The organism is Brachybacterium sp. Marseille-Q7125, from assembly GCF_023062615.1.
GTDB lineage: Bacteria > Actinomycetota > Actinomycetes > Actinomycetales > Dermabacteraceae > Brachybacterium.
The window spans coordinates 1-57671 of sequence record NZ_JALLAL010000007.1; the positions used below are offsets into that span (position 1 = coordinate 1).

The window sequence follows — 57671 nt, forward strand, 5'->3', positions numbered from 1 at the left end:
TGGCCAGTGCGTATACCCGTCTGGGGTTCGATGTGGTGGATGATCGGGTGTTCCGTGATCTGGTCATCGCGCGGTTGATCGAGCCGACCAGCAAGGTCGATTCGCTGCGGGTCCTGGCCGAGTGCGGCGCAGAGCCGTTCTCCTACAAAACTCTGCAGCGCCACCTGGCGGGCGTCACCCAGGTCACCCGCGACCAGATTGCCACTGCCTGCTTCGAGTATGCCTTGACCAGTGGTGATGTCTCGCTGGTGCTGTATGACGTGACGACGCTGTATTTCGAGGCGGAGAACGAGGATGCTCTGCGTAAGGTCGGGTATTCGAAGGAACGTCGGGTGGATCCGCAGATCGTGGTCGGTCTGCTGGTGGACCGCCAGGGGTTCCCGCTGGAGATCGGCTGCTTCGAGGGCAACCATGCCGAGACGCGGACGATTGTGCCGATCATCCGGCAGTTCCAGGCCCGCCACGGGATCGCCGACATGGTCGTCGTCGCGGATGCCGGGATGCTCTCAGCGAGGAATCTGACGGCGCTGGATGAGGCGGGGCTGCGGTTCATCGTCGGCTCACGCGTCACCAAAGCCCCCAGCGACCTTGCCCACCACTTCCACTGGCACGGCGACGCCTTCAGTGACGGGCAGATCATCGACACGATCACACCCCGCCACGCCAACACCAAACCCGTAGCTGACCTGCACCGACGTGACGCGCCGAGGTGGGATCCGGGAGAGCATCCAGGATGCTGGCGGGCAATCTGGGCCTACTCCCGCAAACGGGCTGTGCGGGATGGGAAGACACTGACCGCGCAGGAGAACCGGGCGGTCGCGGTCATCGAGGGTGAGAAACGGCCCCACCCCACGAGGTTCGTCACCCGCGCCGGGGGTAAGAATGTGCTGAACACCAGCGCTCTCGAGGCGACGCGGCGTCTGGTGGGGCTCAAGGGCTACGTCACCAATATCCCGGCCACGATCATGGGCCCGGGCGAGGTGATCTCCAGTTACCACGACCTGTGGCACGTGGAGCAGTCGTTCCGGATGAGCAAAACAGACCTGCAGGCCCGCCCCATGTTCCACCACCAGCGCGACGCTATCGAAGCGCACCTGACCATCGTGTTCACCGCTCTCGCCATCGCGCGCTACATGCAAAACGCGACCGGGTTGAGCTTGAAGAAGATCATCCAGACCCTGCGGCCCCTCCGGACCGCACGCATCGCGATCAACGGCGCCACCCAGGACTTCCCACCCGAGATCACTGCCGACGCCCAGCACATCATCACCGCCATCAACCCCGCGATGGGGCACTAACGATGTCCTAAGTCAGGAGCGTTCCGCCAGTCTAGAAACTGCTACGCCGCGAGCTACCTGCACGGCGGGAAGGTGGTGTCTCCGTATAAACGCGGGAGCCTGGCACGTGGACCTTGTCGGTAGGTGGCGTGCTTGTGGTGGGAGTACCTGGCGCTGTCGTTCCTGGCCGAGTGGCGACTCGCACACCGTTTAACAGCACCTACGAGGTTATCGGGCAAAGAGAAGGAGCCCACGCCTCGCGGGCTCCTTCTCGTTTGAGGCGCAAGAGCAACCCAAAGTGACTAGGCCGTGGCTCCCGATTCCGGGGAGCTCAGCGAACCCTCCCCGTCGAAGGAGTGTTGATCACTCGGTGAGTTCGCGGACCTCTTCAAGCGAACTCACTTCTGGCTGCACGCCGGATCCGGGAAGCGCTTCGACTTCGCCATCTGAGACTTCGTAAACACCTTCGACGGGATTCACTAGGTCGTAATCGCCATCCCCGAAATCGTTCAGAAGGAGAAGGAGTTCGGGCGAGTCGACCTCTTCGATGAATGTGGTGCTATCCTCAATGTAAGTCACGCCATCGATTGTTCCACCCACTTGGGATACCTCGACGGAATCGCCAACCTCGACATCTCCCGAGATCACCTCGGTAACCTTGATTGTTGTCACCGTGGTAACAACTCCCATTTCTTCGAGATTCTCGTCGGAAATGTCGACTCCAGACTGCGGGTTCTCCAAACCGGTCCCAGAGTCATCGACTTCCGGATATTCGACCCTTTCGCGAGATGACTCTACGGTGCCGACAAGGACGACGTCAGCCGCCTCGAGCGCGGCTTCGGTGCTTCCGTAATCTGGATAGTCCGCTGACACATGGACGACCGACTCGCTCGAAGGGTCCTCGGTGGTCGGCTGACCAGCACAGGCGGCTCCGAGTAGCACCACCGTCGAGGCGGTGCTAAGTATAGTTAGTGCGCGACGAGTACTCATCGGTAGATCCTCTTCACTTCAGATACATTGTACGGCAGAGGGCTGATTACCGTTGACCGGTTCCGGGAGTACTTCATCAACGAAGCCTTTGAGGTCTTCGGATTGCCGTCCAGGCTGAGGGCATGGCCCAGCTCGTGAGTGGACGTGCTTGCAATCCACTTTGACATATTTCTACCCGAGGCCTCCTGGATGGAGCGGGCGTTCACCTGAATAGTGAACGTTCGCGAACGATCCCGTGGCCCCTTCGAGGTGTATAGTCCGTACCATGAGCTGGAGTATCGCGCGGCGGTCATGGTGTTCTTTGCAGCATTCGACTTGCCAAACGTAACTCCCGACAGTGCGTTCGACCGAAAGCGCGCGTTGTCGAAATGGTTGACGTACGTCGAGTTGACTCCAACATACTTTACGGAGTTCTTCTTAGAAGCCATACCTCCCGCAAAATAGTCGGCATTTGCCGCCGAGGCGCCACCAATCGCGAATGCAAGCACGCACATTATGGCGACAACCTTGGACAGAATGCGGTTGCGTGAAGTTTCAAGCTTCCGGATATGTGTTTCCATGTACCCCCCTGGTCTCGATTAGGGAAAGGTATCATCTCGCCGTCGTAGCGACTGGATCTGTGACCAGACTGTGACAATCGAGCTTCCCGCTGATGTACGTCCGCACTGCTTGATCCCAAGTGTCACTATGGGCTATACCCCACTGAGACACGCGGCGCCGAAGCGCCGCCCCTGTTTCACAACGTCCACATCTCCCCAGTGGCACAGCTGTGCCGTAAGCTCTGAGAGCCACTAGGACACAGTAGGGAGGTGGCGACCATGACCGACCAGCGCGTCCGATTCCGCGACATCAAGCCGTACTCCATCGTCGACTCCCTCGACGAGCTCACCGGCCCCAGCACCGGATGTGTCACCCTGCCCGTCGACGTCCACTGGTCCGGCCCACAGTCCACGTTCAACCTCCAGGACCGCGAAGACCTCCAGCGGGCGTACCAGTCGATCCTCTCCAACGGCCGACCCGAGCACCTGGTGAAGTTCATCAACAAGGACCCGTTGCTGGCGGTGTGGCCGATCCTTGCGCTGGACCGCCGTGTGCTCGACCTGTGGTGCGGGCAGTTCCTGGAGATCGCGGCCATCCGACGGGAGTTCTAATGAGCAGCCAACCGTCCGAGGGGCGCTGCCGCGCAGCCAACACCAACCCGCAGCGCAGCCCGCGAAACCGGCAGCGAGGAGAGCCATGAACGCTAACCATCCCCAACATGGGCAGCGCATCGCGTACGTGCGCGTCTCCTCCATCGACCAGCACCCCGCCCGGCAGCTCGAAGCCGTGGGGGAGTGCGACCACATCTTCACCGAGCACCAGTCCGGCAAGAACGTCGGGGACCGCCCCCAGCTGGCCGCCCTCATCCGGCACGTCCGCCCCGGCGACCTCGTTGTCGTTGCCTCCATGGATCGCCTCGCCCGCTCCGTCATCGACCTCAACAGCATCGTCCAGCAGATCACCGGCGACCCCGCCGACCACACCGACGCGGAGCCGAGGAAGGGCGCCAGCATCGAGTTCCTGAAGGAGCGGCTACGGTTCGATCCCGGCGCCGTGGACCCCATGGCAGCGTTCCAGCTGAACATGATGGGTGCGTTCGCTCAGTTCGAGCGCGAGCTGATCCGCCAGCGGCAGCGTGAGGGCATCGACGCCGCGAAGAAGCGCGGCGTGTACGTGGGCCGCAAGCGAGTCCTCACTCCCGAGCAAGTCCGTGAAGTCCGCACCGCCGCCCTCGAAGGCCAGCCCAAAGCCCAGATCGCGCGTGACTACGGGATCAGTCGATCCACGCTGTACCGCTACCTCGAGACCCCGCGGCTACCTCTCCAGTAGCGCAAGGCCGCGCCATTGTCGGCACCACATCTATAGGCTACCCTATAGCTAGGTTGATATGAGAGGAGGTGGTCGCGATGACGACGACGAGTGATGAGCTGCGCACGGTGATCGTGAGCCGCGCGCGGATGAACGTGGCCACGCTGGACTATCGCCGCAGTCTGAAACGCGCATCGGCTGCTGGGTACTCGCAGAGTGCAATCGCGCGGACAGTCCGCATCTCTCAGCCGTCAGTGAGTGAAGCACTGCATCGGGCTAGTGGCCTGATGGACATTCCGGAGGGGTTCGCGGGCGCTGGCCCATACGAGATTTGCCAGCGGTACACCGCGGGGGAGCTCGAGCGCGACGAGGTGGTCGCCCAGCTGGCGAGGTGGTCGTACACACCAGATGTGCGTTCTGAGGTCTTGGCGGACCCACTGCGGGTCGATCAACCCGGAGGTTGGGGAGAGGTTGAGTCAGCCCTCGATGACGGCTTGATCGACGATGAGCTGGTCGATGCCGTCCAGGCGGAACAGGAACGTCTCGGACTGGATTGAGATGCGAGAGCATGGCGTGAAGCGTCCTGGGTTTGGTTCCGAGTCTCAGCAAGGGGAATCGGAGTATGCCCTGAGAAGTTCAGTCCCGAGCTGCGTGACCGTGCCGTCCGGATGGTCTACGACCGCCAGGCGCGTGAGGGAGGCCCGCGCGCAGAGTCGATCCGTGCCATCGCGCCCCAACTCGGTGTCGGCCTGGAGACCCTGCGGATCTGGTGCAACCGCTACGGCCCCACGGAACCAGTCACCGGCAGCGGCGATTCACTTGGGGAGGGGAGCTGGCGCTTGCGCCGCGAGCTGGCTGAAGCTCGCCGTGCCAACGAGATCCTCAAAGCGGCCTCGGCTCTTTCGCCGCGGAACTAGGCCGCCCCACGACGAGATGATCCGGTTCATCGACGAGCACCGCGACCGCTATGGGGTCGAAGCGGTCTGCCGCGTCCTCGGCCAGACCGAGACCGGCTTCATCACCTCCCGCGGCTACCGGGCCGCCAAGGCACGCCCCGCCTCGGCCAGGGCGCTGCGCGATGAGGTTCTTCTCCCGGAGCTCCAGCGCATCCATGCCGAGAACTACAGCGTCTACGGGGTGCGGAAGATGCACCACTCGATGCACCAGGAGGGCTGGGACGTGGGCCATGACCAGGTCGCCCGCCTCATGCGGGCAGCTGGCCTGAAGGGCGTGCGGCGTGGCCGGAAGCCGGTCACCACATACCCCACTCACGTGCCCGATGCCCGCCCGGACCTCGTAGAGCGGCGCTTTACTGCAGACCGACCGTATCGCCTGTGGGTTGCTGACATGACCTACGTGCGGATCCTCGCCGGATTCTGCTACGTCGCGTTCATCACCGACGTATGCACTCGCAAGATCGTCGGCTGGGCCGTCTCTTCCACGCTCCACACCGACGGCCTGCCCCTGCTGGCGCTGGAGCACGCACTGCTGACCAGCGGCGCAGTCCGCAGCAAGAGCGGACTGATCCACCACAGCGACCGAGGAGCCCAATACGTTTCCCTGACGTACTCCGACGCGCTGATCACTGCCGGGGTCACCGCATCGGTCGGCTCCGTCGGAGACTCCTACGACAACGCCCTGGCCGAGACAGTCAACGGCCTGCTCAAGGCCGAGCTGATCCACTCCCAGCGGATCTGGGAGTCCATCCAGGCGGTCGAGATCGCCACCATGGGCTGGGTCCACTGGTGGAACACCGAGCGTCTGCACGAAGCTCTCGGCTACCGCACCCCCGCAGAAGTCGAAGCGTCCCACACCCACACCACGACGACTACGCCCGCGACCGTCTAACCACGGAACAAAACCCAGGGTGCTTCATGTCCCGCGTCGCGCTCTCCGACGAGGAGCTCGCCCGCATCGACGCGCTGGAGACCGGGGAGCGCGGCGGCCCCGACCCCGACGCGATCACGCTGGAGACCTTCACCCGCGAGATCCCGGAGGCCTGGGAACGGCATACTGGATGACCGGACCAGCACGTCCGCCGGGCCGCAGGGGGCGGCCCGCGACCCCGCATCCCTCAGGAGACTCCTCATGCGCCACGCCCGCGCCGCCGTTCTTCTCGTCCCCGCCCTCGCGCTGACCCTCAGCGCGTGCGGCGGCGGGAACAGCGCCTACTGCTCGACCCTGACCGACAACTCCGACGTCTCGGCGACGGTGTACACGGCCGTCGTCCCGGGGATGGTCACCTCGGAGCAGGTGGACGAGCGGCTCGCACTGCTCGAGCAGGTCCAGGACGATGTGCCCGAGGAGCTCTAGGAGGACTTCACCACCTGGCAGAGCTTCCTCGAGGAGGTCGGCCCGAAGCTCGAGTCCGAGGATCCTGCGGACATGACCGCCGTGATCGAGGTCGCGGACGACGAGGTCGACGCCGCGGGCGAGGCGCTGGCCGACCACTACACCGGCACCTGCATGGACTGATCCCCATGACGGGGTGCCCTGGCAGTTCCTCCCTCTGCTCCGCCCGTCGCCGTACCGTGGGCGCATGGACCATCGAGCAGAGGTGAGCGACTTCCTGCGCACGCGCCGTGACCGGATCACGCCCTCCCAGGCGGGGATCCTCGGCGGCACGCGTCGACGCGTGTCCGGGCTGCGTCGCGAGGAGGTCGCCGCAGCTACGGGGATCAGCGTCGAGTACTACGCCCGGATCGAGCGCGGCGACCTGCGCGGCGTCTCCACGGAGGTGCTGGACGCGCTCGCCCGCACCCTGCTGCTGGACGAGGCGGAGACGGACCATCTCCACGACCTTGCCGAGGCCGCGGGGCCGTCGGCCCGGCGTCGACCTCGTCCGGCCGAGCAGCCCTTCCCCGATTCTCTGCAGCGCTTCGTGGACGCGGTCTCCGTGCCGGTGTGGGTGCGGGACCGTCGCATGGACGTGGTGGCGACGAATCCGGTCGGCCGTGCGCTGTACGCCCCGGTGCTCGAGGACCTCGCCGCGCGCGGGAACACGGCGAGGTTCGTCTTCTTCAGCCCCGCCTCGCGCACCTTCTTCCCCGACTGGGAGGACAACGCCACCGGCATCGTCGCGACGCTTCGCACGTACGCGGGCCAGTCCCCGCGCGACAAGCGGCTCAGCGACCTCATCGGCGAGCTCGCCACCCGCAGCGACGACTTCCGGGTGCGCTGGGCCGCGCACGACGTGCGCCACCACCGCACCGGTCTCAAGCGCATCCGCCACCCCGAGGTGGGGGACCTCGAGCTCGGCTACGAGGCGATGGACTTCCCCGCCCATCCCGACTGGTTCATGTTCGGGTACACCGCCGCGCCCGGCTCGCCGAGCGAGGAGCGGCTGCGGCTGCTGGGCAGCCTCGCGGAGGAGACCTCAACGGGTACTCGGACCGACGCCGTGGAGAAGCTCTGACCTCCGGTCCGCGTCACGGCGCGTCGTGTCCCTCGGGGGTCTCTCCGGTGGGGTCGAACAGAGTGCCGTCGGCAACTCGTCGGGTGAAGTTCGCCAGCGCGTGGTCCCGGAGCTGACCGAGCCCGGCGAGGTGCGCGGACGCCGCGACCTGCAGCGGGAGCGTGGCGCGGTGGAGCATCGCCCGTCGTGTCGTGTCCGCTGAGCTGAGCGGTGCCAGGCGGGATACGCCATGGAAGCTGATCAGCGGCGCGATGTCGATCGCGGGATCGCCCAGGCAGGCATGATCGAGGTCGATGACCGACACCGCCCTGCCCTCGGACCACAGGATGTTGTGCGGGCCGAAGTCCCCGTGGCAGAGGGTGGGCTCCACGTGGCTTTCCGCCTCGAGCACGGCCTCGACCCGCTCGGCGGCGACACGGCGGCCGTAGGGCTCGAGTCGCGGGCTCAGGTCCCGGTGCACGATCTCTGCCCAGCCGTCACCGCCGCACCACGCTCTCACCGGCGGCAGCGTGCCGCATCCCGAGGACGCTTCCCGGAGCGAGGTGAGGATGTCGGCATAGGCGGAGACCCGCTGGGCCGAGCACTCCGTCAGATCTGCGGCCGGCGAGCCCGGCACGGTGGTGAGGCAGGTGATCCATGTCCGCGCAGGCTCCGCCCAGTGCGGGCCATCGAGGACCTGCGGGATGGTGAGCGGAAGCCGAGACGCGTCCAGGGTCACGAGCGCGCTCGCCTCCCGCCGGCTGCGTTCGCGCCCGCGGCGGCCGAGTGTGGCGCGGAGCGACGGACCGTCGGGGGCGGTCAGCACGAGATGGAAAGCGCCGTGATGCAGCCTGCCCTCGGCCCACCGGTAATCCGGCCATCGGGACATCCCCGCGTCAACGAGGGCCTCTCGCGCAATGGTCACCGCGCCAGGGTAGCGCCCGACGATGACCAGGGGCGTCGCCGGGCCGAGACCCGCAGCGCGACGAGGGCCGACCATGCACGAGGACGGTCCGTCGAGCGCGTCCGTGCCTCAGCTAGCGGCGGCCTCCTTCGGCGTCTCCGCGGGCTCCTCCGCGAGGCGCTTCGCCAGCGGGATCATGCCGAGCCCGATCAGGGTGAGCACCGCGCAGATCATGAAGATCCCGCGCTGGCCCAGCAGCGGCAGCGCACCAGCGGCGATGATCGGTCCGGACAGCACCGCACCGACGCGCCGGGCGTTCATGAACAGGCCCGTGGACATCCCCGCGCCTGGGATCAGGTCCTGGAACAGGGCGAGACCGATCCCGGAGATCGCGGCGAAGCCGAGCGCGTTCGGGATCTGTAACACGAGCAGCAGCACCGGCTCGGAGACCAGCATCAGCCCGGCGTAGTAGACGGCCGAGAGCACGGCGCCAACCGCGACCAGGGTGAGGTGCGAGATGCGGTCGCCGAGGCGGCCGATGATCATCAGCGCCGGCACCTCGAGCGCGGCGGCGACGCCGAGCACGATCCCCGCCCACATGACGCCGAGGCCCACCGTCTCGGTGACGTACAGCGCCATGAACGTCATCGCCGTCGCATTCGTGGCCTGGAACAGCACGAACGCGCCGATGATCACGACGGTCGCGGTCCGGCTGCCGGGCGGCAGGGCGTGTGGGGAGCGGGTCGGCTCGGGCGTCTCCGCGGCGGCGGAGCGGTGCTGCCGCATCATCACCGCGGTCGTCACGATGTTCACCACCGCGATCACCACCAGTGCCAGCAGGATGCCGCGTGCCCCGGCCGAGCCGATGATCGCGGTCGCGAGCGGCGGCCCGCCCATCCAGGCCGCGGAGATGATCGCGCGGGTGTCGACGATCGTGGAGGTGGCCGCGCCGACGTCCCGCAGATGGGCGAACAGCATCGTGGTGCCGAGCCCCGCCGGGCCGCCGAGGACCACCAGCGCCACCGTCGCGAGCGGCAGCGTGCTCACCGCGGCGAGCGCTGCGGCCAGCGCGATCGTCAGCACCGCAGCGGCCATCAGCATCGGCAGGTAGGTGCGACGCCGGTCCGCCCAGGCGGGCAGCACGATCGAGGCGATGAAGCCGCCGGCGTTGTAGATCGCCAGCGACCAGCCGATGTCGGCGGTGGAGGCGTCGTACAGCGTGGCGAGGATCAGGGCGAGCGCGGGGCTCAGCAGCGAGGAGTGCAGCCCCCACAGCAGCGCCGCCGGCGGCACGAGCAGGCAGGAGGCGAGGGGGCGCCGCAGGGCGTCGGAGGGCATGGAGATCCTTCATCGTTCGGAGGTAGAGCTCCCGGCACGCTATGCCGCCGCCGTCCTCGCCGGAAGGAACTGCCAGGGCACCCGTCAGTTGCGACGCGGGAGCAGGCTGATCGTGTTCGGCAGCCGCCCGTCCCAGGCGGCGGCCAGCTCCTCGCCGACGACCGCGCTTCGCGTCCGGGGATCGATCGTGCCGGCTCCGGGCTCAGCCCCCGCCGGCAGCGCACATGGTCGTCCCCGCGACGTAGCCGGTGTCCGCTGAGAGCGCGAACGCGATGACCGAGGCGATCTCCTCGGGCCGACCTACCCGGCCCATCGGATGCATGCGCGCGATCCTCTCGAGCATGCCAGGTTCTCCTGCGTCGGCATGCACCTGCGTGTCGATGGTCCCGGGAGCCACCCCGATGACCCTGATCCCACGCGGTGCGACCTCGATCGCGAGTCCCTTGGTGAGGGCGTCCACCCCCGCTTTCGCGGCCGCGTAGTGCACGTACTCTCCCGGCGCTCCCGTGGTGGCCGCTCCTGAGAAGACGTTGACGAGCGCGCCGCCGGAGCGCAGGAGCTGCACAGCCCTCCGCGCCACCAGGACGGCCGACGTCAGGTTGAGGTCGATCACGCGGCGGATGGTCGGCGGGGGCGTCTCGGCGAGAGAGGAGATGCGGAGGGTCGCGCCCGCGTTGTTCACCACGGCATCGATCCGTCCCGCCCGAGACGTCGCGGCGTCAAACAGCTCGTCGATCCCCGAGTCCGTCGTGAGGTCAGCGCGGACCGTCGAACACGTCACCCCAGAGCATCCGCCTCCGACCTGGTGGCAGCGGCCGCGGACTCGCCGCGGACGTACCCGAGGACCAGGTCCTACCCGTCCTGGGCGAGTCTGAGCGACGTGGCCCTCCCGATCCCTCGCGTCCCTCCGGTGATGAGCGCCAGGCGGTTTTGCATGGCGCCATCGTAGGGCGGCTGGCGCACGTGGCGCCGTTAGGGGTGCGCGCAGGACGGACCTGGTGGACCTCCTGAGCGCCTCACATCCGAATCTGGATCTTCACATCCGTCGGGCGTCCCTCGAGGAAGCGCTCGAACGCCTGGACCGAGTCGTCGAAGGCGAAGGTCTCCGAGACGAAGGGGGAGAGGTCCACGGCGTCGCTCGCGGCGAGGTCGATCGCCTTCTGGTGCACGTTCGCATAGCGGAACACCGTCTCGAGCGAGACGCCGCGGCTCTGGGCGGTGGCGATGTCGAAGGGCACCGGATCCACCGGCATGCCCACCAGCACGATCCGCCCGCCCGGCGCGGGCAGCGACCACAGGGCCTTGTACGCGGGCGCGGCGCCGGTCGCCTCGAAGACGACCTGCGGGCCCCAGCCGCCGGTCGCGTCGCGCACCGTCTCGCCGAGGTCCTGCTGGGTGGCGTCGACGGTGACGATGCCGTCGATCCCGTCGAGCAGCGCAAGCTTCTCCGGCAGGACGTCGGAGATGAAGACGGTGCTGGCACCGCCAGCGAGCGCGGCGAGCGCGGTCATGATCCCGATGGTGCCGGCGCCGACCACGGCGGCGACGTCTCCGGGGGAGATCTCCGCCTTGGTCGCGGCGAACATGCCGACCGCGAAGGGCTCGATCAGCGCGCCCTCGGCGAAGCTCATCGACTCCGGGAGCCTGTAGGTGTAGGCGGCGGGGTGGAGAACCTCGTCGGCGAGGCAGCCGTGGACGGGCGGGGTCGCCCAGAACTCGACGCCGGGGTCGACGTTGTAGTTACCCTCCTTGACCGCGCGGGAGGTGGGGTCCGGGATGCCCGGCTCCATGACCACGCGGTCGCCGACGGCGAGGTGGGTGACGCCTTCGCCCACCTCGACGATGGTGCCGGATCCCTCATGGCCCAGGATCATCGGCGCGTTTACCACGAAGGGGCCGATCTTCCCGTCGGTCCAGTAGTGCACGTCCGAAGCGCAGATGCCGACGGTGTGCACCGCGATCCGCACCTCACCGGGTCCGGGGGAGCCCAGGTCCGGCACCTCCTCGATGCTCATGCGGTCCTTCTCGTGCAGCACCAGCGCGCGCATGCGGGGCTCCTTCTCTCGAGCGGTTCGTGCCCTGAGCCTGTCATAGCGGCCTGAAGGGGAGGCGAGGAGCGACAGCGTCCATCGTCGGCGTCTCCGCTCCATGCACCCGCGCGTCGCTCAACCACCCGTTCGCCCCATGACCCCGATCGTCTGTCACACCCCACCCCCAGACTTCGTATACATGTTCGACGGAATGAGCTGCACGCCTTGTAGGGCACCCACCTTCGGCGTAGTGTTCGAACAGCCTTTCGAACACGGGATCGATGATGCGAGGTCAATGGCGCGGGATCACTGGCGCAGACCGATGGCGCCGATCGATGGCGCAGATCGATAGAGAGCAGCGATGAGCACCGGGAGGAGGAGCACGATGAGCACTGCCCTGCAGGCCACGGCTGGGGAGGCGCCCACGCAGCGCGAGGACCGCACGCAGCGTCTTGCGCGCGCCCGCGCTGCCCTGGGAGCAGCCGAGCGTTCCGCTGCCCGCTGGGGCGGGCGGATCGACCGCACCGCACTGCGACCGCTTCCGCGCACCGGCTCCGCGGGCACCGCCGCATCCCCCGGCTCACCCCTCATCCCGGCGCTGGCCGATGACGGGCTCGGCGCTCGCCTGCCCGTGCCGGAGCCGCTCAGCGGCCTGTTCCCCCGCGGGAGCCTGCGAGCGGGCAGCTCTGTGGCGGTGGGCGGTGCGGCGAGCACCTCGCTGCTGCTGGCCCTCGCCGTCGCTGCGGCCGGGGAGGATGCCTGGTGCGCGATGGCGGGGATGGTGGATCTGGGGCTGCGCTCGGCCCTGGATGCGGGGCTGGATCCCTGCCGTCTGGCGATCGCCCCGGCTCCGGGGGAGCAGGCCCCGCAGGTGCTCTCGGCCCTGGCCGACGGGGTAGGCGTGCTGGTGCTGGGCCCAGACCTCGAGCTCGCCCCGGCCCTGTGGCGCAGCCTGCTCTCTCGCGCCCGCACTGCGGACACCCTGGTGCTGGCCGCCGCCCCGCCTGGACGCGCCGACATCACCCTGCAGGGGGTCTGCCAGGGCTGGACCGGGCTCGGCACAGGCTCCGGGCGGCTGCGGCAGCGTCGGGTGGAGATCACCGCCCAGGGCCGCGGCATCGCCGGGACGCGCATCGCCCAGGTGCTGCTGCCGCAGGTGCAGGGCATGCTCGCCGCCGACCCGCGGGCCGAGCGTGCCCAGCCGGAGCAGGCCGCGGCCGCAGAGCGCTCGGGGCTGCAGCTGGTGCCCGCCCTGCGGAGGGCCGGATGATGAGCGCCGACGCCGCACCGACCCTCCCGGACGCGCCAGCTCACCCGGCTCCATCGGCCGCGCCACACCCATCGGGCGCTCCGCAGACCGCTGCGACCCGCACGGTTGCGGTGACGGTGCCGGACTGGCCGCTGCTGGCCGCGCTGGAGCGTCACCAGCGCCGGGTCGAGGAGAGCGCCCCGCCCATGGAGCGGCCAGGTGCGGAGAAAGGTGCGCAGCAGAACGGAACGGGGGCGCAGAGCACCGCGCTCCCGCCGTCGCTGGATCCCGCCATCACCCCGGTGCTGCTCATCGACCAGCATCGGGTCACCCATGCGAGCCCCGCGGCGCGGGCGGCCGGGGCCATACCGGGGATGCGGCGCCGTGCGGCCCGGGCGGCGTGCCCGGATGCGGTGGTGCTGGAGGCGGATCGGGAGCAGGAGGCCGCCCTGTTCGAGCTGGTCGCCGCCGCGGTGGATACGGTCGCTGCCGGGGTGGACGTGCTGCGGCCCGGGGTGCTGCTGATGGCTGCGCGCGGCCCGGCCCGCCACCACGGCGGGGAGGAGCACCTGGCCGAGCGGATCCTCGATGCGGTCGCGGAGCTCACCGGCTGGGACTGCTCGGTGGGGATCGCCGATGGGCCCTTCGCCGCCCTGCTCGCCTCCGTCCCCGGGCGGATCATCCGCCCGGGCCGCAGCGCCGACTACCTGGCCCCGCATCCGATCAGCGCCCTCGTGCACGCCCCCGTCGGCCCCGGCTGGGGGCACCGCGGCCAGCCTGCCGCCACCCGAGCGGAGCGGCCGCTGGACCTCGCCGAGACCGTCGACCTGCTGCAGCGCCTGGGGATCACGACCCTGGGGGACCTCGCGGCGCTGCCGCCCGCGGCGGTCGCAGACCGCTTCGGGCCCGATGTCGCCGCGCTCCATCTGCTCAGCCGGGGTCTGGAGGCCGCACCGCCCGCCGCGCATCATCCCGCCCAGCCGCTCGAGGTGGAGAGCGTGCTGGAGACCCCGCTGATGCGCACCGATCAGGCGGCCTTCATAGCCCGGCCCCTCGCCGAGCAGCTGCACCAGATGCTCGGAGGGCGCGGCCTGGTGTGCACGCGGCTGCGGATCCTCGCCACCACTGAGAACGGTGGGGAGATGGAGCGCACCTGGCGGCACGACGGAGCGCTCAGCGTGGCCGACGTGGTCGATCGCATCCGCTGGCAGTGCGACGGCTGGATCACCCGGGCCCGGCTCGGCGGGGCGGCGACCGGCGCGATCACCCGCATCACCCTGCAGCCGCTGCAGCTGACCCCGGCGGGCCAAGCCGCCCCGGCGCTGTGGGGCGGGGCGGGGGAGTCCGCCGAGCGGGCCGCCCGCGCCCTCGCCCGGGCACAGGGCCTCGCGGGGGAGGAGGCCGTGCAGGTCCCGGCACTGATCGGTGGGCGGCTGCTGGCTGCGGAGGCGCGTCTGGTGCCGTGGCGCAGCGAGAAGCCGGAGCATCGGCCGGGGCCGTGGCCGGGATCCCTGCCCCGCCCGGTGCCCGCCACCGTGCTGCGCAGCCCGCCACCCATCGAGCTGTTGGATGCCGACGGGGACGCTGTCGTGGTGACCGCCCGCGGGCTGCTGAGCGCCGCCCCGGCGCAGCTGCACGTGCCCGCCCCGGGGGCGCCGCCGCTGCAGCGGGCCGGGCTGCGGGCCGGATCCGCCCATCCGGTGCTGGCCCACAGTGCCCCCACCGTGATCGATGAGCGCTGGTGGAGCCGGGAGGGGCATCGCGGGGCACGGCTGCAGCTGGTGGTGCGGGCCGCGAGCGGCGAGGAGACCGCCGTGCTGGCCCTCTCGCGCACCGGGCAGTGGAGTCTGGAGGGGATCTATGACTGAGTCTCCCGCCCGCCCCGGTCAGCGCGGAAGGCCCCGCTGATGGCCGGCTGGTTCCTGGGGCCACCCGCGTGGAAGGACCTCGAGGCGATCCTCTCGGACCGTCCCGCTGAGCTGGTCAGCCCGCCGATCATCGTCGAGCACACGGGGGCGCCGCCGCAGGACGGGTATCAGCCCTCCCTCGCGGTGGAGTACGCGGAGCTGCACGCCCACTCCCACTTCAGCTTCCTCGACGGCTCCTCAAGCCCCGAGGACATGGTCGCGCAGGCCGCCCGCCTGGGGCTGACGGCCCTCGCGCTCGTGGACCACGACGGGCTGCCGGGGGCGGTGCGCTTCGCCCGCGCCGCCCGGGAGGAGGGGATCGGCACCGTGTTCGGCGCGGAGCTGACCCTGGGACTCGAGCCCGGCGCCGTCCAGGCAAGCACCACCCCCGTCATCTCCGCGCCCCGCACCGGGGTGCCGGATCCGGGCGGCGAGCATCTGCTGGTGCTCGTGCGCGATGAGACCGGCTACCGGCAGCTCGCCGCCGCGATCGCCCGCGCCCACCTGGACTCCCGCACCAAGGCTGCGCCGCGCTACCGCCTGGCGGAGCTGTCGCGGATCGCCCGCGAGGGCCACTGGCAGATTCTCACCGGCTGCCGCAAGGGCGCCGTCACCCGCGCCGCCCAGGAGCAGCTCGCGATCGGGGACCTCGAGGGCGCCGCCCAGGCCGCGGCCACGCAGATCACGCGTCTGCTGGAGCTGTTCGGGGCCGGGAACGTCGCGGTGGAGCTCGTGGCCGGCGGTGGAGGTCAGGCCGATGAGCTGCACGACGCCCTCGCCCAGGCCGCCCGCCTGGTGCGCGAGGAGCAGGGCCTGGATGCGATCACACTGCCGCTGGTGGCCAGTACGAACGCGCACGCCGCCCGCCCGTCGGACACCCACCTGGCCGACGTCCATGCCGCGCTGCGCGCCGGGGTGCCGCTCGAACAGGCCGACCCGTACCTGCCCTCGCATCCGCGGCACCTGCGCAGCGGCGAGGAGATGACCCAGCTGCTGTCCCGCTACCCATCGGCCATTGCGCAGGCGGCCCGGCTGGGACGGGACTGCGCGGTGGACCTGCGACTGCTGGCCCCAGATCTGCCGCCCTTCCCGGTGCCGGCCGGGCATGACGAGGCCAGCTGGTTGCGCGAGCTGGTGGAGATCGAGGGGCGCGAGCGCTACGGGCCGCGGCCCAGCGGTGAGCAGCCCGAGCGGATCCCCGGGGCGTGGGCGCAGATCGACCATGAGCTGCAGGTCATCACCGATCTGCATTTCCCCGGCTACTTCCTCATCGTCCACGAGATCGTGGACTTCTGTGCGGGGGAGGGGATTCTCGCGCAGGGCCGCGGCTCGGCGGCGAACAGTGCCGTGTGCTACGCGCTGGGGATCACGGCGGTGGAGCCCGTCTCCCACCACCTGCTGTTCGAACGCTTCCTGGCCCCGGAGCGGGATGGCCCGCCGGACATCGACCTGGACATCGCCGCGGACCGTCGCGAGGAGGTGATCCAGCACGTGTACGAGCGCTACGGGCGGGAGAACGCCGCGCAGGTCGCCAACGTCATCACCTACCGTTCCAAGCTCGCGGTGCGCGATGCCGCCCGGGCCCTCGGCTACGACACCGGGGCGCAGGATGCCTTCTCCCGGCGGATCGAGCGCTCCTGGTCCTCCCTCGCTGAGGCGAATATCCCCGCCGATGTGCTGCAGCTCGCCCAGCAGCTCCGCGATGCGCCGCGACACCTGGGCATCCACTCCGGGGGGATGGTGCTGTGCGACCGGCCGGTGATCGAGGTGTGCCCCGTGCAGTGGGCGGCGATGGAGAACCGGTCGGTGCTGCAGTGGGACAAGGATGACTGCGCCGACGCGGGGCTGGTGAAGTTCGACCTGCTGGGGCTGGGGATGCTCACTGCGCTGGATCATGCGCTCGCCCTCATCGGCGAGCACCACCGGCAGCATTTCGAGCTGCGCACCCTCCCGCAGGAGGACCTGGCGGTGTACGACATGCTGTGCGCCGGGGACAGCATCGGCGTGTTCCAGGTGGAGTCCCGCGCCCAGATCTCCACTCTGCCCCGGTTGAAGCCGCGCGAGTTCTACGACCTCGTGGTGGAGGTGGCGCTGATCCGTCCCGGTCCCATCCAGGGCGGCTCCGTGCACCCCTACATCCGCCGCCGCACCGGCGAGGAGCCGGTCACCTACATCCATCCGCGGCTGGAGAAGTCCCTGGGCCGCACCCTGGGGATCCCCCTGTTCCAGGAGCAGCTGATGCAGATGGTGGTGGACATCGCCGATTTCACCCCCGCTCAGGCTGATCAGCTGCGGCGCGCTATGGGCTCCAAGCGCTCCACCCAGAAGATGCTGGCGCTGTCCGATGCGCTGTTCACCGGGATGGCCCGCCACGGCATCACCGGGCAGGACGCGCAGGCGATCCACCGTAAACTCCTGGCCTTCGCCAGCTACGGCTTCCCTGAATCCCACGCCTACTCCTTCGCGTACCTGGTGTACGCGAGCTCCTACCTCAAATGCCACTACCCGGCGGCGTTCACGGCGGCGCTGCTGCGCTCCCAGCCGATGGGGTTCTACTCCCCGCAGTCCCTGGTGGCCGATGCTCGCCGCCACGGCGTGGTGACCCGCGGACCCGACGTCCTGGTCTCCCGGGCCCGCACCGATCTGGAGACCGACGCCGAGCATGCGGGCTACCGGGTGGATCCGCCCGGGCCGCAGGTGCAGGGGGAGCAGGCTGCCCGCGGCCCGGCGATCCGCCTGGGCCTGGATCAGGTGCGCGGCATCTCCACCGACACTGCCCAGCAGATCGTCACCGCGCGGGAGCGCGGCGGGCCCTTCACCTCGGTGCCGGATCTGGCCCGGCGGGTGCGCCTCACGGCGCGGCAGCTGGAGGCCCTGGCGACCGCGGGGGCGCTGGATCAGCTCGCCTCCTCGCGGCGGCAGGCGCTGTGGGCGGCCGGGGCTGCGGCGCAGGAGTCCCCGGACACGCTGCCGCATCTGGCGGTGGGGGCGCAGGCGCCGATGCTGCCGGGGATGAGCGATGCGGAGCTCGCCGCCGCGGATGCCTGGGCCACCGGGATCACCCTGGATGAGCATCCGATGGCGCTTGTGCGGGCGCAGCTGAGTGCGGAGGGGATCCGGGTGATCACCGCGCTGCAGGAGGTGGAGGACGGTTCGCGGCTTCGCGTCGCCGGGGTGATCACGCATCGGCAGCGGCCCGCGACCGCCGGGAACGTCACCTTCCTCAGCCTCGAGGACGAGTCCGGGATCCTCAACGTGGTGTGCTCCCAGGGGTTCTGGGTGCGGCATCGGGCGCTGCTGCGTACCGCGCGGGGCGTCGTCCTGCGGGGTGTGGTGGAGAACCGCACCGGGGCGGTGAGCCTCCTCGCCGACGACGTCACCGCCCTGGACCTGCCCGCTGCGGGCAGGTCCAGGGACTTCCGCTGACCCGGGAAAGGACCACTCAGGCGGCCGCGGACAGCGCCGTGGCGTCGATGTGGTCCGCCTTCTCGCTGCGCCGGGCGCCGCGGGAGACCACCAGCGTCACCAGCAGGCATACGAGGCCGCCGGTGAGGATTGCGGCGAGCGTCCCGGAGGTGCTCACGAGGGATCCGCCAAGCGCCGCATGCACGAGCCCCTCCGTGACGAAGGACAGCGGCATCAGGGAGCTGAGGGCCTGCAGCAGCCCCGGAGCGGTCTGCACCGGCAGGATACCCACCAGGGTCACTACCTGCAGGACCATCAGCACGACCGAGGCGATTCGGCCGATCCGATCCCCGAGCAGCGCCAGCAGCGTCTGGTGCAGCGCCGCGAACATCAGCGCGCCCGCCAGGGCGATCAGCCCCACCGACACCGGGGAGACGGGGGAGATCCCGACGATGGTCAGCACTGCCAGCACCGCCACGGTCTGCACCACGGCGATCGCGAGCGCGGGAGCGAGCGAGCGCAGCACCACCTGCCACATCGGCAGGGCCCGGTCCAGCAGGCGCCGCTGCAGCGCCGGCAGCAGCAGGAAGGTGCCGAACGCGCCCAGCCACAGCGCGAGCGCGGTGACGAAGGGGAACGTCGCGGTGTCCGCGCCGCTGGCCTCGTTCTGGCGGGTCAGGGAGGTGCCGACGGGGTCGGCGGCCATCTCACCCATGCGCTGGCGATCCGTTTCGTCGTACGACGGGGCGGCGTCGGCGCCCTCTCGCAGCCCGCCGGCGAGCTCGTCGGAGCCGTCGGCGAGCTCCCCGGTGCCGTCCGCGAGCTCGCCGGCGCCATCGGCCAGGTCCCGGGTGCCGCCCGCGAGCTGGCGGGAGCCGGAGGCGAGCTGGTCGGCGCCCATCCCGAGCGCATCGGCGCCCTGGGACAGCTCCCCGGCGCCCTCCGCGAGCTCCGCGGCACCATCGGCGCTGGCGCGAGCCCCCTCGGCGAGCTGCCCGGTACCCCCGGCCAGCTCATCGACGCCGCCCGCGTACTGGGCGAGCCCATCGCGCAGGCTGGTCACGCCACCGACGAGCTGCCCGGCGCCCGCGGCGCTCTGCCGCGCTCCGGTGGCGAGCTGCTGCGCGGAGGCGGTCAGCCCCGGGCTCTGGGCGGTGCCATCGCCCTCGAACGCCAGCTGCAGGCCCTCGCCGTAGGCGACGATGCCCTGCGTGCCCTGCACCAGGCCCGGCTGCTCGGCGGTGCCGTTGATGCCATCGGCCAGCTGCTGGGTGCCCTGCACCAAGCCGGGCTGCTCTGGGGTTCCGTTGAGCCCATCGGCGATGCCCTGCGCCCCGGCGGCAAGGCCCGGGTTCTCGGGCGTGCCGTCCCCGGTGACCCCTGTGGCGAGCGCCTCGATGCCCCCGACGAGCCCGGGGTTTTCGGCGGTGCCGTCCCCGTTCAGGCCCTCGGCGATGCCCTGCGCTCCGGCGGCGAGCCCCGGGTTCTGGGCGGTGCCATCCCCGTTCAGGCCGGTGGAGATGCCCTGCACGCCCATGACGAGGCCGGGGTTCTCGGCGGTGCCATCGCCGTTCAGGCCTTCGGCGATCCCCTGGGTGCCGGCGACGAGCCCGGGATTCTGGGCGGTGCCGTCCCCGTTCAGGCCCTCATCGACGCCCTGCGCGTAGGCCAGCAGGCCCTGGGCCTGCAGGCATTCCGGCGATCCGGGGGAGGCGCCGCACAGCTGATCGGCGAGCCCCTGGGCGGTGGCGACCATGCCGGGATTGAGCATCGTGCCGTCTCCGTTGATGCCCTCGGCGAGCTGGGCGGTGCCCTCGGCGGTGCGCTGCGCCCCCTCGCCGAGCTCGCTCATGCCGTCGGCGATGCCGCTCGCACCGTCGGCCATCTCAGCGGTGCCGTCCGCGAGGTCCTGAGCACCCTCGCCCAGCTGGGAGGCGCCGGCGGCGAGCTCCGTCGCCCCCTCATCCAGCTGGGTCGCGCCGTCGGCGAGCTGCTGGGCGCCGTCTCCGAGCGCCGCGGCACCATCGGCCGCCTGCTGCGCGCCCTCCCCGAGGGTTTCGGTGCCACCGGCGACCTGCCGGGCGGTGGGCAGCAGTCCGGGGTTCTGGGCGGTGCCGTCGCCGGTCACGGCCGTGCCGGCCTGGGCGACGCCGTCGGCGTACTGCTCCAGTCCGCTTGCGAGCTGCTCAGCGCCGCCCTCGAGCCCCGGGTTCTGGGCGGTGCCGTCGCCGGTCACGCCGTCGGCCAGCTGCTGGGCGCCATCCAGGAGACCGGGCTGTTCGGCGGTTCCGCGCATCCCGTCCTGGAGCGCGGCCGTGCCGTCGGCGAGCTCCTCGGTGCCATCGGCGAGGGTGTCCAGACCACCGGCGAGACGATCGGCGCCGTTCGCGGTCAGACGCGTGCCATCGGCGAGAGACCACACGCCGTCGCGGAACTCCGCGGTGCCATCGGCGGCCTGGGAGGCACCGTCCGCCAGGTCATCAGCGCCATCGGCGAGCTCACCCGTGCCATCGGCGAGATCCCCCGCACCATCGGCGAGCTCCTCGGAGCCGTCGGCGGCCTCCCGCAGACCATCGCCGAGCTTGTTGAAGCCCAGGTACAGCCCATCGAGGTACTGCTCGGCCATCTGCCCGCCCATGGTGGAGGCGGAAGCCTCGGCCACGGCGGCGCCGACCAGGGAGTTGATCTGCCCGGAGGCGTCGTTGGTGGTGACCTCGATGATGGCGGGCGTCGCCTCGGGGGTGCCGATGGTGGCGAGGTCGCGGGAGAAGTTCTCCGGGATCACGATGACGGCGGAGTAGGTGCCATCGGCGAGCCCCTCCTTCGCATCATCGTGGCTGGTCAGCTGCCAGTCGAAGCCCGTGGTGTCGGGGGCGTCGGCGTCCTCGAGCGTGCCGGGCTGAGTAAGCGCACCGGCGAGCAGCCGGCCGAAGGGCACCATCTGGGTGTTCCCGTCGGCGTCGGTGACCTCGGCCCCCTCATCGAGGTTCACCACGGCAGCGGGCACGGCATCCAGGCGGTCCACGCGTCCGCTGAGGGCCCACAGGCCCAGGGCCGCCACCAGCACGGGCAGCAGCAGAACGACGAGCAGGGTGCGGGGGTGGGCCAGGCGGGTCATACGAGAGCTCCTTCACGGGAGTGGTCGGGGGAGCGCTGGAGGGTTAGAGCTGTCAGGCGCCGCGGGTCACGCAGCGTGCGGTGCAGGTGCTGCTCGGCCGGGGAGGTGCCCTCGACGCGGGAGCCGACGATGATCGTGGCGCCGGCGGCTAGCAGCGCATCGAGACGTTCGACGAGCGCGTCATCCTCTGCCGCGGCGGCATGGGCGAGGTCCGCAAGGTCCTCGATGATGATGAGCTCGCGGCCCAGGTTCCGGGCGGGCAGAGCAGCCAGACGCCGGGCGACAGGAGCCCCGGCACCGATCCAGTGAACGCGCGCCTGCATGGCCGGAAGGTCATCGGGGGCGATGCGGTCATGTACGGCGAGGATCCCGGAAGTGGGCTGCAGCCGCCCACCGGCGAGCGCGAGGAAAGCGGCGCGGGCTGCGTCATCGCTGGTGCGGGCCACCAGCAGCTGGCCGGGGGAGAGGGTGCCGGTGAGGGGGCCGATGGTGCCGTCCTCCCCGATCAGCGGGGCGATGGTGTCCTCCAGGCGCAGGGCGTGCTCGCCGTGCTCGGCGCTCCAACGACGATGCTCGAGCACACCGGCGAGGCCCTCGCCCTCGACATCCACGACCGGCAGGCGGCGATCCAGCCAGGCCGGCAGGCGCCATGCACGCTCGCCCAGGAGGGCCAGGACAGCCGGGACGAGCGTCATGCGCACCACGAAGGCGTCGACGAGCACGCCCACTGCCAGGGCGACCGCGATGGGCTGCAGCATGAACCAGCCGCTGGTGACGAACCCGGCGAAGACGGACACCATGATCAAAGCGGCGGCGGTCACCACCGGGGCGTTGGCGGTGAAGCCGCGTTCGATCGCGCCGCGCGCATCACCGGTGTGCACGTACTCCTCGCGCATCCGCGAGACGAGGAACACCTCGTAGTCCATGGCCAGGCCGAACAGCACGCCCATGACGATGATCGGCATGAAGGAGACCACCGGCCCGTTGACGTCCACGAACAGCGGCCCGTTCAGCCAGCCGTACTCGAACACCATCGCGGTGGCTCCGAAGGCGGCCAGCACCGAGAAGAAGTAGCCGATCGAGGCTTTCAGCGGCACCCAGATGGACCGGAACACGAGCATCAGCAGCACGAGCGACAGCCCCACCACGAACAGCGCGAAGGGCAGTAGCGCGGCGGAGAGCTTGTCGGTGACGTCGATGCCGATGGCGGTGGAGCCGGTGACGGTGATCTCGCTGATCCGCAGCTCCTCTTCCCAGGCCGGGGCGCTCTCGCGCAGGTCCCGTACGAGCTGCTTGGTGCTCTCGTCGGTGGGTCCGCCCTCGGGGATCACCACCACGACGGCCATGTCGGCGCCACGGTTGGGAGTGGCGATCTGGATCTCCTCCACCGAGCCGAGATCCACGATGTTGTTCTCGAGGTCCTCGACCACACCGAGGGGGTCGGTGGAGTTGATGATGTCAGCGGTCACGAGCAGCGGCCCGTTGTAGCCGGGACCGAACTCCTCACTGATGAGGTCGTAGGTGACGCGGGCGGGGGAGCCGGAAGGCTCGGTGCCGAGGTCCGGCAGGGCGAGCTCGAGGTCCTTCACGGGAACGGAGACGGCCCCGATGCCGATGATGACCAGCACGATGGTGAGCGCGGGAACCTTGGTGACCAGGCGCACCCAGGCAAGTTTGAAGCCGCCGGGGGAGTGCTGCCCCTCAGCATCGGCAGGCAGGGCGCCGTCATGCTGGGCCATCAGACGGCGGATCCGACGGGGGCGCAGGCGCTCACCCAGGATCCCCATGAGCGCTGGCAGCAGGGTCAGCGCCACCACCACGGACAGTGCGACGGTCGCAGCGGCGGCCACACCCATGATGGTCAGGAACGGGATCCCGGTGATGAACAGGCCCACCAGGGCGATCACGACGGTCAGTCCCGCGAAGATGACGGCGCTTCCGGAGGTCGCGAGGGCCTTGCCGATGGATTCGCGCACGTCATCCCCGCGCGCGAGCTGGTCGCGGTGACGGGAGAGGATGAACAGGGCGTAGTCGATGCCAACGGCGAGGCCGAGCATGGCCCCGAGCGCCGTGGTGACCGAGGGGATCGAGATCCCGGCGGAGAGCGCCATGAGGGAGAGCATCGCGATGCCCACCCCGGTGATGGCGGTGACGATCGGGATGACCGCGGGGACGAAGGACCGGAACACGATCGCGAGGATGATCAGGGCGACGATGACGCCGATGATCTCGCCGGCCCCGAAGGGAATCTCTGCGCTCTGGAGGAACTGCCCGCCCGCGTGGATCTCCAGGCCGTCGGAGTCCGCCTGGGAGACGAGGTGCTGGATCTCCTCGACCGCGGTCGCGGGGTACTCCCCGACCTGACCGTCCATCTGGAACTGCGCGACCATCGCGGTGTCATCGTCGTTGCGGGTGCCGGGGGAGATCTCACCGAAGGGGTCGGGTGCCTCGGCAACCCCGTCCACCTCCGCGATGTCTCCCATGAGCTCGGTGATCTCCGCGCGGTGATCATCGATGTCGCTGCCGTCGCGGGTCACGAGCACGACCTGTCCGGAGGTCCCGGCGAGCTCGGGGAAGCGGGTGGCGAGGGTGTCCAGGCCCTCCTGGCCCTCGGTACCGGGGATCTCGAACTCGGTGGAGAAGCTGCCGCCGAGTCCCGCCGCCAGGGCGCCGCTGAGCAGGAGCAGAACGGTCCACACCGCGACGATCTTCCAGCGCAGTGCGGCCATGGTGCGGCCCAGGCGGTAGAGCGATGAGGACACGGGACCTCCAGGTCACGACGGGAGAGATGAGACGCCGCGAGGCGCGGCTGGTACCGCGCCGGGACAGACTCGAGACAACGATGCATTCGATACGCGATCGTATCGGTGCGATACTATCGGCCCTGCCGAGCCGTCTTCAACGGCACCTGTCCGGAGGTGAGGCACCTCCTTTCCCTGTGATGCGCCGCGCGCGCATCCGCCCTGTGACCGACCGCGGGGCGCCATAACCGATCTGGAGATGCGATGACCGAGGTGGAGAACCCATGACCGAGCTGGAGATGCGATGACGGAGCTGTTTGAGCCGCTGCCGGAATCCGCCGCCACGCGCCGCAAGGAGAACACCCGCACCCGCCTGGTGCGGGCCTCGCTCGATGTCTTCGTCGACAAGGGGATCGACGCGGCCACCGTCGATGACCTGGTGAAGGCCGCCGGCTTCACCCGCGGCGCCTTCTACTCCAGCTTCACGCACAAGGAAGAGGTGTTCCTGGCGCTGTTCGATGAGGTCACCACTGAACTGCTGGCGATCGCCGATGCCGCCGTGGGCCGCGCGATGCAGGGTGATCCGCATGGGGCCGGGGAGGGCGTGGATATGCGGCAGATGCTCGCGGTGTTCGAGGGGATCCGCCCCTTCGGGCGACAGTGGTCGCGGCTGTACACCGAGGCGACCGCCCGCTCCTTGCGCGACGCTGAGATGCGGGCAGCCCTCGCCCATCAGCTCGGGAGGATGCGCGAGCGCATCGGGGCACTGCTCGAACATCGGATGGCGGAGACGGGGGAGCGGGCGCTGCTGCCCACCGCGGATCTCGCCCAGCTGCTCACCGGGATCTTCATTGATCTGATGCTGCGTGAGCAGCTCGAAGGGCGCGATGTCACCGACGTGGCAACCACCACGATCCTCGGCACCCTGAAGGCCTTCGTGGCGCTGCGGGAGAGCTGAACACCCCACCGCATTCCTCCCAGGCCCGGCGGCTTGCGACGCATCTCGGGATCGCAAGGACGAGCACGGCGGGTACTCTGCCCCGGTGACTTCGCACAGCACTTCTCCTACGACCGAGACTCCACCGCACTCTGGACGCCCGGTCGGCGCTGTCTACGCCGACCGGGGCTCCTCGCACTTCGACATCCTCCTGGCCGCCATGGTCACCGTCGTGATCCTCTCCGGCATCGGCGCTGCGAAAGGGGTCAGCTTCGGCACCATCCCGGGCATCGGCTTCGAGGTCATCACTGACGGCGGCTTCTTCCTCTTCCCCCTGGCGTATGTGCTGGGGGACATCATCACCGAGCTGTACGGGCCGCGGGCCGCTCGTCGGGCGATCTTCACGTCCTTCGTCGTGAGTGTCTTGGCCTCTGTCTCCTATCACGTGATCATCGCTCTGCCGCCGTTCCCCGATGAGTACGGGCTGGCCAAGCAGGCCGCGCTCGAGGTCGCGCTCGGGCCGGTGTGGATCGTGGTCCTCGCGGGCCTCGCGGGCTTCCTCGCGGGGCAGACGCTGAACTCCCAGGTGGTCTCGCGGATGAAGAACCGAATGGGGGAGCGGGGCCTGGTGGGGCGCCTGCTGACCTCCAGCGGCCTCGGGGAGCTCGTGGACACGATCATCTTCTGCTCGATCGCGTCGGTCGCCATCGGCATCACGACCCTCGAGCAGTGGTTCGAATACACACTGCTGGGCTTTCTGTACAAGGTGCTGGTTCAGTACGCGATGATCCCGGTGACCAGTGCCGTGATCCGCTGGCTGAAGCGCACCGACCCCACCTACCAGAAGCGCCTGCGCGAGGCGGATCTCGCAGCATCGCCCGGGGCGGGTCGCTGACCATCGCCGCCCCAGTGCCACCTCACCACCGACGATCGTCGGGTCCTGCCACGGCTGATCGCTCGACCACGGTGGATCACATCGCACCGCTCGGCGGAAGGGCCGCGCAGCCAAGAGCGAACATACTCGCTCCCATGATGACGACGACACCTCCAGCTTCCGTCCCGACCACCTCGCAGCCCGAGGCTCCGACCGCGACGGACGGGGGATCATCGCAGCCCGACCGACCCTTCGGCGCGCATCTGCGCATGCCCTGGTGGGCACCGATCCTGCTGACCATCGGACTGCTCGGGCTCATGCTGATCCTGCAGCTGGTCACCGTCACCGCGGTCACGATCGGCGAGATCATGCTGCTGGGCCGCGATCCTGACTCGACGACGCTCTCTCCGCTCATGCTGCTCGCCGTGAACCTCTCGCTCGCGCTCACGGGCGTCATCGCCGCGGTGCTCACCCGTATCGTCGCCAAGGTCCCGCTGCGCACACTGCTGGCCGCGCCGCACCGTCCGAGTGCCGGACGGCTCGGGACGTGCCTGACCATCTTCACGCTGCTGGTGCTCGCGGCACTGGGGATCAGCGAGCTGCTCGCGCCACAGCCGCAGTCCATCTCCGGTGTCGCGCTGACCGGGACCACCATCGGGCTGCTGGCGGTGGCGCTGCTGACCACGCCGCTGCAGGCCGCCGGGGAGGAGCTGCTGTTCCGCGGGACGATCATGCCGGCCATCAGCTCGTGGGTGCGGCCGGTGCGTCCCGCCCTGGTGCTCGGCGTGGCGGTCTCCACCGTGCTGTTCGGCATCTCTCACGCCTCGATCGATCCGTGGCTGCTGGCCTACTACACCGTCTTCGGACTCTCCATGGCCGTGATGGCCATCATCAGCAAGGGCCTGGAGGCCCCGATCGCCTTCCACGTCGCCAACAACGTGGTGATGATGGCGATCGGCAGCGTGTTCAACGATGGCGCGGAGCTGACCTTGGACCGGTCGGTGGGGATGGGCGGCCCGTTCATGCTGACCTTCATCGCCCTGGATCTGCTGGCCGTCGGGGTGGTGTGGCTCATCGAGCGGCGCCGGAACGTGTCCTCCCTCAACGCGGAATGACATTTCGAGAACGTTCCCGTCGGCCGTAGGATGTGGGCTTCGAGCCGGGCGAGATCCCTGTGGATCCGCCTGGCTCGACGCATCCCCACCCTGTCCTGCGCGAGTAGAAAGGCCCTCGTGTCCACCGCCGACGACACCCCGCGCGAGCACACCAGCCCGTCGGACCCCGTGCCCACCACCACCGGGTCGATCCCGACCACCACGACCGGGTCGATTCCGACGATCACCGGCGGGATTCCCACCATCACCGGGGCGATTCCGGTGCTCGAGGATCCCGCGGATCAGGAGTTCGCGCAGCTGCCCGGGGAGGATGAGCTGCAGGGCACGCGCGGGAAGGTCACCGCTTTGGTCATCGCGGTGCTCACCACGCTGAGCGCGATCGGCCCGCTGGCCACCGACATGTACATCCCGGCCTTCCCGCAGGTCGCCTCGGATCTGGCGAGCAGCGCGGCGAGCATGCAGCTGACCCTGACCGCTTTCTTCATGGGCGCCGCCGGGGGACAGGTGGTCGCCGGACCGCTCTCGGATCGGCTCGGTCGGCGTGCACCGCTGATCCTGGGCATTCTGCTGGCGCTGCTGGGTTCGATCGGCTGTGCGCTGGCCCCGTCGGTGGAGCTGCTGCTGGTGATGCGCGTGCTGCAGGGGATCGGCGGCGGATTCGGCATGGTGCTGGGACGCGCGGTGCTGATCGATATGACCGACGGCCCTGAGCTGTTCCGGATCATGAACATCATGCAGGGCGTGGGCGGTATCGCGCCGATCGTCGCACCCTTACTGGGCGGCATGATTCTGCTGGTGGGCCAGTGGCGCGAGATCTTCTGGGTGATCGCGGGGATGTCGCTCATCTCCCTGGTGGGCGTGCTGTGGCTGATCCCGGAGTCCCTGCCGCTCTCTCGTCGGCATTCCGGCGGGTTCCGCACCTTCCTGCACAACACGGGCGTGCTGCTGCGCCGCCGCACCTTCGTGGCCTACATGCTGGTGAACGCCTTCTCGGCCTTCGCGCTGATGGCATATGTGTCCGCCTCCAGCTTCGTGCTCCAGGAGATGCTGGGCTTCAGCTCCACCGGGTATTCCATCGCTTTCGCGATCAACTCGGTGGGCATGATGTCGATGTCGCTGCTGTCGGCGCATCTGACGCGCACGATGCACCCGCGCCGCCTGATCCGAGCGGGACTGACGGTCGTGACGCTCGCATCCTTTGCCCTGCTGATCGGCAGCCTGTTCCTCGGCACGCCGGTGTGGATCGTGCTGCCGGCGTTCTTCTTCACCGTCGCGCCGCAGGGGCTGATCTTCGGCAACGGCGGGGCGCTCGCCTCGAACGAAGCGCGCGAGTTCGCCGGCACGGGCTCGGCGATACTGGGGCTGGGCTTCTCTTTCGCGGCCTCGTTCGCGGCGCCGCTGGTGGGCCTCGGCGGTACGCACACAGCGCTGCCGATGGCGATCGTCATGGTCGGCGGCGCGCTGCTGTCGATCCTGTTCTTCATCCTCGCCGGGCGCGGGAGCGTGATGGCTGACGTGACAGGGGCTCAGAGTGAGACAGCCTGAGTCCCCAGCTGGCGTCGGACTGAGATTTTTGGCGCCTGCGCTGGACCGCGCGGAGGCAGGCGCCGACTTTGCCCGCGCCATGATCTCGTGCGCGTCGCGCCGCGTTGGGGCATCCGCGGTGGTGACCGTCGACCGGAAGGCCGCACGCGCAGTGGGATGGACGCTGTTGGGTGCGGAGATTCGATAACTTTCCGTAGCGAGCCGATAATGTACGTTATGTAAAGTGCAGTGGAGGGATTCGACCCGCCAGGCGGGCCACCCCTTCTCCGTCACCGGTAGACCGTCGAGCGATGATCGATGGCGACGATGGTGACCACGTCGGAGATCCGATAGATCACGCGATAGTCGCCGCGTCGAGCACGATGCAGTCCCTCCAGCTCGAACCGCAACGGCTTACCCACTCGACGCGGGTTCTCGGCGAGCGATCCGTAGATGAACTCGGCGGCCGCAACGGCGACTTTCTCCGGCAGCTTCTGGATGGCACGCGTGGCGGCCGGCGACCACTCAATGCCGAAGGTTTCGCCGTTCATCGATGCAGTAGGTCGAGGATCTCGTCCTTCGTGTGCGCTGTCCCGCCGTCGGCGGCAAGCTCTGTGAGGCTCTGGCGAATCTCCCCCATGAGCTGCGGTCGGCTCATGATGTCCAGCGTCTCCTCCAGGGCTGCAAGATCGTCGGCGCTGATCACCACGGCGGCAGACTTCCCATGCCGAGTGATCGTCACGCGCCCGCGCTCCCGCTCTACGTGATCCACCACTTCGGACAAGCGGTTCTTCACGTCACGCAGGGCCATGGTCGATTCGATAGTCATGGCTACAAGTGTAGCCATTGTGTACGGGGGCGGGAATCCTTCCTGCCCCGTGTCCTCCTCCCCCTGGTCCGCTGCGGCGCGCATGATGGAACCAGTCCCTTGCCTGGAGCCGCCGATGACCCCGCCTGACACTGCTGCGCTCCCACCACCGGAAGGCTGACCGATGACGCTCATGACCCCCTGGGGCGAGACCCTGGATCGCACGCACCCGCTGCCCGAGCATCCCCGCCCTCAGCTCGAGCGCGAGACCTGGCTGTCGCTCAACGGGCCCTGGGAGTACGCGATCACGCCCGCGCGGAGCACCGCCGCAGCCACGACCCCGGGCACGTGGGATGGCGAGATCATCGTGCCCTTCTCCCCCGAGACCGCGCTTTCCGGCGTCCAGTGCACCGTCACCCCCGAGGATGTGCTCTGGTACCGCCGCCGCCTGCACCTGCCCGAGTCCTTCACCGGGCAGCGGGTGCTGCTTCACTTCGGCGCCGTGGACCAGGACTGCACGGTGCTGCTGGATGGCGTCGAGATCGGCTCTCACCTTGGCGGATACCTGCCCTTCACGGTGGAGCTCACCGAGCACCTCTCCCCCGGCATCGCCCACGAGCTCGTCGTGCGGGTCCGCGACGTCACCGACACCTCGTATCGTTCCCGCGGGAAGCAGTCCTCGCGCCCGCACGGCATGTGGTACACCGCCCAGTCCGGGATCTGGCAGAGCGTGTGGCTCGAAGCAGTCCCCCACATGTTCATCCGAACGCTGCAGCTCACGCCGCATCTGGCGGACGGCGAGGTGGAGGTGCGCCTCGAGATCGATGCACCGGACCGGCCGACGACTGGCGGTGGCCCATCGAGCCTGCGCGCCGAGGTGGCGATCACCGCCCCCGACACCGGGCAGGCCGTCACCGCGCACATCCCCGTCGGCACCCCCACCCGGATCCCGCTCACGACGCCGGTACGGGCGTGGTCTCCTGAGGACCCGTTCCTCTACGACGTCGAGGGGCGCTGCGGCGATGACGTGGTGCGTTCCTACGTCGGGATGCGCTCGGTAGGGCTTGGGCCCGATGCGCAGGGCCGCAACCGGCTGCTGCTGAACGGAAAGCCTTACCTGCATCTGGGGCTGCTGGATCAGGGGTACTGGCCCGATGGGCTCATGACCGCCCCCTCCGATGCGGCGATGGTCTTCGACATCGAGCTCGCGAAGGACCTGGGCTTCACGATGCTGCGCAAGCACATCACGATCGCGCCGGACCGCTGGTATCACCACTGCGACCGCCTGGGGATGCTCGTGTGGCAGGACATGGTCAGCGGCGGCTCCACCTATCACCCGGCCGTGATCTCCGCCCCGGCCATCACGCCGCTGCAGCTGCCGGACCGGTGGCATCGCCTTTTCGGGCGCACCGACGCGCTGGGCCGCGCGGAGTTCCGGGCGGAGCTGCGCGGCACGGTCGAACATCTGCGCGCCCACCCGTCGATCGTGGCGTGGATCCCGTTCAACGAAGGCTGGGGACAGTTCGACGCCCTCGACATCACCGCGGAGCTGCGGGAGCTCGACCCTACGCGCCTGATCGACCATGCGAGCGGCTGGCACGACCAAGGCGGCGGGGACATGGTCTCCCGCCACGTCTACTTCCGCCCCTACCGCCTCTCCCCAGCGGATGCCCGCGACCCCCGCGCGGCGGTGCTCAGCGAATACGGCGGCTATAGCGTGCATCTGCCCGAGCATGCGTGGAGCGATCGCGAGTTCGGGTATCGCCGCTTCCCCTCCCTCCCCCAGTTCCAGCGGGCCTTCATGGATCTGCAGCGCCGACAGGTGCTCCCGGCGCTGCGCGAGGGTCTTGCCGCAGCGGTGTACACGCAGCTGTCGGACGTGGAATCTGAGGTGAACGGCCTGGTCACCTATGACCGGAAGGTTGTGAAGGTGGATCGGGAACGGGTCCGCGCCGTCCACGCCCAGCTGCAGGAGGCTTTCGAGCATGCGGTCCGCGGCACCGCCCCACTCCCCCGCCCAGTGCCGGTCAGTGAGGAGGAGATCACCGCGCCGGTCTCGCTCACGAACGCCGCCGGGCTGCTGAACCCGCAGGCCGTCGGCTTCACGCGCACACCCCTGCACCGCACCGACGCCCTCGCACCCCGCTTCTCCGGCTCGCGCCGCCGCCCCTCCTCCTGGGCGCGCACCAAACGCTGGGAGTACTGGGCGATCACCACCGACGCTCACATCGTGGCCCTGGTCATCTCCGATATCGACTACGCCGGGGTGCCGAGCCTGTGGGTGCTGGACCGCGAGACCGAGGAGGAGATCTCCTATGAGGCCGTGACCCCGTTCGGCCGCGGGATGACGCTCCCGCCGACGTTCGGGGACGGTTCGGCCCGGGCGCTCACCCGCGCCTTCCAGCTGGGGGTCGATGAGGTGCCCGGCGGGACGCGGCTGCGGGCCCGCTCCGCGCGGATCGAGCTGGATGTCATCGCGCGCAGGCCCGCGGGCCATGAATTCCTGGGCGTCGTGGTGCCGTGGGACGACCGGCGTTTCCAGTACACGGTCAAGGACGCGGCGCGGCCCGCCGATGGATGGCTGCGCATCGACGGAATCACCCATCCCATCCCGGCCGGACATTCCTGGGCGGTACTGGATCACGGGCGGGGCCGCTGGCCGCACCGGGTGCACTGGAACTGGGGAGCCGGGACCGGGCGCCTGGCCGACGGCCGCGCGCTCGGCATCCAGGTGGGCGGCCGGTGGACCGACGGCTCCGGGGTCGTGGAGAACGCCCTGCAGCTCGACGGCCGCCTGCACAAGATCAGCGAGGAACTGGTGTGGGACTACGACACCGAGAACTGGATGGCGCCGTGGCGGATCTGGGGTGAACGGCTGGACCTCACCCTGGTTCCGTTCCACCTCAAGCAGTCCCACACGGACCTCGGGCTCGTCTCCTCGCACACGCATCAGTGCTTCGGCACCTGGTCCGGGACCGCCTGGACCGATGACAGCGAACGCCTCGAGATCGCTGGCATCACCGGTTTCGCGGAGGACGTCCACCAACGGTGGTGAGGGGCCCGAACCCGGCCCGACGAGGGTGACGGCGGATCGATCGGGCGACCGTCAGCGGGGCGTAACCGTCAGCGGGGCGTATACGTCCAAAAGCGCCGGGCCAGCACGGCGATGACTGCCATCGCCACGACCACGATCACCCCGCCGATGAGTGTCACTGGCGCCGCGCCGCCCGGGGTGCCGACGATCCCGGCCGCCCCGCCGTGGACGACATCGGCGATGCGCGGTCCCCCGGCGACGACCACGATGAACACGCCCTGCAACCGTCCGCGCACCGCCGGGGACGCGGCCGAGAGCAGCATCGTCTGCCGGAACGCTGCGGAGGCCATATCCGCAGCGCCGGCGGCCACCAGGGCGCCCACGCCGATCGCGAGCCAGATTCCACCGCTGCCGTTGGCGAGCATCGCGGCGGCGCCGAACACGGTGATGCCCAGCCCCCAGACGGCGATCGCCAGAACGATGGTGCGGCCGTGGCGGCGTACGCGGGAGACCCAGCCGGAGAACACCCCGCCCAGCACGGCGCCGACGGGGATGGCGGCGAACAGCAGTGCGAAGGCGATGCCGCCTGCGGCGGGGCCTCCGAAGTCAACATGCGCGATCTCGGGGAAGAGGGCTCGGGGCATGCCGAAGACCATTGCGATGATGTCCACGACGAAGCTCATGAGCAGCAGTCGATGCCCGGCAAGGTAGACGAGTCCCTCGATCACCGAGCGCAGGCCGACAGTCCCGCTCGAGCCCGCGCCGGGCAGGGCGGGCAGGTGCACGACGGCCCATAGCGTCGCCAGCAGCGTCACCGTGTCGATCGCATATAGCCAGGTGAAGCCGGTGAGAGGGAGCAGAGCCCCGGCGACCAGCGGGCCAGCGATCCCCCCGGCGTTCATCACCGTCATGTTCAGGGAGTTTGCGGCCGGCAGCAGGTCCTCGTCGAGGATCTCCGGCAGCAGCGCGGTGCGAGCAGGCTGGTTCAGGGCGAAGAAGCCCTGCTGGATCGCGAACAGCGACAGCAACAGCCAGACGTTCCGTTCCGGCAGCGCGGCCTGCACCGTGAACAGGGCGCTGGTGGCGATGAGTCCGAGCGTGGTGATGAGCAGCAGGGTGCGCTTGTCGAAGCGGTCGGCGAGCGATCCGCCATATAGGCCCAGGATCACGAGCGGCACTAGGCCGAACAGTCCGGCGAGCCCGACGTAGGCGCTCGAGCCGGTATCGACGAAGATCTGCGCGGGCACGGACACGACGGTCAGCTGCGCCCCGATGACGGTGATGATGTTGGCCGTCCACAGACGGCGGAAGTGCGGGGAGGACTGCAGGGGTCGGGTGTCCGCGAGAAGTCCGCGTCGCTGTCCTGCCACCGCTTGTGCTCACCCTGTCCTGTGCTGCCAACGTCCCGCCCGGTGGCGGACCGCTGGGATCCTACTCCCACGGCGCACGGGGCCGGGCAGCAGTCTGCTGGGGCACCCTACGGCCGACGGTGCGCTGCGGGGCCGTCAGCTCGTGAACAGCGGCAGCAGCTCCCGCAAGCTGCTGATGCGGCGGTCCGTCGGTGCCTCCAGCGGGATGCCCGGAGTCACGAGCAGCCAGCCCCGCACCCCGGCGGCTTCCGCTGCCGCGATGTCCGCGGGCCGGTCCCCCACCGCGATCGCCTGGTCTACGGGGAGGCTGTGCCGACGTAGAAGCTCGCGGATCATCTCCGGGTCCGGTTTGCGGGCGAACCCATCGGGCGCGCACACCATGTCATCGATCGGCAGCTCCAGCGCGTCCAGGAGCGACTGCGCGCTCTGCCGCTCGCGGTGGGTCGCCACGAGGTTGAGACTGTCCGCGCGGTGCACCGCCTCGAGCAGGTCACGGGCGCCGTCCGCCACGGGTGGTGGGCTGGTGCGCCAGTGGATCTTGGTGGCCTCGTAGGCGGCGCGAAGCTCCTGCTCGGAAACTCCGTGCCGTGCGGCAAGGGTGCTGATGGCATGGGAACTTGAGATGCGCGTGAGGGTCGCGACCTCATGCAGGAGCTGCGCCGTGGGGTGCGCCGTGAGCGCCCCGGCCAGGGCCCGGTCCACATCGGGGTAGGTGTCCACGAGCGTGCCGCCGAGGTCCCAGATCAGTGCGCGCATGCGCCCAGTGTGGCAGGGGTGGCACCGATTGGGTGTGCCGCGGCGACGGGGTGTTGACTGCGGGGCGTGCCTGTGATCGATGAGCTGCTGACCCTGTCGCTCGCGTCCCTGCTGCTGCTCCTGGCCCTCGCTTTCGTGGCCGGGTGGGTAGATGCGGTGGTGGGCGGAGGCGGCTTGATCCAGCTGCCGGCGCTGCTGACCGCGATGCCGAGCGACGCACCGACCGGCGCAGTGCTGGGCACCAACAAGCTCGGGGCGATCGCCGGGACGGCGGTGGCCGCTGGCACGTACGTTCGGCGCATCGCCCCGGTCGCTGGGACGGCGGTGCCCCTGGTTCTCAGTGCACTGGTCGGCAGTGCAGCCGGGGCTGCGAGCGCCTCCCTGCTGCCCCGTCCGCTGCTGACGCCCGTCGTGCTGGTGGCGGTCCTCGGGGTCGGCACGTACACGGTGGTCCGGCCGCGCCTCGGACTCGAGCATGCTCCGCGCCATCAGGGCAGCGCGCAGTGGCTGCGTGCGGGTGGTATCGGTGGCGGTGTCGGGTTCTACGACGGGGTGCTGGGGCCGGGCACCGGCAGCTTCTTCATCATCGCGCTGGTCTCGCTGCTGGGCTACGGGTTCCTGGAGGCGAGCGTGCATGCGAAGCTTGCGAACCTCACCACGAACCTGGGGGCGCTGCTCGTGTTCGGCCTGCAGGGGCATGTGTGGTGGCTGCTCGGGGCGCTGCTGGCGCTCGCGAACATTCTGGGCGGCTATCTGGGCGCGCGCCTCGCATTGCGCCTGGGCTCCGGGTTCGTGCGGGCTGTGTTCCTCATCGTCACCGGCTTGCTCGCCCTGCGCCTCGCGGTGGACTCCCTGCAGCTGCTGCTCTGAGCGGCCTCTTCTCCCCTGCGCGCTCTGCTCCCCGCCCTGTCTGCTCCTCCGCCCTGGTAGCGCCGCCCCACTGTGCTCCCGGGAATAGATCCGGGCCGTGGGGGGTTGAGAAGGCTGTACGTCTCGCCGCGCAGCGCGGCCCTGTCCTGGAGGTCTCATGGATCCCACCACCCTGTTCAGCTACGAGCGCCACGTGGATTCCCGGTCCCTGAACGGGCGCACCCTGCTGGTGACCCTCGGCGCCTACTCCGATGCCGGTGAAGCCCAGCGGCTGATCGACGATGAGCTGCTGAACAGCCTCTCCAGCCGCGTCGTGGGACGCCTGGATATGGACCAGGTGTATGACTATGCCGGGCGGCGCCCCGAGGTGACGCTCGAACTGGACCACTTCGTGGATTACGAGAAGCCGGAGATTCTCCTGCATGAGGTCACCGACCTCGCCGGAGAGACGTTCTTCCTGCTCACCGGCCCGGAACCGTCCTTCCAGTGGGAGCGCGTGGCTGGTGCCCTGCAGATCGTGGTGGAGCAGCTGGGCATCGAGAAGGTGCTGCTGCTGCAGGGCTTCCCCGCCCCGGTGCCTCACACCCGCGAGCTGCCGGTGACCCGCTATGCGGGGGACCCGGATTCGATCCAGGTGCGCCGCCCGATGCCCGGGATGTTCCGGCTGCGTGCCCCGTTCACGGCGCTGCTCACGATGCGGCTCGCCGAGGGCGGGCATGACGTGGTGGGTCTGACGGTCCACGTCCCGCAGTACCTGCACGAGATGGCTTACCCCGACGCGGCGCTGGCGCTGCTGAGCGCCGTCGCCGAGGAGCACGGCCCGCAGCTGCCGCTGCGTGAGCTCGAGTCCCAGGCCACGACGGTGCGGGAGGCGGTGCAGGCCCAGATCGATGCGCAGCCGCCGCTGCAGGAGATGGTGGCCGGGCTCGAGCAGCGCTTCGACCGGATGATCACCTCCGGGGCGGGGGCGGAGGTGCCGACGGCCGAGGACATCGCCGCGGAGGTCCAGGAGTACCTGGCGAGCTTCGAGCACGACGATCTGGAGCACCCTGACGCCGGGGAGAACACCTCACGTGAGCAGGGGCCGCCGGATTCACCGGATGAGGATCTCGGACCGACGGACAGGCCCGCCGACGACGCCTGACAGCGTCCGCGGGAGCAGGTGCCGACCAGAGGGCCTCGCTGCTGAGCGGTTCCCCGCTGCTCAGCGCAGCGCCAGGCGCTGCTCGTGATCCTCGCGCGGCAGCTGCGGGTCCACCACCGCGGTGACCTGTATCCCTGTGAGCTGCAGATCCCCGTTCAGCGTGGTCATGAACGCGGTATCGGCCGCGTCTTGCCCGGTGGCGATGCGCACCATCGACTCCCGCGGGGCGAGGTGCGTGGCATCGACCACCAACCAGCGGTTCTCCACGAGCGCCTCGACCACGAGGTGGAAATCCATCAGCGCCAGACCCGGCGCATAGACGGCTACGCAGCGGGCGGGGATGCCGCTCGCCCGCAGCAGTGTCGCGGTCAGGTGCGCATAGTCCCGGCACACGCCCTGGCGGGCCAAGTATGTCGAGCGCGCGGAGTCGGTGATGGTGCTTGAACCGGGCACATAGTCCAGATGCTCCGCCACCCACTGCACCACGGCATCGACGGCATCGGTGCCCTGGGCGGTGCCCACCACCTCCTCAGCCGCCCGCGTGAACTCGTCGACCTCGCAGTAGCGCGAGGGCCGCAGATACGTCACCGCATCGCTGTCCTCCACGACCGGTTCACCGGCCGCGGTGATGTCACGTGCGGCATACACGATCTCCACCGATCCCTCGGGCAGGGCGCTGAGCAGATGCATGCGGTTGCCGTAGCGATCCCGGGACTCCTGCGCTGTGATGGTCTGCCCATCCCCCGTTGTGACCTGCAGGCTCTCCTTCCCCACCGGTGTATCGGCCACTGCCACCAGCAGCGCGACGTCCGTTCCCTCGGCCACCTCGGCCCGCATCCATGCCCGCACGTGTCGTTCCATAGCTGCAGTGTGCCGCCTCACGCGCCCTCCGGGTGCCATCTGCCGAGTTCGAGGCGGGCACCGCGTTGCCGGGGTGTGACGGAGGACATAGGCTGGTGAGGCTGCTCGACCACCGTTTCTGCTGCCATCCGAGGTGACCCGCCGTGGAGATCTCCGTCCAGTTGTACAGCGTCCGCGAGGCGCTCGCCGCCGATCCCGCCGCCACCATCGCGCGCCTGGCCGCGATGGGATTCACGGCCGTAGAGCCCTTCGGCCTCATGGAGCATGCCGAGGTGCTGCGACCACTGCTGCGCGAGCATGATCTGCGCGCCCCCTCCACACATGCCTCCCTGCTGGGCTCCGAGGATCCCGAAGCCGTGCTGCGCACCGCCGCCGCGATGGGCATCACCACCATCATCGAGCCCTACCACGACCGCGAGGCCTGGCAGGAGGAGTCCGATATCGCCGCTACCGCAGAGCGACTGAACCAGCTCGCGGGCATCGCCGCGATCCACGGCGTCCGGGTGGGCTACCACAATCACGATGCGGAGACCCGCCCGCACACCGACGGCCGCTGCGGCCTGGAGATCCTCGCCGACCGCCTGGATCCCCGGGTGGTGCTGGAGCTGGACACCTTCTGGTGCGCGGTGGGCGGCACCGATCCCGCCGCCCTGCTGGGCACCCTGGGACAGCGCGTCCAGCTGGTCCACCTCAAGGACGGCCCGCTCACAACGACCACGAAGGACCAGCTGCCGCTCGGCGAAGGCGCGATGGACGCGCCCGCGATTCTCTCGGCCGCGCCGTGGCTCGAGGTGGGCGTCATCGAGTTCGACGACTACGACGGTGACGTCCTTCAGGCCGTGGAGCGCTCCCGAAAGAACCTCGTGGACATGATCCGCGACGGCCGCGACTGAGCCCACCGACTGAGCCCACGACTGAGCCCACCGACCGCCTGGGCCCGGCGCCGCACACCGTCGGCCCCGTGCCCGCCTGATCTGAGGAGCACTGCGATGACCAATCCCACCGATCGTCCGCTCGGCGTGGCCATGATCGGCTACGCCTTCATGGGCCGCGCCCACTCCCAGGCCTGGCGCAGCGTCGCGGCAGCCTTCGACGTCCCAGCGGTGGAGCGCCGCGTCATCGTCGGCCGCGATGAGCAGGCCGTGGCGCAGGCCGCTGAGCGGCTCGGCTGGCAGGAGCATGCGACCGATTGGCGGGAGGTGATCGCCCGTGAGGACGTGGACATCGTGGACATCTGCACCCCCGGGTTCCTCCACGAGGAGATCGCGATCGCAGCGCTCGCGGCCGGTAAGCATGTGCTGTGCGAGAAGCCGCTGGCCAATGACACGGCCGGGGCTGAGCGCATGGCTGCGGCAGCCCGCGTGGCCGGCCAGCGCGGGCAGGTCGCGGCTCTGGGCTTCACGTACCGCCGCGTTCCCGCCCTGGCTCTTGCCCAGCAGATGTGCGCACAGGGGAAGCTCGGGACGATCCGCCAGGTCCGTGCAAGCTACCTGCAGGACTGGCTGGTCGATGAGGACGCACCGATGACCTGGCGTCTGCGGCAGGAGACCGCCGGCTCCGGGGCGCTCGGCGACATCGCCTCCCACGCCATCGACCAGGTCCAGCACCTCACCGGACAGCAGGTCACCACGGTGCGCGGGCGCCTTGCGACCATGGTTCCCGAGCGCCCCGGCGAATCGGGCCCCGAAGCGGTCACCGTGGATGATGCCGCCTGGGCGACCCTCGAGCTCTCCGGCGGGGCGCTCGCCTCGGTGGAGGTCTCCCGCATGGCCACCGGTGCGAAGAACCAGCTGCGCCTCGAGCTGTACGGCACCGACGGGGCGCTGCGCTTCGACCTCGAGAACCCCAATGAGCTGTGGTACCTCGATGCCACCGCGCCGATCGCCCAGCAGGGCTTCACCCGGGTGCTGGTCACCGAACCGGAGCACCCCTACCTCGAGGGCTGGTGGCCACAGGGCCACGTGCTGGGATGGGAGAACGCCTTCACGAATCAGGCCCGGGACCTGCTGCTGGCGATCCGTGACGGCGATCCCACCGGTTTCACCCCCACCTTCGAGGACGGTCTGGCGCTGCAGCGCGTGCTGGATGCGGTGATCGCCTCTGACGCCGCCGACGGCGCCACCGTCAGCCTGTGACCCCGCCACCACCCCCGGCCTACCACTACCAGGAGAGACCATGCCGCACCCCCATACTCTGTTCACCGGCCAGTGGGCTGACCTCACCCTCGACGAGGTCGCCGGGCACGCCGCCCGCTTCGGCTACGACGGGCTGGAGATCGCCGTCTCCGGCGAGCACCTGGACGCCAGCCGCTGGGACGATGACGACTACATCGCCGAGCGTCAGGAGATCCTCGCCAAGCACGGCCTCAAGGTCTGGGCGATCTCCAACCACCTCAAGGGCCAGGCGATCTGCGATGACCCCATCGACTTCCGCCACCAGGCGATCGTCGGCTCGGCCGTCTGGGGCGATGGCGACCCTGAAGGGGTGCGGCAGCGCGCCGCCGAGGACATGAAGAACACCGCGCGGCTCGCGCAGAAGCTCGGTGTGAAGACCGTCGTCGGGTTCACCGGATCGAAGATCTGGAAGTACGTGGCGATGTTCCCGCCGGTCTCCCAGGACGTGATCGACGAGGGCTACCAGGACTTCGCGGACCGCTGGAATCCGATCCTCGATGTGTTCGACGAGTGCGGGGTGCGCTTCGCCCATGAGGTGCATCCCTCGGAGATCGCCTATGACTACTGGACGACGCAGCGCACGCTGGAGGCGATCGACCATCGGCCGGCCTTCGGCCTGAACTGGGATCCCTCGCATTTCATGTGGCAGCAGATCGACCCGGTCTCCTTCATCACCGACTTCGCGGACCGCATCTACCACGTGGACTGCAAGGACATCCGCGTGAACATCACCGGGCGCAACACCCGGCTGGGCTCCCATCTGCCCTGGGGCGATCCGCGACGCGGCTGGGACTTCGTGTCCTTCGGCCGGGGGGACGTGCCATGGGATGCGGCGTTCCGGGCGCTGCGCTCGATCGGCTACGACGGGCCGATCTCGATCGAGTGGGAGGACGCCGGGATGGACCGCCTGCACGGCGCCCAGGAGGCGCTCGAGGTGCTCCGGTCCCTGGACTACCCGCCGGCGGAAGGGGCCTTCGACGACGCCTTCAGCAACCAGAGCTGACCCCATGCGGGATCACGAACCGACCATGCACCAGCACGAACCTACAGAGCTCCAGGAGGAACCGACGGAGCGCCAGCAGATCGCTGACTCGTTCGAGCAGCTCGGCCCCGAGGCGCCGACGATCCTGCCGGGCTGGGGTGCGAGCGAGCTGCTCGAGCATCTGCTGCTGCGTGAGCGGCATGCCCTGGCGCTCGCCGGCTCTCTTGTGCCCGGGCCGCTGACCGGCTTCGCGCTGCAGCGCCGTCGGCGGCAGCTGGCGGAGCTGTCCTTCAGCGAACGGGTGCAGCTGCTGCGCGAGGGCCCCGGGCCCCTCTCCCCCACCGGGCGGATCGATCAGCTCACCGGGGATGGGGAGCTGCTGATCCACCACGAGGATCTGCGACGCGCGCAGGGCGGCTGGGAGCCGCGCCGCCTATCTGCTCGGCGCAGCGCCGACGTGTGGCGGACGGTCCGGCGGATGGCGCCGGTCATGGCGCATATCCCGGCTCAGGTGACGCTCATCTCTCCGCTTGGCGGGCTGCGTCTGGGATCCCGCTGGCGGGACGGGTCGCTGCGGGTGCACGGGGACGTGATGGAGCTGCTGCTGTGGGTCAGCGGGCGCGATGAGGTCGCGCGGGTGCGCATCCACGGGGATCCGGTGGGTCTGCAGGCGCTCACGGAGGGCCGACGGGGAGCGTGAGAGTCTGGGCATTCCGCGGCGGCTGGAGCTGCTGAGAGCTCGGGCGGCTCAGCGGTCGCGGGCACGCCCGGAGCGGCACGGGCGCGTTCTGTGCCGCACAGGCGTTCAAGCCGAGCCTCACAAACGCATACGGCACCTCACGGGCGCTCGAGCAGGAACAGCCGGGGATGGTGGCCCTTCTGGAAGAAGCGGTGCTCGCGGAGCGGCTGCCACCCGGCGGCGCGTTCCTCGAGCACCCGGTGCATGCGGGTGATCTCGTGCGTGAGCACCCCCAGGCGCGCGGTCGGGGCGGCCAGCTGCGCGGCGCGCTCGAGCAGATCCGCGAGCAGATCTTCATTCGTGGCGTGCTCACCGTGCAGCGTTCCCCAGGGCGGGTTCGTCACCAGGCGCGTGAAACCACCCTCGAGCGGCACCTCGCGCACGTCGCCCTCGATCCAGTCGATCCGGCCCTTGCGCCGAGCGGCGCGCTGATGGGTCCGGGCGGCATCGAGCGCCGCCGCCTCCAGGTCCACGCCGACCGCCCGGGCCGGGGCCACCTGGTGCAGCTGCTCGATGAGGAACGTCCCCGAGCCGCAGGTCAGGTCCAGCAGGTCATCGTCGGAGCCCACCTGCAGCAGATCCAGAACCGTTGCGGCGATGGTGGCGTTGACCGCGCCCGGGTAGTTCACGGTCCGCCAGTGCCTGGTCGCGAGCGGCCGCGGCGTGGTGCGCAGCAGCACCTGCCAGGTATCACCCGTCGGCCCGCGGCGAACGCGCGCCACCAGGTCCCCGTCATCGGGATCCTGAGGGATACCAGCCCGATCGGCGAGGGCTGCGGCGAGGCGCTGCATGTCCGGGGTGTCCGCCCCGGCGGCCTCCAGGCGCAGGCCGTGGAAGCGCTGGCGGGGGCGCTGCCGGGCGATGTCCTGCAGAATCTCTCCCAGACGCAGCTGCACGGAGGTCTCCAGCAGCTCCCGGGGGCGCCTGGCCGGAATGCTCAGAGTGCTGTACGCGGCGACGACGCGGCGTAGGGTGCGCAGCGCGTCGAGGTCCTCCGCGCTGAGTGTGAGTTCGGTGGGGCCGATGCTCTGCGCCGGTCCGAGCTGCTCCGCTTCGGTGAGGGCGCTGTCTCCGCAGCCGTCAAGCACCTCGAGCACCAGGTCGTGGCGCATCGTCCCTCCGTTCCGGGGGCTGCCGGGCCCCGCGTGGGCACCCTATCGTCACGTCGGTCCGGCGAGGTCCCCGGGGTCGGTAGACTCGCGGTGTGTTCATCGTGAGTGTGTGTTCTCTCAAGGGCGGGGTCGGCAAGACGTCCGTCACCCTGGGCCTGGCGTCCGCTGCGCTGCACCAGGAGGTGAACACCCTGGTGATCGACCTGGACCCGCAGGGCGATTCGACCCTCGGTCTGATGGGCGAGCCGGCCACGGGCCTGGATCTCGCTGAGGTGCTCTCCTCGCCGCGCACCGAGACCGTGGATCGCGCGATCCAATCCACCCCGTGGGCGGATGATGCGGCGAGCCACCTGGACATCATTCCCGGCAGCGGGCGCTCGGCGGTGCTGGACTCCCCCACCCCCACCACGAAGGAGCTGCTGCGCCTGCGCCAGGCACTGGATAAGCGCACGCACCAGTACGACCTCGTGATCATCGACTGCCCGCCGTCGTTGAATGGGCTGACGCAGACGGCGCTGGCCGCCTCGGACCGGTCGCTGGTCGTCTCGGAGCCCGGCTTCTTCGCCGTCACCGCGGCGGATCGGGCGCTCAAGCTGACCCGGGAGATGCGGGAGGACGGCATTGCGCCGCGCCTGCTGCCGCTGGGAATCGTCGTCAACCGGTACCGGCCGCGGTCGGTCGAGCACCAGTACCGTCTGGCGGAGCTGCGGGAGCTGTTCGGCGATGCCGTGCTGGAGCCGGTGATCGAGGAGCGCGTGGGCCTGCAGCAGGCGCAGGGCGGCGCCGTTCCCCTGCACCGCTACGAGGGGGCATCGGGCAAGCGGCTCACCGCGGACTTCGATGCGTTGCTGCGCACGGTGCTGGACTCGCGACAGCACTCCTGAGGTGGCGTCGCGGCACCAGACACGGCACCACGCAGACGCGGCGCCGCCCAGGCACGCCGCCACCCAGGCGCGGCGCCGACAACATCGACAACAGCGACGCGGCCCGTCCCTTCCCCGGGACGGGCCGCGTCGTCGAGTGATGCGGGTGGTGCTCAGCCGGCCTGGCGGGAGCGGCGGCGGGCGGCGAGCTCGTCCTGCAACGCCAGGGCGGCGTCATCGGCCGGGTTGACGCCGGGCAGGGACAGCAGGTCGTTCTCGACCTCGCGCCACACGCGACCCACGGCGATGCCGAACACGCCCTGGCCGCCCTGGACCAGGTCGAAGACGTCTTCGGCGGAGGTGCATTCGTAGACGGAGGCGCCATCGCTCATGAGGGTGATCGCGGCGAGGTCATCGATGCCGCGCTCGCGCAGTGCGCCGACGGCGACACGGATCTGCTGCAGGGACACGCCCGTGTCGAGCAGACGCTTGACGACCTTCAGCACGAGGATGTCGCGGAAGCCGTACAGGCGCTGGCTGCCGGAGCCATGGGCGGCGCGGACGCTCGGCTCCACCAGGCCGGTGCGTGCCCAGTAGTCGAGCTGGCGGTAGGTGATGCCCGCGGCCTTGCAGGCGGCGGGGCCGCGGTAGCCGAGCTCGCCGGGGGTGTCCACGACATCGTCGAAGAGCACACCCTGTGCGGGTTCCGCGGGCACAGTGGACTGCTCGGTGCGTTCGTCACCGCGAGTGGTGTTCACAGCTACCTCCGGGTCTGGGCTCTCCGAGGGGGAAGGATGAGAGCACTCAGGCCAGGGTAGCGCGCGCAGGCAGGCGCGGGGGCGCGGCACGCCCACTGAAGGTCACGGACAGATGACGGGCAGGCAGCTTGACACCGGATCCTCCGGGACGGCGCGCGGCGGGTCAGGGCTGTCGCAGCGTGGTGCGCAGTAGTGCGGCATGCAGGGAGTTCATCGATTCGGCGAGGTCACGCGCGAGGTCCTCCGCCTCCCCGCGGGCCGCAGCGTCACCGGAACGGCTGCGCGGCCGGGCCACCGAGCGGATCATATGGGCCTCGCGCTCCGCGGAGGTGCGCACCATCACCAGATGCCGGGGATGCAGCCCGACGTCGGCCAGCGCGCGAGCCGCCCGCACGATCTCCAGCTCGGCCGCGCCGTAGAAGAGGGCATCGGCCTGAAGCATCCCGAACTGTTCGAGCTCGGTGAGGAAATCATCCTCCACGGCGGCCTCACGCAGCAGACCGCGCCGGTCCAACCTTACAGGCTGCAGGGTGGCGCTGGGGCCGGGACGGGAGGCGATCGAGGTGACCTCGCTGTCCACGCCGTGCTCGAGCAGATGCTCCTTGATGACCTTGAGCGGCCAGAAGCGATCCCGCTGGGCCCGCAGCACGAACTGCAGGCGCTCCACGTCCTCGCGCGAGTACTTGCGGTAGCCCGATGGGGTGCGCGAGGGCTGGATCAGGCCCTCGGACTCCAGGTAGTGGAGCTTGGAGTGCGCGAGGTCGGGGAACTCATCGCGCAGCAGCTGCAGCACCTGGCCGATGCTCAGCCGGGCACCACCGGCCGCGCTCTGCCGCGAGGCGGATGCCGCCACCGGCTCAGGCCGTCCCGTGGAACGGGTGGTACGTCAGCCGGTACTTGCCGATCTGGACATCCTGACCGGACTCCAGGCGAGCCTCAACCACGCGCTCACCGTGCACATAGGTGCCGTTGAGGGAGCCCAGGTCCCGCACGACGAAGCCCTCGCCATCGCGCACGAAGGCGGCATGCTTGCGAGAGACCGTCACGTCATCGAGGAAGATCTCGCTCTTGGGGTGCCGCCCGGCCACGGTGGTGTCGGAGTCCAGGAGGAACCGTGCGCCCAGGTTCGGGCCCTTGCGCACGATCAGCAGGGCGGTGCGCGGGGGGAGGTTGTCGATGGCGCGGTGATCCTGCGCCGACAGGCTCGGCTCCTGCTCCTCCAGCGGGTCGCTGGGGGAGATCGCGCTGAGCTTCGACGTGTGGTCGAGATTCGCGTCGTTCCACTCGGTGTTGTCTGCCACCGCGCACCCCTTTCCTTCATCGCCACGCGCCCGGGTCATCCTCACCGCGGGGTCGAGCCCCTCTATCCTCGCATGTCGGGCCCGGGCATTGGTCCCTCAACAGCGAGGACAGGCCAAGCCTTGACGATCATTTGACCGGGCTGGCGTGCTCTGGTTCCTGGGGAGTCACCACGGCGTCGATCTGGATCTCCTCCTCGGCCGCCACGGCGAGGGTCCCCCCGTCGGAGGCCACGGAGTCCGCGGCGCCACCTGGGATGCGCAGGGCGGGCTCCATCACGGCCGGATCGCCGATGGCGAGCACCGTGTACGGCGATGCGATAGCGACCCCATCCACCAGCAGCGCGCCATCCGGTGAGGTGGTGATGGAGGTCGAGGCGATCACCCGGACCTCGCCGATCTGGATCACCTCCGCACCGGCATTGCGCAGCTCCTGCACGACACCCAGCAGCGTTGAGGCCTTCACGGCCCGCTCGGGGTCCGCGATGGAGACCATCACGCCGCGGCCCTGGGCGGGCACTGTGCCGGCGAGGATCTCGAGATCGTCCAGGCGTTTGCGAGCGGCCTCGCGGGCGGCCACGGCCCCTTCGTCATCGCTCTGCAGGGTGCGCAAGGTGCGGTCGAGCTCCGCATTCTCCACCTCGAGGTCGGAGACGTGCCGACCGGACTCGTCCAGCAATCGCACGAGCTCCTGCTGGGAGACCCCTTCGAGGGAGTCATCATCCTGACTGACCTGCACCGCGAACGTCATCCCGAGCAGCAGGCAGAGGATTCCCACGATGGCCTGCGACCAGTTCGCGCGCGGCGCCAGGGTGCCGCGCAGGCGCCGCCACACCAGCCGCTGCTGTTCCCGGTCCGCCGGGATCCGCGTCCCGTCGCTCATGACCGGAACAGCTGTCGGCGGATCGCCGCAGCGTTGGAGAAGATGCGGATGCCCAGCACTACGATCACGGCGGTGGACAGCTGCGGTCCCACCCCCAGCTGGTCGCCGAGGAACACCAGGAATGCTGCGATGAGGACGTTGAACAGGAACGAGGTGATGAACACGTGCGCGTCGAAGGCGCCGTCCAGGCTCGCGCGCAGACCCCCGGCCAAAGTGTCGAGGGCGGCGACCACGGCGATCGGCAGGTACGGCTGCAGGTAGACCGGTACATCCGGCTGCAGCCAGATGCCGAGCAGCACACCCAGCACCAATCCGATGATGGCGATCACGAGGGGTCCTCCTGAGTCTGGTCGGGGGCGGGCTGATCCCCGGCCTCCGGGACCCGCGCAGCTTCGCGCAGCGTCCCGATGGGGCGGGCGGGAACGGTCAGCTGGTCCGGTGTCTCCCAGCTGACGGAGATGCCGTAGCGGGTGGTGAGCTCATCGAAGTACGCGCCCGCTTCGCCGGCGGTGAAGGCCTCCTGCAGCGCGGTTGGGTCGCCGAGGGCGGTGATGCGGTACGGCGGGGATAAGGGGCGGAAGTCCACGAGGATCGCGGACCCTGCGGTGCGGATCGCGCTCGTGGCAGAGATCCGCTGGCCGTTGACTGCGATCGCTTCCGCCCCCGCTGCCCACAGGCCGTTCACCGCGACCTGCACATCGGCGTCCATGACGCGATTGATCACCCCGGAGCCGGAGGCTGAGGGCAGCGGTGCGGAGTCCTCGAGCACGAGGACGGCGCCGGGGCCTTCCATGGCGACGGCCGCGCCGGAGCCCTCGGCCTCGGCGAGTCGTTCGGCGGAACCGGAGTCCTCCCGTTCGAGCACGGTCTGCTGGTGCTCAGCGATCTGCCCTTCGAGCTCTTCCTGCAGCGTCTCGAGCTCCGCCACCTCGGCGCGGCTGTCGCGCACTTCCTGCTCGAGCAGGGCCCGCGGCCCATCGGCGGAGGTGGCCTCGGCCCGCAGATCGGCCACCGCGATGACGACGGTGAATCCCAGGGCGATGGCCAGCAGCAACGTCACCGTGCGAGTAGCGGGCGTGTCCGGAGGCGTCGGCTCCGCGGCGGGATCGTTCTGCGCGCGCAGCGGATCGACCTGGTAGGGGTCGGCGGTGAGGGCGCGCAGCAGCGACGTCGGCGAGTACGGCGTCTCACCGTGCAATGTGGTCCGCGTCGGCCGCGACCTCCACCCAGATGCGCGCATACCAGCAGACTAGGCCGGGATGCGCAGCAGCGTGGGTCGAACCGCGGGCAGAGGTCCACGCCGCCGGACATCACACCTGCGGGACATCGAGGTCCTCCCCAAGCAGCATCGAGAAGTCCGTGCGCCCTTCATCGGGCGCCTGCGGCGCCCGGGCCAGGATCTGGAAGCGGGACAGCGTTGCGGTGAGCGGGCCGTGCCGCATCTGTTCATGGAGGGATTCGAGGACTTCGCGGTGGCGGTCGACATCAAGGTCCGCGGGAGCATCCCAGGGCACGCGCCGCAGATAGGCGAGCAGGCTCGCCACATCGTCGAACTCGTAGTGGCCATGGAACGGCTCGGCCCGGTCCACGCGCAGTCCTGCCGCGGTGAGCTCGCGCACCGCGCTCTCAAGGCTCGCCTCCTGTTCGTGCGGCGGCATTCCGAAGGCTGCGCGGATCTCATGGAGGTCATCGGCGCCGACCTGCTGGGTCAGCAGCACGCCGTCGGGCCGCAGGACGCGAGCGATCTCGGCGGGGTCGTAGGGCTCATGCCGCGCGAGGATGAGGTCGAATGCCCCCGCTTCGACCGGCAGCAGCGCGCCGGGCTGGTCGGCGTCATAGCGCACCACCTCGATGCCGAGCGGCGCGAGACGCTCGCGGGCGATGGGGAGGTTCGGCTCCCAGCCTTCCGTGGCGAGTGTGCCGTCGGGCAGCAGCGGGGCCAGCTGCGCGAGCATCTCTCCCCCGCCGGTTCCCAGGTCCAGTACGCGATCCGCCATTGCGGCGAGGTTCTCCACCTGGGTCTCCCAGCGCCAGGGCAGCTGGCCCTCCCGGTAGCCGGTGATGCTCGAGAAGTCCCAGCCCGAGGGCTGCTCGGCGAGAGCGTCCCGCCAGTGCTGCAGTGCGTTCTCGTCGACCATCGGCTCCTCCTGCGGTGGCGTGCGGCGCACGGGATGTGCACCGGGCTCACGAACCTCACTATCGCACCGCGCCCCGCGCCGCTGGGGACGACACAGGTGCCGCAGGTCACGCGCTCGTCGATTCGCTTTTCGCGTCGCTGCGGGGGTAAGGTATCCCCTGGTTCTCCGGCGACGGAGAGTCCGCGGGCTGTGGCGCAGTTTGGTAGCGCACTTGACTGGGGGTCAAGGGGTCGTGGGTTCAAATCCCGCCAGCCCGACGAATGCCCTAGTGAGAACTGGTTTCTGGCTAGGGAATCGTTGTTTTTGAGGTCAATGTGACCGCTAAAGTGACCGCTAGTTCCGAGGTTCTTCCGGCTCGGCCCGGAGCACGGCGGCCGCGTCGACAACGCTCTTGAGTGTCGGCCACGGCGGTGTAGAACTGGCGGTTGACCACCTCGGTGTGACCGAGCAGGCGGATGCGCGCGGCCTCGGGCAGCTTGTCGAACAGCAGGGTGTTGAGGGTGGCCCTCCAAACGTGGCCGCGCTCGTACTTCAGGAGGGGGATCTCCAGTGCCTCGGGGAGGTGCTGGTGTCCCGTATCAAGTTGTTGGCAGGATTATGGGGCCAGCAAAGTTGGGGGTGTCGAGGCTGGCGCGCCCGAGGTGGACGTCCAGGGGCCGGCTCCAGGCGATGGCCTCGTGGGGCCGCACCGTGCTGTACTCCAGCCGGTACTCCTCGGCGTGGCGGGTCAGCTCCAGTGCGCCGTGGATCTCTTCTCGGTAGAGCCGTTCGTACTTGAGGGATCCGAATCCGCGTTCTCGTGAACCGTTCCGCCCGGGAGACTTCACGCGGGTGCGGACGTGACGCAGTTCGGGATGTGACGTGATAAAGTGTTCGAACCGGAACGACCGGAATGGGCCACCGTTGTCAATGATAGTAGTGAGACATGGCTCAATCTCGCCATCGGGCGAGATGTTGCAGGAGTCGATGAATGGCGCTCCGGCCAGCTCTTCATACTCGGCAAGGGCAAGCTCGACCGCTTCGATGGCATCGTGTTGATTGGCGGTCGGTGAGATATGCCAGGGGTATTCGTATTTGCTCCAGTAGTCCCGGCAGTCAGCGATCCGCCAGGTCCCGCCGGTGGTGGTCTCGAACCCGGAGAAGTCCAGCTGCCACACCTGGTTCGCTCCGGTGGGCGTCTCAGCGAACGCCGCTCTCCTGGCGCCTGCCAGGTCGCGTCGGTGCTTCTGGTAGTTGGTGGGCAGCAGGAGGTTCGCGTCCTGCATGATCCGCATGACGGTGGACGCTGAGGCCTGCCCGCCCTCGTATCTGATCATCGCCCAGATCTTCCGATGCCCCCAGGCGGGATGTTTCTGCGCCTTGTCGATGACCATGTCATGGGCGGCATCGCGTACGGGCGTGGGCCACGGACCGCGAACGCTTTCACCGTTCCAGTGGCGAGATTGCCAGCGACGCCAGGTCCGCTCGGGCATGTCGAATAATTCGCAGAACCTCGAGGTTGACATGCCCGCTTCTTGGCGGATCATCTTGAGGCCCTCGAAGGGCCCAGGCGGCCCTCAGCACTTTTCTTTCACACGCGGGCTTCGAGGTGAGCCTCGCCAAGCGCCTGGGTGAGATCCGCTATTTCTTCCTCGAGTTGTTGCTCGCGGCTGCTCGGTTTCGATTTCCCGGCAGCCACGCCAGAGCGCCCTCCTTCGAGGAATTGTCGTTTCCAGTTTCCTACGGACTGCTCGGAGACCTTCGCGCGGGGTAAGGCCCGCAACTAACGGACTCTGCCACACAGTCTGACGCGGGACAGTCGGCGTCGGTGCAGTCGACCCAGCGGCCTACGAGCCTCCCGTTGTTGTAGCAGGCGAGGCACGGGGCCACACGCGGGGCGTGGTGTCGGTGGTCTTGGTCATCATGGAGTCCTCCTGGGTGAACGGGTCTGTTTGTTCCAAGAGGGCTCCCGGCACCGCGTCAGCGGTGCGAGCAGTTGGGGTCGTATGGCTCCGATAGCCTTGAAGTACAAGCGAAACGAGGGTGTTGATGGGTAAGGCGAAGCTCGACAGGCAGGCGCGCAAGAACCGTGCGAGGAAGTTCGCACAGGCGTGGGCGGGTCGCGGCTATGAGAAGGGCGACACCGCCTCGTTCTGGCTGGAGTTGCTGCGCGACGTGGTCGGTATGGAGGACGTGACCACCAACGTGCGGTTCGAGAACCAGACCGACAATCGCGGCTACATCGACGTGACCATCCGCGATGCGAAGACCGTGGTGGAGCAGAAGTCGATCGGCGTCGACCTGGACAAGCCTGAGCTGCGCCAGGGAGAGCTGGTCACCCCGTTCCAGCAGGCTCGCCGGTACGCCAACTCGCTGCGCAACTCGGAGCGGCCGGACACGATCATCGTCTGCAACTTCTCCACGTTCCGCATCCACGACCTCGACCAGTCCAAGCCGGAGCAGAACTATGTCGAGTTCCAGCTGTCGGAGCTGCCCGAGCAGCTGCACCTGCTGGACTTCCTGATCGACCCGCAGCTGGCCCGCCAGAAGCGCGAGGAGCAGGTCTCCCTCGACGCTGGCGCACTGATCGGCAAGGTCTACGACATGGTCCGCGAGCAGTACGTCGACCCCGATTCGGCCGAGTCGAAGCACTCGCTGAACGTGCTGTGCGTGCGGCTGGTGTTCCTGCTGTTCGCCGAGGACGCGGGGCTCTTCCCGAAGAACGCGTTCTACCGCTACCTGAAGTTACTCCCGGCCGAGTACGTGCGCAGCGCGTTGAAGGAGCTGTTCGCCTACCTGAAGACGAAGCCGGAGGACAGGGACCCCTACGCGTCGAACACGTTGAAGGAGTTCCCGTACGTCAACGGCGGGCTGTTCGAGGCCGACGTCGAGGTGCCGCAGTTCACCCAGGAGATCGTGGATGTTCTGCTGGACGAGGTCAGCGACGGCACGAACTGGTCCGAGATCAGCCCGACGGTCTTCGGCGGCGTGTTCGAGTCCACGCTCAACCCGGAGACCAGGCGTTCCGGAGGGATGCACTACACCAGCCCGCAGAACATCCACAGGCTAATCGACCCGCTGTTCCTCGACGCGCTCAAGGCCGAGCTGGATGCGATCCTCCTGGAGGAGGGTGTCGGTGAGACGAAGCGGCGCAACAATCTGCGCAAGTACCACGACAAGCTGGCCTCGCTGGTGTTCTTCGACCCGGCGTGCGGCTCGGGCAACTTCCTGACCGAGACGTACCTGCAGCTGCGCAAGCTGGAGAACAAGGTGCTCTCGGTGCTCCTGAGCGACCAGGGTGTGTTCGGCTTCAAGGAAACGGACTCGCCCCTGAAGGTGAGCCTGAGCCAGTTCCACGGCATCGAGATCAACGACTTCGCGGTCAACGTCGCATCGACGGCACTGTGGATCGCCGAGCTCCAGGCCAACGCCGAGACCTCCTCGATCGTGTACCAGGGGGTCGAGGACCTGCCGCTGACGGACTCGGCCCACATCGTGCTGGGCAACGCGCTGGAGGTCGACTGGACCGAGGTGCTCGACCCGGCCGAGTGCACGTACATCATCGGCAACCCGCCGTTCCGGGGTGCTCGTTACCAGGACTCCGGTCAGAAGGCCGAGCTGGCTGAGGTGTTCGGCGGTGCGCGCAACTCCGGGAACGTGGACTACGTCTCGGGCTGGTTCATGAAGGCCGCGCAGTACATGGGAGATCACCCGATCAGGGCGGCGTTCGTCTCGACGAACTCGATCGCCCAGGGCGAGCAGGTCGCCAACGTGTGGTCGCCGATCTACGACCTGGGCGTGCGGATCGACTTCGCGCACGACACCTTCCGCTGGGTGAGCGACGCGGCCGGGCAGGCAGCGGTGTTCGTGGTCATCGTCGGCTTCTCCAAGCTGGGCGGACCGAAGCGGCTGTACCACTACGTCACCGTCGACGCCGAGCCCGAGCTGGAGCACCCGGCGCAGCTGAACGCCTACCTCAAGGACGCCCCGGACGTGTTCGTGTGGAACCGGAGCAAGCCGCTGAGCGACGTGCCGGAGATCGGGATCGGGAACAAGCCCATCGACGGCGGAAACTACCTGTTCGCGCCGGAGGAGAAGGTGAACTTCCTGGCGCTGGAGCCCGGCGCTGAGAAGTTCTTCAAGCGCTGGTACGGGTCGCAGGAGTTCATCCGTGGTGTCGAGCGCTGGGTGCTGTGGGTCGGGGAAGCTACCCCGGCCGAGCTGGCCAAGCTGCCCGAGACCGTGAAGAGGATCCAGGCGGTGCGCGACTTCAGGGCGAAGAGCAAGAGCGCGCCCACGCGGGCGATTGCCTCGAAGCCGATGCGATTCCACGTAGAGAATCTTCCGACTAGTGAGTCGATCTTGATCCCGAAGGTGTCGTCGGAGCGTCGCAGGTACATTCCGCTGGGCAAGCTTGATGAGGACACTCTGGCCAGCGACCTTGTGTTCTTGGTGCCCGACGCGTCGATGTACCACTTCGGCGTGCTGCACTCGCGGGCCCACAACGCCTGGATGCGCACCGTGGCCGGACGCCTCAAGTCGGACTACCGCTACTCGGGCGGTGTGGTTTACAACAACTTCGTGTGGCCGGACGCGACCGAGGACCAGCAGGCCGAGATCGGTGAGTTTGCCCAGGCGGTGCTCGACGCCCGGGCGAAGTACCCGGACTCCACCATCGCCCAGATGTACGACCCCGACCGCGATTTCATGTTCCCCGAGCTGACGGCTGCCCACGCGGCGCTGGACACCGCCGTGGATGCTGCTTACGGTCTCGAACCGGGGCTGGAGGAGAAGGACATCGTCGCGCACCTGTTCGAGCTCTACAGCGCCGCTGTGGGCGGCTGAGGCTGGTGGCTGAAGTGACCGTAACAGTGACCGCTAGAACAGTGATTCTGAGGGTTCGAGCGGGACTGACCGGTATCCAACCAGAGGCGTAATGCGTTGTCGCTACGCCTGAAACCCTCGCATCCCCGCTCAATCCCTAGATAGTGAAAGGAGGGTCAAGGGGTCGTGGGTTCAAATCCCGCCAGCCCGACGCAAAAGAAGGCCGCTGACCAGTTGAAATACTGGTCGGCGGCCTTTGTCGTCTGGTGCCGCTCAGGGATCCGTGGGCGACGGCGCCGTCGGCCCCTGCGCCCAGTCGACATCGCTCACGTCGAGCAGGCGCGCGAGGTCCAGGAGGAACGCGGTGACGGTCTCGCGCTCGGCAGGGGTCAAGCGACTGACGGCTTCCACCCGTCGGGACTGCACGGCGCCGACGGTCCGCTCCGCGGCCGCGCGGGTGGAGGGACTGATCCGCACTACCACGGTTCGCCGATCCGAGGGGTGCGGCTCACGCGCCACATGGCCAGCCGCCTCGAGGCGGTCCAGAAGCTTGGTGGTCGCTGCGCTCGAAAGCTCCAGGCGCCGCGAGATCGCACCGGGCGTGGCGAGCTGACGGGTGTTCTCGCACATGATGAGGAAGTGCAGGGCGCGCATATCCGTCGAGCCGAGCTGCATGTAGCGCGAGGAGGCTTCGCTGAGCTCGCGTTCGGCGTCCCGCAGCTGCGCCATCGCGCCCATGAGGCGGTCCACGCTCTCGATGTCCTTGGGCCGCAGCCCATGGGCTGCACTCAGCAGGCCCGCCGGGTCACTTCCGCCCAGGGTGTACTCCGCGGGCGCCGTCGGGGCACGGTCCTCATCGGCGCCAGCGGAGGGGGTCATCATGGCGGGATCCTACCCAGGCCTACCAGCCCGGTAAGTTCTCTCGCCGGGAGAGAGACCTATGGGAGACTGGGGCCGCTCCCCCGCCGTTCCAGGAGGCCCCGATGTCCAAGCGCACCCGCCCCGACGGGCCCACCCACCGGGTGCAGAAACTCGCTCCCCCTCGCTGGCTGCGGATCGTCATCCCCACTGTCCTGATCCTCGTGTGGCTGATCGGCGCCTCCCTCGGTGGCCCCCTGTTCGGCCGCGTCGGCGAGGTCTCGAGCGATGACCGCACCACCTACCTGCCCGAGTCGGCAGAGGCCACCCAGGTGCAGGAGCTGGCCGATGACTTCCGAGACAGCGATGCCCTGCCGCTGTTCGTCGTGATCACCAGCGACCAGGAGCTGGATGAGCAGACCCTCGAGGAGCTCGCTGCGGCCGCGGAGAACCTCGCGGATCTCGAGCTCGTGACCGAGGACGTCTCCCCGCCGCTGCCCTCCGAGGACGCCCTCGCGGCGCAGATCATCGTGCCGCTGGATGCCGAGGCTGATCCGGGCGAGGGCATCGAGGCGGTGCAGGGATCTCTCGCCGAGGACCTGCCGACGTCCCTCGCGGTGCACGTCGCCGGGCCCGCGGCGCTCAGCGCAGACCTCTCCGATGCCTTCGCCGGTATCGACGGGCTGCTGCTCGTGGTGGCGCTGGTAGCGGTCGGGATCATCCTCGTGATCGTCTACCGCTCGGTGCTGCTGCCGATCCTCGTGCTGTCCACCTCGATGTTCGCCCTGTGCGTGGCGCTGCTCGTGGTGTGGCAGCTCGCTGCGCGGGACGTCCTGCTGCTGTCCGGGCAGACCCAGGGCATCCTGTTCATCCTGGTGATCGGCGCGGCCACGGACTACTCGCTGCTGTATGTGGCGCGCTACCGCGACGAGCTGCGGCACGCCCGTGATCGGTTCACCGCCACGAACCGGTCCATCAAGGGCGTGCTCGAGCCGATCCTCGCCTCCGGTGGGACAGTCATCGCGGGCCTGCTGTGTCTGCTGCTGTCCGATCTGCGCTCCAACTCCACCCTGGGCCCGGTGGCCGCGATCGGGATCGTCTTCGCGATGGCGTCGGCGCTCACCTTCCTGCCCGCTTTGCTTTATGTCACCGGGCGGGTGGCGTTCTGGCCCCGTCGGCCCCGCTTCGATCCGGAGCTCGGGTCCGATTCCACCGACCCGGCCGAGCACGGGATCTGGGGCAGGATCGCCCAGTGGGTGCCTCGGCGCCCCCGCCCCCTGTGGATCCTCACCGCGCTGGTCCTCGCGATCGGCTGCGCCGGGGTGCTGCAGCTGAAGGCCGACGGGGTCCCGCAGTCCGAGTTCGTGCTCGGCAGCTCAGCGGCCCGCGAGGGACAGGCGGCCCTGTCCGAGCACTTCCCAGGCGGTGCCGGCTCGCCCATGCAGGTCATCGCCCCGAAGGAGGAGCTGCAGGAGATCGCGGATCTGCTGCGGGAGATGGACGGCGTGAGCGATGTGTCCGTGACCGCGGCGGACTCCCCCAGCGGAGCGGTCCCTGTGACCGCCGATGGGATCCAGCCGCTCGGCCCGCCCGGCACCCCGGCTCCGGAGCCGACCGTCGTCGACGGACACGTGCTGCTGCAGGCCACGCTCGACGCTGCGCCCGACTCCGCGGCAGCGGAGGACGTCGTCCGCAGCACTCGCACCGAGCTCGCGTCCCAGGGCCATGACGCCCTGGTGGGCGGGGAGACAGCCACCGGGGTGGACACCAATGACACCTCCGCAGCGGACCGGGCGCTCATCATCCCGGTGGTGCTGGTGGTCATCACGCTGATCCTCATGCTGCTGCTGCGCTCAATCCTGGCGCCGCTGCTACTGATCGCCACCACGGTGCTGTCCTTCGGCACCGCGATGGGCGTCTCCGCCCTCGTGTTCAACCACCTGCTGGACTTCCCGGGCGCGGATCCGGCGGTGCCGCTGTACGGTTTCGTTTTCCTGGTGGCCCTCGGGATCGACTACAACATCTTCCTCATGACCCGGGTCCGGGAGGAATCGCTCATCCATGGCACCCGCGAGGGCGTGATCCGCGGTCTCGCGGTGACCGGCGGGGTGATCTCCTCGGCCGGGATCGTGCTGGCCGCGACCTTCGCGGCACTCAGCGTGATCCCGATCCTGTTCCTCGTGCAGCTGGCGTTCATCGTCGCTTTCGGCGTGCTGTTGGACACCTTCGTGGTGCGCACCCTGCTGGTCCCTGCTCTGGTGCTGGACCTCGGCAAGGTGGTGTGGTCGCCCTCAGCACTGTGGCGGCGCGGCGAGCCGTGACCGGTGACGTGCCGCGCCGCCTGCCGTCGGCAGGTCAGAAGACGGGCCGCCCACCGGTGACCCCCAGCACCGTGCCGGAGACGTAGCTGGCCTCCGCGGGGCACGCGAGGAACACGAAGGCGCCCGCCACCTCCGCGGGCTGCCCGGCGCGACCCAGCGGCGTGTTCCCGCCGAAGGCCGTGTAGTCCTCGGCCGTGCGCGTGGCGACGTTCAGCGGCGTCCAGATCGGCCCTGGAGCTACCGCGTTGACGCGGATCCCGCGGGGGCCGAGGTCAGCTGCGAGGTTGACGGTGACGTTGTTGATCGCCGCCTTCGTCGCCGCGTAGTCCATCAACGGGACCGAGGGGTCGTAGGACTGGATCGAGGTGCAGTTGATGACCGATCCCCCAGCGGGCAGATGCCGCGCCGCCTCCTGGGTGATCCAGAACAGCGCCTCAAGGTTCGTGGTGAGCGTGCGGTGCAGGCGCGCCGAATCGATGCCGTCGATGCCCTGCGGCTCCCCACGCCCCCACTGGAACGCGGCATTGTTGACGAGGATGTCGAGCCGTCCCAGCCGTTCGACCGTCTCGCGGACCAGGGAGCGGGCGAGCTCCTCGTCCTGGATGTCGCCGGGCAGCAGAAGAGCGCGGCGCCCGGCGTCTTCGACCCAGCGCCGGGTCTCCTCGGCATCGTCCTGCTCATCAGGGAGATAGGAGATCGCGACATCGGCGCCCTCGCGGGCATACGCGATCGCGACGGCGCGGCCGATGCCGGAGTCGCCGCCGGTGATCAGAGCGACCAGTCCTTGCAGCCGCCCATGTCCGCGGTAGGAGCTCTCGCCGTGGTCGGGGACGGGGATCATGGCGGCCGTGGAGCCGGGCGGATCCTGGTTCTGGGCGGGGAAGGAGGGCTCTCCCTGCTCGGTGCCCAAGGCCACTGCGCTCTCCTGCACGGCAGGGTGCAGCACCGAGGCGGGGTCGTCGGACTGAGGGGCGGGGTGCGATGAGTCCTGAGGGGTCATCATGCGGGGCCTCCGTGAATCTCGGGGTGGACCTCCCACGCTAGGAGCACCGCAGCGCCCTGTCACCATCGCTCGCGATCGACTGGTCGGTTTATGCAGTAAGGGCCGGTGACGTCGTGCGACGTCACCGGCCCTGCGGGGTCCGAGACGGGATGCTCAGCCCTTGACACCGCCGGCGGCGGCGAAGCCCTGGCCGAGACTCCGGCCCAAGAACAGGTACAGCGCCACCACGGGGATCGAATAGAAGA

At 69.3% G+C, this 57671-nt stretch carries 50 protein-coding genes and 1 tRNA gene (1 of these 51 running past the window's edge); 26 read left to right on the plus strand and 25 right to left on the minus strand.

Annotation, left to right across the window (positions count from 1 at the left end):
• Positions 1 to 1298, plus strand: a 1298-nt coding sequence (locus MU407_RS03155) for an IS1634 family transposase (RefSeq protein WP_246955243.1), incomplete at its 5' end; no start/stop codon positions are given.
• 342 nt (positions 1299 to 1640) lie between these two features.
• Here the strand turns inward: MU407_RS03155 and MU407_RS03160 are convergent.
• A complete protein-coding gene (locus tag MU407_RS03160) occupies positions 1641 to 2267 on the minus strand; it encodes a hypothetical protein (RefSeq protein WP_246955246.1) in 627 nt (208 codons plus the stop codon).
• On the minus strand, positions 2264 to 2827 hold the full coding sequence (locus MU407_RS03165; RefSeq protein WP_246955248.1) for a hypothetical protein: 564 nt from the start codon (positions 2825 to 2827) through the stop codon (positions 2264 to 2266). Before MU407_RS03165 ends, MU407_RS03160 begins: the two co-directional genes overlap by 4 nt.
• 258 nt (positions 2828 to 3085) lie before the next feature.
• Here MU407_RS03165 and MU407_RS03170 point away from each other — a divergent pair, with 258 nt between their 5' ends.
• From MU407_RS03170 to MU407_RS03200, 7 genes are all read left to right on the plus strand, one after another.
• Positions 3086 to 3418 carry a transcriptional regulator gene (locus tag MU407_RS03170; protein ID WP_246955250.1) on the plus strand — a complete coding sequence of 111 codons (333 nt, stop codon included), beginning with the start codon at positions 3086 to 3088 and terminating at the stop codon, positions 3416 to 3418.
• Positions 3419 to 3503: 85 nt separating this feature from the next.
• Positions 3504 to 4136, plus strand: coding sequence for a recombinase family protein (locus tag MU407_RS03175; protein ID WP_102235995.1), 633 nt, complete (start codon positions 3504 to 3506; stop codon positions 4134 to 4136).
• Between the two features lie 77 nt (positions 4137 to 4213).
• The gene (locus MU407_RS03180; protein ID WP_102235994.1) at positions 4214 to 4672 is read left to right on the plus strand and encodes a hypothetical protein; all 459 of its coding nucleotides are present in this window, start codon (positions 4214 to 4216) and stop codon (positions 4670 to 4672) included.
• 57 nt (positions 4673 to 4729) lie between these two features.
• Positions 4730 to 5963 (plus strand): IS3 family transposase gene (locus MU407_RS03185; RefSeq protein WP_246955380.1). Its coding sequence is split into 2 segments (ribosomal slippage): positions 4730 to 5016 and positions 5015 to 5963, totalling 1236 coding nucleotides; the frame shifts between segments, so codons are not numbered across the junction.
• Between the two features lie 26 nt (positions 5964 to 5989).
• Entirely contained in the window at positions 5990 to 6136 is a 147-nt protein-coding gene (locus tag MU407_RS03190) for a hypothetical protein (RefSeq protein WP_246955252.1), read from the plus strand.
• A gap of 67 nt (positions 6137 to 6203) precedes the next feature.
• Entirely contained in the window at positions 6204 to 6428 is a 225-nt protein-coding gene (locus MU407_RS03195) for a hypothetical protein (RefSeq protein ID WP_102235993.1), read from the plus strand.
• A gap of 226 nt (positions 6429 to 6654) precedes the next feature.
• Positions 6655 to 7530 (plus strand): helix-turn-helix transcriptional regulator, encoded by an 876-nt coding sequence (locus MU407_RS03200; RefSeq protein WP_246955254.1) that lies wholly within the window; start codon positions 6655 to 6657, stop codon positions 7528 to 7530.
• A gap of 13 nt (positions 7531 to 7543) precedes the next feature.
• On the opposite strand, the gene MU407_RS03205 is transcribed toward MU407_RS03200, so the two are convergent.
• The 4 genes from MU407_RS03205 to MU407_RS03220 form a co-directional block, all read right to left on the minus strand.
• Entirely contained in the window at positions 7544 to 8434 is an 891-nt protein-coding gene (locus MU407_RS03205; protein ID WP_158239394.1) for an aminoglycoside phosphotransferase family protein, read from the minus strand.
• A gap of 108 nt (positions 8435 to 8542) precedes the next feature.
• Positions 8543 to 9751 (minus strand): MFS transporter, encoded by a 1209-nt coding sequence (locus tag MU407_RS03210; protein ID WP_246955256.1) that lies wholly within the window; start codon positions 9749 to 9751, stop codon positions 8543 to 8545.
• A gap of 202 nt (positions 9752 to 9953) precedes the next feature.
• Positions 9954 to 10532, minus strand: coding sequence for an SDR family oxidoreductase (locus MU407_RS03215; protein ID WP_246955258.1), 579 nt, complete (start codon positions 10530 to 10532; stop codon positions 9954 to 9956).
• A 235-nt stretch (positions 10533 to 10767) separates the two neighbouring features.
• Positions 10768 to 11799, minus strand: coding sequence for an NAD(P)-dependent alcohol dehydrogenase (locus tag MU407_RS03220; RefSeq protein WP_246955260.1), 1032 nt, complete (start codon positions 11797 to 11799; stop codon positions 10768 to 10770).
• A 367-nt stretch (positions 11800 to 12166) separates the two neighbouring features.
• On the opposite strand from MU407_RS03220, the gene MU407_RS03225 reads away from it, so the two are divergent.
• The 3 genes from MU407_RS03225 (at position 12167) to MU407_RS03235 (ending at position 18363) form a co-directional block, all read left to right on the plus strand.
• On the plus strand, positions 12167 to 13051 hold the full coding sequence (locus MU407_RS03225) for a hypothetical protein (RefSeq protein WP_246955263.1): 885 nt from the start codon (positions 12167 to 12169) through the stop codon (positions 13049 to 13051).
• Between the two features lie 110 nt (positions 13052 to 13161).
• On the plus strand, positions 13162 to 14898 hold the full coding sequence (locus tag MU407_RS03230; protein ID WP_246955266.1) for a DNA polymerase Y family protein: 1737 nt from the start codon (positions 13162 to 13164) through the stop codon (positions 14896 to 14898).
• A gap of 39 nt (positions 14899 to 14937) precedes the next feature.
• Positions 14938 to 18363 (plus strand): error-prone DNA polymerase, encoded by a 3426-nt coding sequence (locus tag MU407_RS03235; RefSeq protein WP_246955269.1) that lies wholly within the window; start codon positions 14938 to 14940, stop codon positions 18361 to 18363.
• A gap of 16 nt (positions 18364 to 18379) precedes the next feature.
• Here the strand turns inward: MU407_RS03235 and MU407_RS03240 are convergent, their stop codons facing one another.
• Positions 18380 to 21460, minus strand: coding sequence for a YhgE/Pip domain-containing protein (locus MU407_RS03240; RefSeq protein ID WP_246955272.1), 3081 nt, complete (start codon positions 21458 to 21460; stop codon positions 18380 to 18382).
• Entirely contained in the window at positions 21457 to 24222 is a 2766-nt protein-coding gene (locus MU407_RS03245) for an MMPL family transporter (RefSeq protein ID WP_246955275.1), read from the minus strand. The genes MU407_RS03240 and MU407_RS03245 overlap by 4 nt, the downstream gene beginning before the upstream one ends.
• Positions 24223 to 24505: 283 nt before the next feature.
• Here MU407_RS03245 and MU407_RS03250 point away from each other — a divergent pair, with 283 nt between their 5' ends.
• From MU407_RS03250 to MU407_RS03265, 4 genes are all read left to right on the plus strand, one after another.
• Positions 24506 to 25159 carry a TetR/AcrR family transcriptional regulator gene (locus MU407_RS03250; protein WP_246955278.1) on the plus strand — a complete coding sequence of 218 codons (654 nt, stop codon included), beginning with the start codon at positions 24506 to 24508 and terminating at the stop codon, positions 25157 to 25159.
• An 85-nt stretch (positions 25160 to 25244) separates the two neighbouring features.
• Entirely contained in the window at positions 25245 to 26033 is a 789-nt protein-coding gene (locus tag MU407_RS03255; protein WP_246955280.1) for a queuosine precursor transporter, read from the plus strand.
• A gap of 248 nt (positions 26034 to 26281) precedes the next feature.
• Positions 26282 to 27127 carry a CPBP family intramembrane glutamic endopeptidase gene (locus MU407_RS03260; RefSeq protein ID WP_246955283.1) on the plus strand — a complete coding sequence of 282 codons (846 nt, stop codon included), beginning with the start codon at positions 26282 to 26284 and terminating at the stop codon, positions 27125 to 27127.
• Positions 27128 to 27244: 117 nt separating this feature from the next.
• The gene (locus MU407_RS03265) at positions 27245 to 28672 is read left to right on the plus strand and encodes a multidrug effflux MFS transporter (protein ID WP_246955286.1); all 1428 of its coding nucleotides are present in this window, start codon (positions 27245 to 27247) and stop codon (positions 28670 to 28672) included.
• Between the two features lie 269 nt (positions 28673 to 28941).
• Here the strand turns inward: MU407_RS03265 and MU407_RS03270 are convergent, their stop codons facing one another.
• The gene (locus MU407_RS03270) at positions 28942 to 29202 is read right to left on the minus strand and encodes a type II toxin-antitoxin system RelE/ParE family toxin (protein ID WP_246955302.1); all 261 of its coding nucleotides are present in this window, start codon (positions 29200 to 29202) and stop codon (positions 28942 to 28944) included.
• On the minus strand, positions 29199 to 29480 hold the full coding sequence (locus tag MU407_RS03275) for a type II toxin-antitoxin system Phd/YefM family antitoxin (protein ID WP_246955303.1): 282 nt from the start codon (positions 29478 to 29480) through the stop codon (positions 29199 to 29201). The genes MU407_RS03270 and MU407_RS03275 overlap by 4 nt, the downstream gene beginning before the upstream one ends.
• A gap of 163 nt (positions 29481 to 29643) precedes the next feature.
• Here MU407_RS03275 and MU407_RS03280 point away from each other — a divergent pair, with 163 nt between their 5' ends.
• A complete protein-coding gene (locus tag MU407_RS03280) occupies positions 29644 to 32514 on the plus strand; it encodes a DUF2804 family protein (RefSeq protein WP_246955305.1) in 2871 nt (956 codons plus the stop codon).
• 68 nt (positions 32515 to 32582) lie between these two features.
• On the opposite strand, the gene MU407_RS03285 is transcribed toward MU407_RS03280, so the two are convergent.
• The gene (locus MU407_RS03285; protein ID WP_246955310.1) at positions 32583 to 33863 is read right to left on the minus strand and encodes an MFS transporter; all 1281 of its coding nucleotides are present in this window, start codon (positions 33861 to 33863) and stop codon (positions 32583 to 32585) included.
• Between the two features lie 135 nt (positions 33864 to 33998).
• Positions 33999 to 34619: an HAD-IA family hydrolase gene (locus MU407_RS03290; protein ID WP_246955311.1), complete on the minus strand. Its 621-nt coding sequence runs from the start codon at positions 34617 to 34619 to the stop codon at positions 33999 to 34001.
• Positions 34620 to 34685: 66 nt separating this feature from the next.
• Here MU407_RS03290 and MU407_RS03295 point away from each other — a divergent pair, with 66 nt between their 5' ends.
• Together MU407_RS03295 and MU407_RS03300 are read left to right on the plus strand one after the other, a co-directional pair.
• Entirely contained in the window at positions 34686 to 35489 is an 804-nt protein-coding gene (locus MU407_RS03295; protein ID WP_246955313.1) for a TSUP family transporter, read from the plus strand.
• 157 nt (positions 35490 to 35646) lie between these two features.
• The gene (locus MU407_RS03300; RefSeq protein ID WP_246955316.1) at positions 35647 to 36633 is read left to right on the plus strand and encodes a PAC2 family protein; all 987 of its coding nucleotides are present in this window, start codon (positions 35647 to 35649) and stop codon (positions 36631 to 36633) included.
• 60 nt (positions 36634 to 36693) lie between these two features.
• Here the strand turns inward: MU407_RS03300 and MU407_RS03305 are convergent, their stop codons facing one another.
• Positions 36694 to 37494: a transglutaminase-like domain-containing protein gene (locus MU407_RS03305; RefSeq protein ID WP_246955319.1), complete on the minus strand. Its 801-nt coding sequence runs from the start codon at positions 37492 to 37494 to the stop codon at positions 36694 to 36696.
• Between the two features lie 143 nt (positions 37495 to 37637).
• Between MU407_RS03305 and MU407_RS03310 the strand changes: the two genes are divergently transcribed.
• From MU407_RS03310 to MU407_RS03325, 4 genes are all read left to right on the plus strand, one after another.
• Positions 37638 to 38387 (plus strand): sugar phosphate isomerase/epimerase, encoded by a 750-nt coding sequence (locus tag MU407_RS03310; protein ID WP_246955321.1) that lies wholly within the window; start codon positions 37638 to 37640, stop codon positions 38385 to 38387.
• Positions 38388 to 38483: 96 nt separating this feature from the next.
• Positions 38484 to 39629, plus strand: a complete 1146-nt coding sequence (locus tag MU407_RS03315; protein WP_246955323.1) for a Gfo/Idh/MocA family oxidoreductase — start codon at positions 38484 to 38486, stop codon at positions 39627 to 39629.
• A 40-nt stretch (positions 39630 to 39669) separates the two neighbouring features.
• Positions 39670 to 40671, plus strand: a complete 1002-nt coding sequence (locus MU407_RS03320) for a sugar phosphate isomerase/epimerase family protein (RefSeq protein ID WP_246955325.1) — start codon at positions 39670 to 39672, stop codon at positions 40669 to 40671.
• A gap of 25 nt (positions 40672 to 40696) precedes the next feature.
• Positions 40697 to 41350: a TIGR03085 family metal-binding protein gene (locus MU407_RS03325; protein WP_246955327.1), complete on the plus strand. Its 654-nt coding sequence runs from the start codon at positions 40697 to 40699 to the stop codon at positions 41348 to 41350.
• Between the two features lie 137 nt (positions 41351 to 41487).
• On the opposite strand, the gene MU407_RS03330 is transcribed toward MU407_RS03325, so the two are convergent.
• Positions 41488 to 42501, minus strand: a complete 1014-nt coding sequence (locus tag MU407_RS03330; RefSeq protein ID WP_246955329.1) for a methyltransferase — start codon at positions 42499 to 42501, stop codon at positions 41488 to 41490.
• A 92-nt stretch (positions 42502 to 42593) separates the two neighbouring features.
• Between MU407_RS03330 and MU407_RS03335 the strand changes: the two genes are divergently transcribed.
• Entirely contained in the window at positions 42594 to 43385 is a 792-nt protein-coding gene (locus MU407_RS03335) for a ParA family protein (RefSeq protein ID WP_246955330.1), read from the plus strand.
• 152 nt (positions 43386 to 43537) lie between these two features.
• Here the strand turns inward: MU407_RS03335 and MU407_RS03340 are convergent, their stop codons facing one another.
• From MU407_RS03340 to MU407_RS03370, 7 genes are all read right to left on the minus strand, one after another.
• On the minus strand, positions 43538 to 44122 hold the full coding sequence (locus tag MU407_RS03340) for a MerR family transcriptional regulator (protein ID WP_102235970.1): 585 nt from the start codon (positions 44120 to 44122) through the stop codon (positions 43538 to 43540).
• Between the two features lie 163 nt (positions 44123 to 44285).
• Positions 44286 to 44975, minus strand: a complete 690-nt coding sequence (locus MU407_RS03345) for a MerR family transcriptional regulator (protein WP_102235969.1) — start codon at positions 44973 to 44975, stop codon at positions 44286 to 44288.
• A 4-nt stretch (positions 44976 to 44979) separates the two neighbouring features.
• Positions 44980 to 45423, minus strand: a complete 444-nt coding sequence (locus MU407_RS03350; RefSeq protein ID WP_246955333.1) for an FHA domain-containing protein — start codon at positions 45421 to 45423, stop codon at positions 44980 to 44982.
• 127 nt (positions 45424 to 45550) lie between these two features.
• Positions 45551 to 46303 carry a DUF881 domain-containing protein gene (locus MU407_RS03355; RefSeq protein ID WP_246955335.1) on the minus strand — a complete coding sequence of 251 codons (753 nt, stop codon included), beginning with the start codon at positions 46301 to 46303 and terminating at the stop codon, positions 45551 to 45553.
• Positions 46300 to 46632: a small basic family protein gene (locus MU407_RS03360; RefSeq protein ID WP_246955338.1), complete on the minus strand. Its 333-nt coding sequence runs from the start codon at positions 46630 to 46632 to the stop codon at positions 46300 to 46302. Before MU407_RS03360 ends, MU407_RS03355 begins: the two co-directional genes overlap by 4 nt.
• Positions 46629 to 47543 carry a DUF881 domain-containing protein gene (locus tag MU407_RS03365; protein WP_246955340.1) on the minus strand — a complete coding sequence of 305 codons (915 nt, stop codon included), beginning with the start codon at positions 47541 to 47543 and terminating at the stop codon, positions 46629 to 46631. Before MU407_RS03365 ends, MU407_RS03360 begins: the two co-directional genes overlap by 4 nt.
• A 70-nt stretch (positions 47544 to 47613) precedes the next feature.
• Positions 47614 to 48441: a class I SAM-dependent methyltransferase gene (locus tag MU407_RS03370; RefSeq protein ID WP_246955342.1), complete on the minus strand. Its 828-nt coding sequence runs from the start codon at positions 48439 to 48441 to the stop codon at positions 47614 to 47616.
• A gap of 183 nt (positions 48442 to 48624) precedes the next feature.
• On the opposite strand from MU407_RS03370, the gene MU407_RS03375 reads away from it, so the two are divergent.
• Positions 48625 to 48698 (plus strand) — tRNA-Pro (locus MU407_RS03375).
• 321 nt (positions 48699 to 49019) lie between these two features.
• Here the strand turns inward: MU407_RS03375 and MU407_RS03380 are convergent.
• Positions 49020 to 49946, minus strand: a complete 927-nt coding sequence (locus MU407_RS03380) for an integrase core domain-containing protein (protein WP_246955344.1) — start codon at positions 49944 to 49946, stop codon at positions 49020 to 49022.
• Between the two features lie 523 nt (positions 49947 to 50469).
• Here MU407_RS03380 and MU407_RS03385 point away from each other — a divergent pair.
• On the plus strand, positions 50470 to 53265 hold the full coding sequence (locus MU407_RS03385) for a DNA methyltransferase (protein WP_246955346.1): 2796 nt from the start codon (positions 50470 to 50472) through the stop codon (positions 53263 to 53265).
• Between the two features lie 252 nt (positions 53266 to 53517).
• On the opposite strand, the gene MU407_RS03390 is transcribed toward MU407_RS03385, so the two are convergent.
• Entirely contained in the window at positions 53518 to 54126 is a 609-nt protein-coding gene (locus MU407_RS03390; protein ID WP_102235963.1) for a MarR family transcriptional regulator, read from the minus strand.
• A 101-nt stretch (positions 54127 to 54227) separates the two neighbouring features.
• On the opposite strand from MU407_RS03390, the gene MU407_RS03395 reads away from it, so the two are divergent.
• Positions 54228 to 56423, plus strand: coding sequence for an MMPL family transporter (locus tag MU407_RS03395; RefSeq protein WP_246955349.1), 2196 nt, complete (start codon positions 54228 to 54230; stop codon positions 56421 to 56423).
• Positions 56424 to 56457: 34 nt separating this feature from the next.
• Here MU407_RS03395 and MU407_RS03400 read toward each other — a convergent pair whose 3' ends face one another.
• Together MU407_RS03400 and MU407_RS03405 are read right to left on the minus strand one after the other, a co-directional pair.
• Entirely contained in the window at positions 56458 to 57426 is a 969-nt protein-coding gene (locus MU407_RS03400; protein ID WP_281507591.1) for an SDR family oxidoreductase, read from the minus strand.
• Positions 57427 to 57579: 153 nt separating this feature from the next.
• On the minus strand, positions 57580 to 57671 hold the 3' end of the coding sequence (locus MU407_RS03405) for a carbohydrate ABC transporter permease (RefSeq protein WP_246955386.1). It continues 691 nt past the right edge of the window; 92 of the gene's 783 nt are visible here — the last part of the coding sequence; its start codon lies beyond the right edge, outside the window — the gene reads right to left on this strand; its stop codon occupies positions 57580 to 57582.

Excerpts from the sequence above, each read along its gene's own strand:
- MU407_RS03270 (WP_246955302.1), bottom strand. The coding sequence starts at position 29,202 with ATGAACGGCGAAACCTTCGGCATTGAGTGGTCGCCGGCCGCCACGCGT.
- MU407_RS03250 (WP_246955278.1), top strand. The coding sequence starts at position 24,506 with ATGACGGAGCTGTTTGAGCCGCTGCCGGAATCCGCCGCCACGCGCCGC.
- MU407_RS03290 (WP_246955311.1), bottom strand. The coding sequence starts at position 34,619 with ATGCGCGCACTGATCTGGGACCTCGGCGGCACGCTCGTGGACACCTAC.
- MU407_RS03190 (WP_246955252.1), top strand. The coding sequence starts at position 5,990 with ATGTCCCGCGTCGCGCTCTCCGACGAGGAGCTCGCCCGCATCGACGCG.
- MU407_RS03165 (WP_246955248.1), bottom strand. The coding sequence starts at position 2,827 with ATGGAAACACATATCCGGAAGCTTGAAACTTCACGCAACCGCATTCTG.
- MU407_RS03385 (WP_246955346.1), top strand. The coding sequence starts at position 50,470 with ATGGGTAAGGCGAAGCTCGACAGGCAGGCGCGCAAGAACCGTGCGAGG.
- MU407_RS03240 (WP_246955272.1), bottom strand. The coding sequence starts at position 21,460 with ATGACCCGCCTGGCCCACCCCCGCACCCTGCTCGTCGTTCTGCTGCTG.
- MU407_RS03210 (WP_246955256.1), bottom strand. The coding sequence starts at position 9,751 with ATGCCCTCCGACGCCCTGCGGCGCCCCCTCGCCTCCTGCCTGCTCGTG.
- MU407_RS03365 (WP_246955340.1), bottom strand. The coding sequence starts at position 47,543 with ATGCGCGCATCTGGGTGGAGGTCGCGGCCGACGCGGACCACATTGCAC.
- MU407_RS03235 (WP_246955269.1), top strand. The coding sequence starts at position 14,938 with ATGGCCGGCTGGTTCCTGGGGCCACCCGCGTGGAAGGACCTCGAGGCG.
- MU407_RS03390 (WP_102235963.1), bottom strand. The coding sequence starts at position 54,126 with ATGATGACCCCCTCCGCTGGCGCCGATGAGGACCGTGCCCCGACGGCG.
- MU407_RS03200 (WP_246955254.1), top strand. The coding sequence starts at position 6,655 with ATGGACCATCGAGCAGAGGTGAGCGACTTCCTGCGCACGCGCCGTGAC.
- MU407_RS03330 (WP_246955329.1), bottom strand. The coding sequence starts at position 42,501 with ATGCGCCACGACCTGGTGCTCGAGGTGCTTGACGGCTGCGGAGACAGC.
- MU407_RS03380 (WP_246955344.1), bottom strand. The coding sequence starts at position 49,946 with ATGTCAACCTCGAGGTTCTGCGAATTATTCGACATGCCCGAGCGGACC.
- MU407_RS03225 (WP_246955263.1), top strand. The coding sequence starts at position 12,167 with ATGAGCACTGCCCTGCAGGCCACGGCTGGGGAGGCGCCCACGCAGCGC.
- MU407_RS03260 (WP_246955283.1), top strand. The coding sequence starts at position 26,282 with ATGCCCTGGTGGGCACCGATCCTGCTGACCATCGGACTGCTCGGGCTC.
- MU407_RS03175 (WP_102235995.1), top strand. The coding sequence starts at position 3,504 with ATGAACGCTAACCATCCCCAACATGGGCAGCGCATCGCGTACGTGCGC.
- MU407_RS03395 (WP_246955349.1), top strand. The coding sequence starts at position 54,228 with ATGTCCAAGCGCACCCGCCCCGACGGGCCCACCCACCGGGTGCAGAAA.
- MU407_RS03275 (WP_246955303.1), bottom strand. The coding sequence starts at position 29,480 with ATGACTATCGAATCGACCATGGCCCTGCGTGACGTGAAGAACCGCTTG.
- MU407_RS03315 (WP_246955323.1), top strand. The coding sequence starts at position 38,484 with ATGACCAATCCCACCGATCGTCCGCTCGGCGTGGCCATGATCGGCTAC.
- MU407_RS03220 (WP_246955260.1), bottom strand. The coding sequence starts at position 11,799 with ATGCGCGCGCTGGTGCTGCACGAGAAGGACCGCATGAGCATCGAGGAG.
- MU407_RS03280 (WP_246955305.1), top strand. The coding sequence starts at position 29,644 with ATGACGCTCATGACCCCCTGGGGCGAGACCCTGGATCGCACGCACCCG.
- MU407_RS03195 (WP_102235993.1), top strand. The coding sequence starts at position 6,204 with ATGCGCCACGCCCGCGCCGCCGTTCTTCTCGTCCCCGCCCTCGCGCTG.
- MU407_RS03320 (WP_246955325.1), top strand. The coding sequence starts at position 39,670 with ATGCCGCACCCCCATACTCTGTTCACCGGCCAGTGGGCTGACCTCACC.
- MU407_RS03170 (WP_246955250.1), top strand. The coding sequence starts at position 3,086 with ATGACCGACCAGCGCGTCCGATTCCGCGACATCAAGCCGTACTCCATC.
- MU407_RS03370 (WP_246955342.1), bottom strand. The coding sequence starts at position 48,441 with ATGGTCGACGAGAACGCACTGCAGCACTGGCGGGACGCTCTCGCCGAG.
- MU407_RS03400 (WP_281507591.1), bottom strand. The coding sequence starts at position 57,426 with ATGATGACCCCTCAGGACTCATCGCACCCCGCCCCTCAGTCCGACGAC.
- MU407_RS03300 (WP_246955316.1), top strand. The coding sequence starts at position 35,647 with ATGGATCCCACCACCCTGTTCAGCTACGAGCGCCACGTGGATTCCCGG.
- MU407_RS03325 (WP_246955327.1), top strand. The coding sequence starts at position 40,697 with ATGCACCAGCACGAACCTACAGAGCTCCAGGAGGAACCGACGGAGCGC.
- MU407_RS03160 (WP_246955246.1), bottom strand. The coding sequence starts at position 2,267 with ATGAGTACTCGTCGCGCACTAACTATACTTAGCACCGCCTCGACGGTG.
- MU407_RS03180 (WP_102235994.1), top strand. The coding sequence starts at position 4,214 with ATGACGACGACGAGTGATGAGCTGCGCACGGTGATCGTGAGCCGCGCG.
- MU407_RS03355 (WP_246955335.1), bottom strand. The coding sequence starts at position 46,303 with ATGAGCGACGGGACGCGGATCCCGGCGGACCGGGAACAGCAGCGGCTG.
- MU407_RS03305 (WP_246955319.1), bottom strand. The coding sequence starts at position 37,494 with ATGGAACGACACGTGCGGGCATGGATGCGGGCCGAGGTGGCCGAGGGA.